The sequence below is a fragment of the Tepidimonas sp. genome (genome assembly GCF_036825565.1).
Taxonomy (GTDB): Bacteria; Pseudomonadota; Gammaproteobacteria; order Burkholderiales; family Burkholderiaceae_C; genus Tepidimonas.
The window spans coordinates 1-57,671 of sequence record NZ_DAISXZ010000005.1 but is presented as its reverse complement, the minus strand read 5'-3'; the positions used below and the strand labels follow the sequence as shown (position 1 = coordinate 57,671).

General features: G+C 67.9%; 47 protein-coding genes, 1 tRNA gene and 1 pseudogene (1 of these 49 running past the window's edge). 16 read left to right on the top strand and 33 right to left on the bottom strand.

Going from position 1 to position 57,671, the window contains the following annotated elements:
• The 4 genes from odhB to V7026_RS01920 all read right to left on the bottom strand — a co-directional run.
• A protein-coding gene (gene odhB, locus V7026_RS01935; protein ID WP_334153562.1) for a 2-oxoglutarate dehydrogenase complex dihydrolipoyllysine-residue succinyltransferase crosses the window boundary here: on the bottom strand, positions 1–730 show its 5' portion. 545 nt of this gene lie to the left of the window's left edge; only the first 730 of its 1,275 coding nucleotides appear in the window; its start codon is at positions 728–730; its stop codon lies beyond the left edge, outside the window.
• 84 nt (positions 731–814) lie between these two features.
• A complete protein-coding gene (locus V7026_RS01930) occupies positions 815–3,697 on the bottom strand; it encodes a 2-oxoglutarate dehydrogenase E1 component (protein WP_334153561.1) in 2,883 nt (960 codons plus the stop codon).
• 171 nt (positions 3,698–3,868) lie between these two features.
• Positions 3,869–4,240: an ArsR/SmtB family transcription factor gene (locus V7026_RS01925; RefSeq protein WP_334153560.1), complete on the bottom strand. Its 372-nt coding sequence runs from the start codon at positions 4,238–4,240 to the stop codon at positions 3,869–3,871.
• Positions 4,241–4,313: 73 nt separating this feature from the next.
• Positions 4,314–6,218, bottom strand: coding sequence for a propionate--CoA ligase (locus tag V7026_RS01920; RefSeq protein WP_334153559.1), 1,905 nt, complete (start codon positions 6,216–6,218; stop codon positions 4,314–4,316).
• Between the two features lie 145 nt (positions 6,219–6,363).
• Here V7026_RS01920 and V7026_RS01915 point away from each other — a divergent pair, with 145 nt between their 5' ends.
• Positions 6,364–6,576 carry a putative motility protein gene (locus V7026_RS01915; RefSeq protein ID WP_334153558.1) on the top strand — a complete coding sequence of 71 codons (213 nt, stop codon included), beginning with the start codon at positions 6,364–6,366 and terminating at the stop codon, positions 6,574–6,576.
• Between the two features lie 70 nt (positions 6,577–6,646).
• Here V7026_RS01915 and V7026_RS01910 read toward each other — a convergent pair.
• The 12 genes from V7026_RS01910 to uvrB form a co-directional block, all read right to left on the bottom strand.
• Positions 6,647–6,721, bottom strand: a tRNA-Val gene (locus V7026_RS01910).
• A gap of 44 nt (positions 6,722–6,765) precedes the next feature.
• Entirely contained in the window at positions 6,766–7,494 is a 729-nt protein-coding gene (gene dnaQ / locus V7026_RS01905) for a DNA polymerase III subunit epsilon (RefSeq protein ID WP_334153557.1), read from the bottom strand.
• 11 nt (positions 7,495–7,505) lie between these two features.
• Entirely contained in the window at positions 7,506–7,844 is a 339-nt protein-coding gene (fdx, locus tag V7026_RS01900; RefSeq protein ID WP_334153556.1) for an ISC system 2Fe-2S type ferredoxin, read from the bottom strand.
• Entirely contained in the window at positions 7,845–9,740 is a 1,896-nt protein-coding gene (gene hscA / locus V7026_RS01895; RefSeq protein WP_334153555.1) for a Fe-S protein assembly chaperone HscA, read from the bottom strand.
• An 18-nt stretch (positions 9,741–9,758) separates the two neighbouring features.
• Positions 9,759–10,283, bottom strand: a complete 525-nt coding sequence (gene hscB, locus V7026_RS01890; RefSeq protein WP_334153554.1) for a Fe-S protein assembly co-chaperone HscB — start codon at positions 10,281–10,283, stop codon at positions 9,759–9,761.
• Positions 10,276–10,599, bottom strand: coding sequence for an iron-sulfur cluster assembly protein IscA (gene iscA, locus V7026_RS01885; protein ID WP_334153553.1), 324 nt, complete (start codon positions 10,597–10,599; stop codon positions 10,276–10,278). Before iscA ends, hscB begins: the two co-directional genes overlap by 8 nt.
• Before the next feature lie 40 nt (positions 10,600–10,639).
• Positions 10,640–11,032, bottom strand: coding sequence for a Fe-S cluster assembly scaffold IscU (gene iscU / locus V7026_RS01880; RefSeq protein ID WP_334153552.1), 393 nt, complete (start codon positions 11,030–11,032; stop codon positions 10,640–10,642).
• Positions 11,033–11,063: 31 nt separating this feature from the next.
• A complete protein-coding gene (locus V7026_RS01875; RefSeq protein WP_334153551.1) occupies positions 11,064–12,284 on the bottom strand; it encodes an IscS subfamily cysteine desulfurase in 1,221 nt (406 codons plus the stop codon).
• Between the two features lie 33 nt (positions 12,285–12,317).
• A complete protein-coding gene (gene iscR / locus V7026_RS01870; RefSeq protein WP_334153550.1) occupies positions 12,318–12,851 on the bottom strand; it encodes a Fe-S cluster assembly transcriptional regulator IscR in 534 nt (177 codons plus the stop codon).
• A 122-nt stretch (positions 12,852–12,973) separates the two neighbouring features.
• On the bottom strand, positions 12,974–14,902 hold the full coding sequence (locus tag V7026_RS01865) for a sensor histidine kinase (RefSeq protein WP_334153549.1): 1,929 nt from the start codon (positions 14,900–14,902) through the stop codon (positions 12,974–12,976).
• Positions 14,899–15,564 carry a response regulator transcription factor gene (locus V7026_RS01860; RefSeq protein ID WP_334153548.1) on the bottom strand — a complete coding sequence of 222 codons (666 nt, stop codon included), beginning with the start codon at positions 15,562–15,564 and terminating at the stop codon, positions 14,899–14,901. The genes V7026_RS01865 and V7026_RS01860 overlap by 4 nt, the downstream gene beginning before the upstream one ends.
• Positions 15,565–15,624: 60 nt before the next feature.
• On the bottom strand, positions 15,625–17,727 hold the full coding sequence (gene uvrB / locus V7026_RS01855) for an excinuclease ABC subunit UvrB (RefSeq protein WP_334153547.1): 2,103 nt from the start codon (positions 17,725–17,727) through the stop codon (positions 15,625–15,627).
• A 67-nt stretch (positions 17,728–17,794) separates the two neighbouring features.
• Here uvrB and V7026_RS01850 point away from each other — a divergent pair, with 67 nt between their 5' ends.
• The 3 genes from V7026_RS01850 (at position 17,795) to rsxB (ending at position 21,163) form a co-directional block, all read left to right on the top strand.
• Positions 17,795–18,991, top strand: a complete 1,197-nt coding sequence (locus tag V7026_RS01850) for an amino acid aminotransferase (RefSeq protein ID WP_334153546.1) — start codon at positions 17,795–17,797, stop codon at positions 18,989–18,991.
• Positions 18,992–19,097: 106 nt separating this feature from the next.
• Positions 19,098–20,483 carry a polyhydroxyalkanoate depolymerase gene (locus tag V7026_RS01845; protein ID WP_334153545.1) on the top strand — a complete coding sequence of 462 codons (1,386 nt, stop codon included), beginning with the start codon at positions 19,098–19,100 and terminating at the stop codon, positions 20,481–20,483.
• Complete coding sequence (gene rsxB, locus V7026_RS01840) at positions 20,480–21,163, top strand: electron transport complex subunit RsxB (protein ID WP_334153544.1); 684 nt, start codon at positions 20,480–20,482, stop codon at positions 21,161–21,163. The genes V7026_RS01845 and rsxB overlap by 4 nt, the downstream gene beginning before the upstream one ends.
• Here rsxB and V7026_RS01835 read toward each other — a convergent pair.
• From V7026_RS01835 to scpA, 6 genes are all read right to left on the bottom strand, one after another.
• Positions 21,160–21,663: a VOC family protein gene (locus tag V7026_RS01835; RefSeq protein WP_143968062.1), complete on the bottom strand. Its 504-nt coding sequence runs from the start codon at positions 21,661–21,663 to the stop codon at positions 21,160–21,162. The two genes, rsxB and V7026_RS01835, sit on opposite strands and share 4 nt — an antisense overlap.
• Entirely contained in the window at positions 21,660–23,711 is a 2,052-nt protein-coding gene (accC, locus tag V7026_RS01830; protein WP_334153542.1) for an acetyl-CoA carboxylase biotin carboxylase subunit, read from the bottom strand. The genes V7026_RS01835 and accC overlap by 4 nt, the downstream gene beginning before the upstream one ends.
• Before the next feature lie 19 nt (positions 23,712–23,730).
• Positions 23,731–25,263 (bottom strand): acyl-CoA carboxylase subunit beta, encoded by a 1,533-nt coding sequence (locus tag V7026_RS01825; RefSeq protein ID WP_334153541.1) that lies wholly within the window; start codon positions 25,261–25,263, stop codon positions 23,731–23,733.
• Positions 25,264–25,265: 2 nt separating this feature from the next.
• Complete coding sequence (gene meaB / locus V7026_RS01820) at positions 25,266–26,339, bottom strand: methylmalonyl Co-A mutase-associated GTPase MeaB (protein ID WP_334153540.1); 1,074 nt, start codon at positions 26,337–26,339, stop codon at positions 25,266–25,268.
• Positions 26,336–26,512 (bottom strand): hypothetical protein, encoded by a 177-nt coding sequence (locus V7026_RS01815; protein WP_334153539.1) that lies wholly within the window; start codon positions 26,510–26,512, stop codon positions 26,336–26,338. The genes meaB and V7026_RS01815 overlap by 4 nt, the downstream gene beginning before the upstream one ends.
• Before the next feature lie 135 nt (positions 26,513–26,647).
• The gene (gene scpA / locus V7026_RS01810) at positions 26,648–28,798 is read right to left on the bottom strand and encodes a methylmalonyl-CoA mutase (RefSeq protein WP_334153538.1); all 2,151 of its coding nucleotides are present in this window, start codon (positions 28,796–28,798) and stop codon (positions 26,648–26,650) included.
• Between the two features lie 166 nt (positions 28,799–28,964).
• On the opposite strand from scpA, the gene V7026_RS01805 reads away from it, so the two are divergent.
• Positions 28,965–29,612, top strand: a complete 648-nt coding sequence (locus V7026_RS01805) for a GntR family transcriptional regulator (protein ID WP_334153537.1) — start codon at positions 28,965–28,967, stop codon at positions 29,610–29,612.
• A 24-nt stretch (positions 29,613–29,636) separates the two neighbouring features.
• On the opposite strand, the gene dusA is transcribed toward V7026_RS01805, so the two are convergent.
• From dusA to maiA, 6 genes are all read right to left on the bottom strand, one after another.
• Complete coding sequence (gene dusA / locus V7026_RS01800) at positions 29,637–30,650, bottom strand: tRNA dihydrouridine(20/20a) synthase DusA (protein ID WP_334153536.1); 1,014 nt, start codon at positions 30,648–30,650, stop codon at positions 29,637–29,639.
• A gap of 82 nt (positions 30,651–30,732) precedes the next feature.
• The gene (gene phbB / locus V7026_RS01795) at positions 30,733–31,473 is read right to left on the bottom strand and encodes an acetoacetyl-CoA reductase (protein WP_334153535.1); all 741 of its coding nucleotides are present in this window, start codon (positions 31,471–31,473) and stop codon (positions 30,733–30,735) included.
• Between the two features lie 60 nt (positions 31,474–31,533).
• A complete protein-coding gene (locus V7026_RS01790; RefSeq protein ID WP_334153534.1) occupies positions 31,534–32,712 on the bottom strand; it encodes an acetyl-CoA C-acetyltransferase in 1,179 nt (392 codons plus the stop codon).
• Between the two features lie 5 nt (positions 32,713–32,717).
• Positions 32,718–34,550: a class I poly(R)-hydroxyalkanoic acid synthase gene (gene phaC / locus V7026_RS01785; protein WP_334153533.1), complete on the bottom strand. Its 1,833-nt coding sequence runs from the start codon at positions 34,548–34,550 to the stop codon at positions 32,718–32,720.
• A 424-nt stretch (positions 34,551–34,974) separates the two neighbouring features.
• Positions 34,975–35,802, bottom strand: a complete 828-nt coding sequence (gene pgeF / locus V7026_RS01780) for a peptidoglycan editing factor PgeF (RefSeq protein ID WP_334153532.1) — start codon at positions 35,800–35,802, stop codon at positions 34,975–34,977.
• Positions 35,792–36,466, bottom strand: a complete 675-nt coding sequence (maiA, locus tag V7026_RS01775; protein ID WP_334153531.1) for a maleylacetoacetate isomerase — start codon at positions 36,464–36,466, stop codon at positions 35,792–35,794. The genes pgeF and maiA overlap by 11 nt, the downstream gene beginning before the upstream one ends.
• A gap of 197 nt (positions 36,467–36,663) precedes the next feature.
• Between maiA and V7026_RS01770 the strand changes: the two genes are divergently transcribed.
• Positions 36,664–37,707 carry a TRAP transporter substrate-binding protein gene (locus V7026_RS01770; RefSeq protein WP_334153530.1) on the top strand — a complete coding sequence of 348 codons (1,044 nt, stop codon included), beginning with the start codon at positions 36,664–36,666 and terminating at the stop codon, positions 37,705–37,707.
• Positions 37,708–37,761: 54 nt separating this feature from the next.
• On the top strand, positions 37,762–38,316 hold the full coding sequence (locus V7026_RS01765) for an NUDIX hydrolase (RefSeq protein WP_334153529.1): 555 nt from the start codon (positions 37,762–37,764) through the stop codon (positions 38,314–38,316).
• 27 nt (positions 38,317–38,343) lie between these two features.
• Here the strand turns inward: V7026_RS01765 and V7026_RS01760 are convergent, their stop codons facing one another.
• Positions 38,344–40,401 (bottom strand): putative bifunctional diguanylate cyclase/phosphodiesterase, encoded by a 2,058-nt coding sequence (locus V7026_RS01760; RefSeq protein ID WP_334153528.1) that lies wholly within the window; start codon positions 40,399–40,401, stop codon positions 38,344–38,346.
• 168 nt (positions 40,402–40,569) lie between these two features.
• Here V7026_RS01760 and V7026_RS01755 point away from each other — a divergent pair, with 168 nt between their 5' ends.
• Positions 40,570–40,914 (top strand): Hpt domain-containing protein, encoded by a 345-nt coding sequence (locus V7026_RS01755; protein WP_334153527.1) that lies wholly within the window; start codon positions 40,570–40,572, stop codon positions 40,912–40,914.
• 18 nt (positions 40,915–40,932) lie between these two features.
• Here the strand turns inward: V7026_RS01755 and V7026_RS01750 are convergent, their stop codons facing one another.
• The gene (locus V7026_RS01750) at positions 40,933–41,988 is read right to left on the bottom strand and encodes a cell division protein FtsZ (protein ID WP_334153569.1); all 1,056 of its coding nucleotides are present in this window, start codon (positions 41,986–41,988) and stop codon (positions 40,933–40,935) included.
• Between the two features lie 2 nt (positions 41,989–41,990).
• Positions 41,991–45,524, bottom strand: coding sequence for a chromosome segregation protein SMC (gene smc / locus V7026_RS01745; protein WP_334153526.1), 3,534 nt, complete (start codon positions 45,522–45,524; stop codon positions 41,991–41,993).
• 43 nt (positions 45,525–45,567) lie between these two features.
• On the opposite strand from smc, the gene dapC reads away from it, so the two are divergent.
• The 7 genes from dapC to V7026_RS01710 are packed head-to-tail and all read left to right on the top strand — an operon-like array spanning position 45,568 to position 54,005.
• Positions 45,568–46,812 carry a succinyldiaminopimelate transaminase gene (gene dapC / locus V7026_RS01740; protein ID WP_334153525.1) on the top strand — a complete coding sequence of 415 codons (1,245 nt, stop codon included), beginning with the start codon at positions 45,568–45,570 and terminating at the stop codon, positions 46,810–46,812.
• A gap of 43 nt (positions 46,813–46,855) precedes the next feature.
• Complete coding sequence (dapD, locus tag V7026_RS01735; RefSeq protein WP_334153524.1) at positions 46,856–47,680, top strand: 2,3,4,5-tetrahydropyridine-2,6-dicarboxylate N-succinyltransferase; 825 nt, start codon at positions 46,856–46,858, stop codon at positions 47,678–47,680.
• 37 nt (positions 47,681–47,717) lie between these two features.
• Entirely contained in the window at positions 47,718–48,884 is a 1,167-nt protein-coding gene (locus V7026_RS01730; RefSeq protein WP_334153523.1) for a PilT/PilU family type 4a pilus ATPase, read from the top strand.
• Between the two features lie 27 nt (positions 48,885–48,911).
• Positions 48,912–50,078, top strand: a complete 1,167-nt coding sequence (gene dapE, locus V7026_RS01725) for a succinyl-diaminopimelate desuccinylase (RefSeq protein WP_334153522.1) — start codon at positions 48,912–48,914, stop codon at positions 50,076–50,078.
• A complete protein-coding gene (gene prmB, locus V7026_RS01720) occupies positions 50,075–51,019 on the top strand; it encodes a 50S ribosomal protein L3 N(5)-glutamine methyltransferase (protein WP_334153521.1) in 945 nt (314 codons plus the stop codon). Before dapE ends, prmB begins: the two co-directional genes overlap by 4 nt.
• Positions 51,016–53,016: an ABC-F family ATP-binding cassette domain-containing protein gene (locus V7026_RS01715; protein WP_334153520.1), complete on the top strand. Its 2,001-nt coding sequence runs from the start codon at positions 51,016–51,018 to the stop codon at positions 53,014–53,016. Before prmB ends, V7026_RS01715 begins: the two co-directional genes overlap by 4 nt.
• Before the next feature lie 59 nt (positions 53,017–53,075).
• A complete protein-coding gene (locus V7026_RS01710) occupies positions 53,076–54,005 on the top strand; it encodes an RsmB/NOP family class I SAM-dependent RNA methyltransferase (protein WP_334153519.1) in 930 nt (309 codons plus the stop codon).
• Between the two features lie 7 nt (positions 54,006–54,012).
• Here the strand turns inward: V7026_RS01710 and V7026_RS01705 are convergent, their stop codons facing one another.
• Positions 54,013–55,242, bottom strand: coding sequence for an MFS transporter (locus V7026_RS01705; RefSeq protein WP_334153518.1), 1,230 nt, complete (start codon positions 55,240–55,242; stop codon positions 54,013–54,015).
• Between the two features lie 109 nt (positions 55,243–55,351).
• Between V7026_RS01705 and V7026_RS01700 the strand changes: the two genes are divergently transcribed.
• Positions 55,352–56,359 (top strand): D-2-hydroxyacid dehydrogenase family protein, encoded by a 1,008-nt coding sequence (locus V7026_RS01700; RefSeq protein ID WP_334153517.1) that lies wholly within the window; start codon positions 55,352–55,354, stop codon positions 56,357–56,359.
• Between the two features lie 43 nt (positions 56,360–56,402).
• Here the strand turns inward: V7026_RS01700 and V7026_RS01695 are convergent.
• Positions 56,403–57,671: pseudogene (locus tag V7026_RS01695) on the bottom strand (hypothetical protein); the annotation flags it as partial.

The window sequence follows — 57,671 nt, the reverse complement described above, 5'->3', positions numbered from 1 at the left end:
CGAAACGTTCCTGGTACTTTTTGCGCAGTTCCATCACCGGGGCCATGTTGACCTCGTTGAACGTGGTCAGGATGGCATTGGTGGCCTGCGACTGCAGCAGCCGCTCGGCGATGCGCGCGCGCAGGCGCGTCATCGGCACACGCTGCTCCGGCCGATTGGCCAGATCGGCCGGCAGACCGACCGGCGCGCTGACCTGCGGCAGTACCTTGGCCGGCGCACCGGTCGGGATCGCCGCCTGCGCCGCCGCGGCCGGCGCAGGCTTGGGCGCGGCCATGGCCGCCAGCACATCACCCTTGGTAACGCGGCCGTCCTTGCCCGTGCCCGCGGCGGAGCCAGGGGCCAGACCATGATCCGCCATCAGCTTGGCGGCGGCGGGCATCGCGACACCGGCCTTGGGGCCTGCGGCGGCCGGCACGGCACTGGCCACGGGCGCTGCCGGTGCCGCCGCAGCGGGGGCCGGGGCCGCTGCGGCGACCGCTCCCGCCTTGCCTTCCGTGTCCACCTTGGCAATGACTTGGTCGGACACCACCGTGCCGCCGTCACCGACAACGATTTCGGCCAACACGCCTGCAGCCCGGGCCGGCACCTCGAGCACGACCTTGTCGGTCTCGATCTCGATCAGGATTTCGTCCGCGGCGACCAGATCGCCGACCTTCTTCTTCCATTGCAGCAGCGTGGCTTCCGCGACCGACTCGGACAGCTGCGGCACTTTCACTTCAACGATGGCCATGGTGTGTTCTTCCTCAACGAATGCGTACAAAAGGGGCGACAAAGCCCGCGCGCGGCATCCGCGCCCACGCGGACCGCTCTCGTCTTACTTGGTCAGAATGAAGCCCTTGAGCCGGCCGAAGGCGGCCTCGACCAGCGCCTTCTGCTGCTCTTGGTGCAGGTGTGCATAGCCCACCGCCGGCGAGGCGGATGCCGCGCGACCAGCATAGCCCAGGCGCTGCCCGTCCAGCATGTTCTCGTGGATGTTGTGCTGCACGAAGAACCAGGGACCCTGGTTCTGCGGCTCGTCCTGGCACCACACGATGTCGGTGGCGTTGGGGTAGCGCTTCATCTCGGCCGCAAAGGCCTTGTGCGGGAACGGATAGAGCTGTTCGATGCGCACGATGGCGACATCGTCGGCCCCCTTTTCCTCGCGCTTTTTCGCGAGGTCGTAATACACCTTACCCGAGCAAACGATGACCCGCTTGACGCGCTGCGCGTTCTTGACGACGTCGGCGTTCTGCTCCGGGATCACGGTCTGGAAGCCGCCCTTGGTGAACTCGGACAGCGGCGAGGTGGCATCCTTGTTGCGCAGCAGCGACTTCGGCGTGAAGACGATGAGCGGCTTGCGCAGGTTGCGCACCATCTGGCGGCGCAGCACATGGAAGATCTGGCTGGCCGTCGTGGGCTGGACCACCTGCATGTTGGTGTCGGCCGCAAGCTGCATGAAGCGCTCGATCCGCGCCGAGCTGTGCTCCGGCCCCTGCCCTTCGTAGCCATGCGGCAGGAACAGCGTGATGCCGTTGACGCGGCCCCACTTGACCTCGCCGGAGGCGATGAACTGGTCGATCACGACCTGCGCCCCGTTGGCAAAGTCACCAAACTGCGCCTCCCAGATCACCAGGGTGTTGGGATCGCTCGACGCATAGCCGTACTCGAAGCCCAGCACCGCCTCCTCCGACAGGATGGAGTCGATGACGGTGAATGAGGCCTGGTTCTCCGCGACGTTTTGCAGCGGGATGTAGGTGCCGACGTCCCACTTTTCGCGGTTCTGGTCGTGGATGACGGCATGGCGGTGCGTGAAGGTGCCACGGCCGCAGTCCTCGCCGGACAGGCGCACGCCGTAGCCGCTGGCCGCCAGCGAGGCGAACGCCATGTGCTCGCCCATGCCCCAGTCGACGTTGATTTCGCCGCGGCCCATCGCCGCGCGGTCGGCCAGCACCTTCTTGACCAACTGATGCGGGGTAATGTTGTCCGGCACGGCGGTGATGCGCTCGGCCAGCCGTTTCCACTCGGCCAGCGGAATGGCCGTGTCGGCCACGTCGGTCCACTTCTTGCCCAGGAACGGCGCCCAGTCGACGGCGTATTTGCTCTTGTAGTTGGTGAGCACCGGATCGACGGTGCGGCGACCCTCGTCTAGAATGGCGCGGTAGGTCTTGACCATCTCGTCCGGTCCATCCGGCGGCAGGATGCTCTGTGTCACCAGCTTGTCGCCGTACAGCTTGCGGGTGCCGGGGTGCTGCCCGATCTTTTTGTACATCAGCGGCTGGGTCAGCGACGGTGTGTCCTGCTCGTTGTGGCCCAGCTTGCGGAAGCAGACGATGTCGATCACGACATCCTTGCGGAAGGTCTGGCGGTACTCCACCGCCAGTTGGGTGGCCAATACAACCGCCTCCGGGTCGTCGCCGTTGACGTGCAGCACCGGCGCCTCGATCATCTTGACGACGTCGGTGCAGTACAGGGTCGAGCGGCTGTCGCGCGGATCCGACGTGGTAAAGCCAATCTGGTTGTTGATGACGATGTGCACCGTGCCGCCGGTGTAGTAACCGCGCGTTTGCGCCAGCGCCAGCGTCTCCATGACCACGCCCTGGCCGGCGAAGGCCGCATCGCCATGCACCAGCACGGGCAGCACCTGATCGCCGGCGCGGTCACCGCGGCGGTCCATGCGCGCGCGCACCGAGCCTTCCACCACGGGGTTGACGATTTCCAGGTGCGACGGGTTGAACGCCAGGCTCAGGTGCACCGGACCGCCAGGCGTGGACACGTCGGAGCTGAAGCCCTGGTGATACTTCACGTCGCCGGCGGGCAGGTCCTCCGGCGCGGTGTGTTCGAATTCGGCGAACAGGTCCTTGGGCATCTTGCCCATCACGTTGACCAGCACGTTCAGGCGACCGCGGTGCGCCATGCCGATGACGATTTCCTGCACGCCCTGGGCGCCCGCGCGCTGGATCAGCTCGTCCATGGCGGCGATGAAGCTCTCGCCCCCCTCGAGCGAAAAGCGCTTTTGCCCCACGTATTTGGTGTGCAGATAACGCTCCAGCCCTTCCGCCGCCGTCAAGTTTTCCAGGATGTGTTTTTTCTGCTCGGCGGTGAAATTGGGCTTGCTGCGGATGCTCTCCAGCTTTTCCTGCCACCAGCGCTTTTGCTTCTGGTCGCTGATGTACATGTACTCGGCGCCGATCGTGCCGCAGTACGTCTCGCGCAGCGCGTTGAGCAACTCGCGCAGCGACATGGTCTCTTTGCCGAAGTAGGTGTTGCTGGTGTTGAACACCGTCTCCAGATCGGCATCGGTAAATCCGTAGAACGCCGGATCCAGCTCGGGGATGGCCTCGCGCTCGGCGCGCTTGAGCGGATCCAGATTGGCCCAGCGCACCCCGATGTTGCGGTAGGCAGCGATGAGCTGCTGCGTGGCGACGCGCTTGCGCCCCAGGTCGGAGTCGGCCCCATGCGCGGCCATCACCTGGGTGGTGCCCTGCTTGGCCATCTCGGCGAAAGCCGAGATCACCGGCATGTGCGGAATGTCGCGAGCGTCACTCCCGTCGACCGCGGGAACGTGCTGCAGCGCGTCGAAGTAGTCGCGCCAGGACTCGGGCACGCTGGTGGGGTCGGTAAGATATTTCTCGTACATCTCCTCCACATACGGCGCGTTGCCGCCGAAGAGGTACGAGTTGCCGTTGAAGGCTTGGTAGACGCTCGTCGTCTCGCTCATGGAATCGCTGACCTCCGTCTCCCTGCAGGAGACTTGCTGGTTGGAACAACCTTCCGCGACACGGCTGAACCGATTGGCGGACGCGACAGTGACACTGGAAGGGCCTGTGCAGCCTGAATTGTGCCACCAAAGGCGTGGCTGTGGGGGGAAATTGCGCGCCGCGCCCGGCGGTCAGGGACGTCGGGGCGAAAGGCGATCGCTGTTGGGGACGCCCCCGGGCTCGTCCAGCTCGATGGCAATCTGCGTGCACACCGTGCGGCACAGCGCGACCGCCTGTTCGCTTTGCACGCGGTAGTAGACCTGCGTGCCTTCCTTGCGCTTGGCCAGCACGCCGGCCCGGTACAGCAGATTAAGGTGCTGCGACAGATTGGGCTGGGTGGTCTGGATTTCGGCGAGCAGCTCCGACACCGACTTTTCCTTGTCGCACAAGGCGTTGAGGATGCGCAGCCGGGTCGGCGTGGAGAGAATGCCAAACAGCTCCGCCGCCAGCTCGAAGACGCGATTCTTGTCGACGTCGGCTTCGGTGTCGGTCAGTTGTTGCATAAGCGATGATGCATACGTTGAGCCTGCATCATACCCACAATCCGACCGGACACCCAAGCCGGTGCGCGGCCGTTCAGCCAGCGCGCATCAGGTCCCGAATCTGCTGCAGGGCGCTGGGGTCGTCCAGCGTGGTCAGGTCGCCGGGGTCGCGCCCCTCGCAGACGGCCTGGATGGCGCGGCGTAGCAGCTTGCCGCTGCGCGTCTTGGGCAGCAGGTTGACGAAGCGCACGCGCGCCGGCCGCGCCACCGCGCCGAGCTGTTCGTCCACCAGCTTCATGATCGCGCCCTCAAGCTTGAGCTCGTCCGCCTCGGTCGCGGCCAGCGACGGATCCTTGAGGACGGCAAAGGCTACGGCCACCTGACCCTTGAGCGCATCGGCCACGCCCACCACCGCCACCTCGGCCACGGCCGGGTGGCTGGCGATGCTCTCCTCGATCTCGCGCGTACCGAGGCGGTGGCCGGCGACGTTGATGACGTCGTCGGTGCGGCCGAGGATGTAGTAGTAGCCTTCGGCGTCGCGCACGCCCCAGTCGAAGGTGCTGTACATCTGCCGACCGGGGATGCTGGACCAGTAGGTCTTGACGTAGCGCGCGTCGTCGCCCCAGACGGTCTGTAGGCAACCCGGCGGCAGCGGATACTGCACGGCGATCACGCCCTTGCGGTCGGGCTCGTGGATCTCCTCGCCGGTGTTCTCGTCGATCAGGCGCACGTCGTAGCCGTACACCGCCTTGCCCGGCGAGCCAAATTTGGTCGGCGCGCGCTCGACGCCGTTGCAGATCGCCAGGATCGGCCAGCCGGTCTCGGTCTGCCAGTAGTTGTCGACGACCGGCTTGCCCAGCGCCTGCGCGATCCAGGTGGCGGTGGGTTCGTCCAGCGGCTCGCCGGCCAGGAACAGCGCGCGCAGGCTGCCCAGGTCGTACTTTCTTAAGAACGCCGGATCCTGTTTTTTGAGCACGCGCGCGGCGGTCGGCGCGGTAAACATGATGCTGACCCGGTAGTCCTGCACCAGGCGCCACCAGATGCCAGCGTCTGGCCGGATCGGTGTGCCCTCGTACATGATGGTGGCCATGCCATGGATCAGCGGGCCATAGATGATGTAGCTGTGGCCGACCACCCAGCCGATATCGCTGGTGGAAAAGTACGTATCACCCGGGTTGGCCATGTAGATGTGGCGCATCGAGGCCGCCAGCGCCACCGCGTAGCCGCCGGTGTCGCGCTGCACACCCTTGGGCTTGCCGGTGGTGCCGCTGGTGTACAGGATGTAGCTGGGGTGGGTGCTGTCCACCCACTCGCACGGCACTTGGGCATCCAGATACTGCTCGCGCAGCGCGGCGTAGTCGACGTCGCGCCCTTCCACCGGGTCCAGCGCCGCCAACCCGCGGTTGACCATCAGCACCCGTGCCGGCTGATGCGCCGACAGGCGGATCGCCTCGTCGAGCAGGTGCTTGTACGGCACCACCTTGCCGCCGCGCATACCGGCGTCGGCGCTGATGATGACCTTCGGCGTGGCGTCGTCGATGCGGCTGGCGAGGCTGTGGCTGGCAAAACCGCCAAAGACCACCGAGTGGATGGCGCCGATGCGCACGCAGGCCAGCATGGCAAACGCCGCCTCGGGGATCATCGGCATATAAATCAGCACCCGGTCGCCCTTGCCGACGCCGAGCGAGCGCAGCATCGCGGCCATGCGCTGCACCTCGGCGTGCAGCTCGCGGAAGGTGTAGACGCGCTCGGTGTCGGTCTCGGTGGAGACGTAGATCAGCGCGTTTTGATCGGCGCGCGTGGCCAGATGACGGTCTACCGCGTTGTGGCACAGATTGGTCAGCCCACCCTCAAACCACCGCGCAAACGGCGGATGGTCGGTGTTGCACACCCGGTCGAACGGCCGCTGCCAGTCGATCAGGCCGGCCTGTTCGGTCCAGAAGGCGTCGCGCTCGTCGATCGAACGGCGGTAAAACGAGGCGTAATCGGCGCAGCTCATGGGGGCGTCTCCTCGAAGGGGCGTCAAAGGCGAAATGTTCACCGATTATGGGACGTCGGCTTTCGCCGGCCTGACAGGCGCTCGCCCATCGCCACTGGCCCTTGCGGTCGCGCCGCAATCGGCGTAGTCTTGCGGCATGGTCAGTATGACGTTGGCACCCTCCCCCGTCACGCAAGCCGCTGCGGCGGCGAGCAGGGCGCCCGCGGCAGCGCAGATTCTGGTGCTGCGCAAAGCCTTGCAACTGGAGCAGAACGGGGCGTTGGCGCTGCTCAACGCCCTACCCCAGCCCGCGCCCGCGGGGAGCCTGCCGCTGGCCACCAGCGGCAGTTTGGGGACACAGGTCAATGTGATGGCGTGATGTGAGCGCCGCCCCGCTCGCGCTTCGATCAAAAAGAAAGCGCCTCGTGAAGAGGCGCTTTGCTGGGATCTGGTGGGTGATGCAGGGTTCGAACCTACGACCCCTGCCGTGTGAAGGCAGTGCTCTACCGCTGAGCTAATCACCCTGTCGATGGGCGAAATTATAGCGTACCTTTCAACGCTTTCCGGCTCAATCTTGCGGTGCCGTTTGCGCGGCCGCTTCGTGGCGGCGCCAGACGGTACGGCCTTTGGACTCTTTATCGAGCGCGGCGAGCAGTGCGGCGTGCTCGGCCAGTTCGGCCTCGCTCGCTCGCAGCACCGGCAAATCGAAGGCGGCCAGATCGCGCCGCTCGAGCACCCCGGTGGCCCCGGTTTCGCTCTGCACTTCGATGACCAGGGACTCCTGCCCCCGAGTCATGTGGATGTACACGTCGGCAAGCAGCTCCGCGTCGAGCAGCGCGCCGTGGAGCTGGCGGCCGGAGTTGTCCACCCCCAGCCGATCGCACAGAGCATCCAGCCCGTTGCGCTTGCCCGGCCACAGCTCCTTGGCCATGACCAGGGTGTCGATCACCCCGCTGACCAAGCGCCGGGTCGGCCCCAGCCCCAGCCGCGCAAGCTCCGCATCCAGAAACCCCAGATCAAAGGGCGCGTTGTGGATGATCAGCTCGGCCCCTTCCAGGTAGTCGAGCAGCTCTGCGGCGATCTCGGCAAACCGCGGTTTGTCCGCCAAAAAGTCCAGCGTGATGCCGTGTACGCGCAGGGCGTCTTCGTGGATGTCGCGTTCCGGGTTGAGGTAGAAGTGCCGGTTGTTTCCGGTGAGCTGGCGGTTGACCAGCTCCACACAGCCGATTTCGATGATGCGGTCGCCGTCCTGGGGGGACAGGCCCGTGGTTTCGGTGTCGAGGACGATCTGGCGCATGGGCCGCAGCGTCAATGCCGTTCGCGGGCGTGATTGATGGAGTAGCGCGGAATCTCGACCGTGACATCGCGCGTGCCCAGCCGCGCCTGACAACTGAGCCGCGACTGGGGCTCCAGCCCCCAGGCTTTGTCGAGCATGTCCTCCTCCTCCTCCGTCGCCTCGTTGAGCGACTCGAAACCCTGGCGCACGATGACGTGGCAGGTGGTGCAGGCGCAGCTCATTTCGCAGGCGTGCTCGATTTCGACATCGTTGTCGAGCAGCGCTTCACATAGACTGGTGCCGGTGGGGGCATGCAGGGTCGCGCCCTGCGGGCAGTACTCAGGGTGGGGCAAAACGGTGATCGTGGGCATTCAGAGATTCTCCACGTGCCGGCCCGCCAGGGCCTGCGCGATGCTACGGTTCATGCGGCGGGCGGCAAAGTCCTCGGTGCCTTTGGCCAGGGCGTCGGTCGCGGCATCGATGGCCGCGGCATCGGATCCGGCACGCACGGATTCGACGGTCGCCATCAGGGCATGTACTGCCGCGCGTTCGTCGTCGGTGAGCAGGTCGCCGTCGGCGGCCAGGGCGCTACGGGTGGCCTCCAGCATCCGGTCCGCCTCGACACGCGCCTCGATCAGTGCGCGGGCCTGCATGTCCTGCTCGGCCGTGGCAAAGCCGTCCTGCAGCATGCGGGCGATCTGCTCGTCCGTCAGGCCGTAGGACGGTTTGACGTCGATGTGGGCTTCGACGCCGGTGCTTTGCTCGCGGGCGCTGACGGTCAGCAAGCCGTCGGCATCCACGGTGAAGGTGACGCGGATGCGCGCGGCCCCAGCCGCCATGGGCGGGATGCCCCGCAGCTCGAAGCGCGCCAGACTGCGGCAATCCTGCACGAGGTCGCGTTCGCCCTGCACGACGTGCAGCGCCAGCGCCGTCTGGCCGTCCCGGTAGGTCGTGAAGTCCTGCGCTCGGGCGGTGGGGATGGCCGTGTTGCGCGGCACGATGCGCTCGACCAGCCCGCCCATGGTTTCGATCCCCAGCGACAGCGGTATGACATCAAGCAACAGCAACTCGCCGTTGGCGTCGTTGCCGGCCAGCTGGTTGGCCTGGATGGCCGCGCCAATGGCGACCACTTCATCGGGGTTGAGGTTGGTCAATGGCTCGCGGCCGAACGCCTGGGCGACGGCCTGGCGGATCACCGGCATGCGCGTCGAGCCACCGACCAGAACGATGCCCCGCACCTCGTCCGCGGCGACGCGCGCATCGCGCAGCACCCGGCGTACGGCTGCCAGGGTGCGGTGGGTCAGCGGGCGGGTCACAACCTCGAACTCCGCCGGCGACACCGAGACCGGCACGGCGCCGGCGGCGGCGGGCACTTGCAGCGTTACCGTTGGTTTGTCGGCGCAGTCGCTCAGCGCCTCTTTGGCCCGGCGGGCCTCGGCCAGCAAAGCGGCCCGTTCGGACGCAGACAGCGCCGCCACCTGGGCCCCGGCTGCCACACGGTCCAGCGCCCAATCGGCCAGGGCACGGTCGTAGTCGTCGCCCCCCAAGGCGGAGTCGCCGCCCGTGGCCACGACCTCGAACACGCCGCGCGTCAGGCGCAGCAGGGAGACGTCGAAGGTACCGCCGCCGAGGTCATACACGAGGTAGAGCCCCTCGGCGCCGTTGTCCAGCCCGTAGGCGATGGCCGCCGCCGTCGGCTCGTTGAGCAGGCGCAAAACGTTGATTCCGGCCAGACGCGCCGCGTCCTTCGTGGCCTGCCGCTGGGCATCGTCGAAATAGGCGGGTACCGTGATGACCGCGCCATACAGATCGGCATCGAAAGTATCCTCGGCCCGCTGGCGCAGGGTGGCGAGGATTTCGGCGCTGACTTCGACCGGGGTCTTGTCCCCCGCCACGGTACGCACCACGATGCCGCCCGGCCCCTCGGCCACCTGATACGGCAGCCGCGCGGCCACTCCTTGAGCCTGAATGTCCGGCAGCGAACGTCCCATGAGCCGTTTCACCGAGCTGATGGTATTGGCGGGGTCACCCACCTGGGCGGCCAGGGCGTCGTAGCCGATCTGCCGCGACGGCAGGCTGCCCTCGGGCAAATAGCGCACTACGCTGGGCAGAATGACTCGGCCTTGCGCGTCGGGCAGGCATTCGGCCACGCCGTGGCGCACGGCGGCCACCAACGAGTGGGTGGTGCCCAGGTCGATGCCAACGGCGATGCGCCGCTGATGCGGGTCGGGCGAGGCGCCCGGCTCGGAAATCTGGAGTAACGCCATGGATTCGGAAAAGATTGTTCAGCCGTCGAGGCGCGCGTGCAAGGTGTCGGCAAACCGCTCGATGAACATCAGCGCGCGCACCTGGGCCACCGCCGCCTGCGCGTCGGAGCGGATGTCGATCGCATCGGCCAGGGCATTCAGCCGTTCGCGCCGCTCGGCCTCCACAGCCTGCAGCAGCACCTCAAGGTCCTCGGGCGTGCGAGCTTCATCCAGGGCCTCGCGCCAGTGCATCTGCTGCAGCAGGAAGTCCGCCGGCATGGCGGTGTTGGACTCGGCCGCGACCGGCACGCCCTGCAGCTCGCACCAATAGGCGGCGCGGCGCAACGGGTCGCGCAGGCGCTGGTAGGCCTCGTTGATCCGCACCGACCACTGCATGGCGATGCGCTGCGCCGCCGCCCCCTGGTGGGCAAATCGGTCGGGGTGCGCCAGCCGCTGCAACTGCTTCCAGCGCGCATCCAGCGCGGCGCGGTCGAGGTGGAACTGCCGCGGGACGCCGAACAGCGCGAAATCGTCGTCCTGCAGCGACGCAGCGTCCTCAGACACGGAACGACTCGCCACAGCCACAGCGGTCCCGCTCGTTCGGGTTGTTGAATTTGAAGCCTTCGTTGAGCCCCTCGCGCACGAAGTCCAACTCGGTGCCGTCGATGTAGGGCAGGCTCTTGGGATCGACCAGCACCTTGACGCCGTGCGCCTCGAACACCACGTCCTCCGGCGCCACGTCGTCGGCGTACTCCAGCTTGTACGCCAGCCCCGAACAACCGGTGGTTTTCACGCCCAGACGCACGCCCACCCCTTTGCCCCGACGGGCCAGGTATTTGGTGACGTGCCGGGCGGCGGCTTCGGTGATGGTGACGGCCATGGGAGATCGAACGAACTTCGGGGTCTAGGGGGCGGTCGGCTCAGGCCGTCTCCGTGTGCTTCTTCTTGTAGTCTTCGACGGCCGCCTTGATGGCATCCTCGGCGAGGATCGAACAGTGTATCTTGACCGGCGGCAGCGCCAGCTCCTCGGCTATCTGGCTGTTCTTGATCTGCGCCGCCTCGTCCAGCGTCTTGCCCTTGACCCACTCCGTCACCAGCGAGCTGGAGGCGATGGCCGAGCCGCAGCCGTAGGTCTTGAAGCGGGCGTCCTCGATGACACCGGTGGCGGGGTTGACCTTGATCTGCAGCTTCATGACGTCGCCGCAGGCCGGCGCGCCGACCATGCCCGTGCCGACGTTCTCGTCGCCCTTGTCGAAGCTGCCGACGTTGCGCGGGTTTTCGTAGTGGTCGATGACCTTGTCGCTGTATGCCATGGTGCGTACTCCTGGTGTGTGGGGCGTGGCGTCAGTGCGCCGCCCACTGGATGCTGTTGAGGTCGATGCCGTCTTTGTACATTTCCCACAACGGGGAGAGTTCGCGCAGTTTTTCGACGTTGGCTTTGATGGCGGCGATGGCGTAGTCCACCTGCTCCTCCGTGGTCCAGCGGCCGATCGTCATGCGCAGGCTGCTGTGGGCCAGCTCGTCGCTGCGGCCCAGGGCACGCAACACGTAGCTGGGCTCCAAGCTGGCAGAGGTGCAGGCCGAGCCGCTGGAGACCGCCACGCCCTTGATGCCCATGATGAGCGACTCGCCCTCGACGAAATTGAAGCTCATGTTCAGGTTGTGCGGCACGCGCCGGGTGGGGTGGCCGTTGACGAAGGACTGCTCGATCTGGCTCAGCCCGGCAAGCAGCCGGTCGTGCAGGCGCTGGATGCGCGGCAACTCGGCGGCCATTTCGGCCTTGGCGATGGCAAAAGCCTCGCCCATGCCGACGCACTGATGGGTGGCGAGCGTTCCGGAGCGCAGGCCGCGCTCGTGGCCGCCGCCGTGCATCTGGGCTTCCAGCCGCACGCGGGGCTTGCGCCGCACGTACAGTGCGCCAATGCCCTTGGGGCCGAAGGTCTTGTGCGAGGCTAAGCTCATCAGATCCACAGGCAGCGTGGCCAGGTCGATGGGCAACTTGCCAGTGGCCTGCGCCGCATCGACGTGGAAGATGACGCCCTTTTCACGACAGATGCGACCGATCGCATCGATGTCCTGGATGACGCCGATTTCGTTGTTGACGAACATGACGCTGGCCAGAATCGTGTCCGGCCGGATGGCGTCACGAAAGGCGTCCAGGTTCAGCAGACCGTCCTGGTCCACATCCAGATAGGTGACCTCGAAGCCTTCGCGTTCCAGGTGGCGGCAGGTGTCCAGCACGGCCTTGTGCTCGGTCTTGACCGTGATGATGTGTCGACCTTTGCCCTGGTAGAAGTGGGCGGCCCCCTTGAGTGCGAGGTTATTGGACTCTGTCGCGCCGCTGGTCCAGACGATCTCGCGCGGATCCGCGCCGATCAAATCGGCGACTTGCTCGCGGGCGGTTTCGACGGCTTTTTCCGCCTCCCAGCCCCAGGCGTGGCTGCGCGAGGCCGGGTTGCCGAAATGCTCGTACAGCCAGGGCACAATCTTGTCGACCACGCGCGGATCGACGGGCGTGGTGGCGCTGTAGTCCATGTACACGGGGAAGTGAGGGGTACTGCTCATCAAGGGCTCCTGGGGGTCGGGTGGGGTCTCGCGTCACTTGGCCGCGGCAGCCGCGAGCGCAAACACCGAATTGGGGGCATTGACGCGGATAGGCTGCACCACCGGCGTTGGCGAAATGGCGCGCTTGATGGACGGCGGAGGCTCGACCGCCACACCCTTGGCCAACTGATCGTCCACCAATTTTTGCAGGGTCACAGAGCGCAGAAACTCCACCATTCGCTCGTTGAGCTCGGTCCACAGGTCGTGGGTCATGCAGCGCTGCCCGTCGCCGTGGCAGTTTTCCTTGCCGCCGCATTGGGTGGCGTCGATGGGCTCGTCCACGGACAGGATGATGTCCGCCACGGTGATGTCGGAGGCGCGCCGGCCGAGGGTGTACCCACCGCCTGGGCCGCGCGTGGACTCGACCAGCTGATGCCGGCGCAAACGGCCGAACAACTGCTCCAGGTAGGACAGCGAAATGTGCTGGCGCTGGCTGATGGCCGCCAGGGTGACGGGACCGCTGGCTTGGCGCAACGCCAGATCGATCATCGCCGTGACGGCGAAGCGGCCTTTGGTGGTCAGGCGCATGGCAGACTCCTGGTGGACCCCGACGAGGCGCGGGGATGCTTTGATTCCCGACTTTTACGGTCGAGTATACCAAAAGTCGAACGTTTTTGTCGGGTATGCGGCACTCAAACACCGCGCCGCAGTCAATCGCTGTCGGATTCTGGCGTGGGACCGTGGACGGGAAACACCAGTTCGACCCCCGTCCCGGGATGGGCGTCGTAGAAGCGCACCTCGGCGCCGATCTTGGCCGCCCGCGTCAGCACGTTGCGCAGCCCGCGGCCTTCGGTTTGGCGGACCTGCGGCGGCGGCATGCCGACCCCGTCGTCCTCGATCGACAGAACGATGTGCTCATCGCGCTGCCACGTGCTGACCGTGATGCGTTGCGCCCCGGCGTGCTTGACGACGTTGGCAAAAATCTCCTGCAAACAGCGAAACAGGTGCATGACGCCGCGCGAATCCAGCACCTGAATCGGTGGGACGTCCTGCACCTCCCAGCACAATTCGATGCCCGCAGCCTCGAGGGCTGGCCCAAGCCGACGGCGCAGCGTGCCGAGAATGGCGGGTAAGTCCCCTTCCGTGGGCTCGAAGGAGTCGAGCGTCAGCCGCAGCTCATCCAGCGCCTGGGTGAGCATGGCCTCGACCGAAGCCCGGTCCAGCAAGGCCCCGGCGCTGCGGACCATGTTGAGGGTCTGCACCAACTGACTGCCCAGACCATCGTGCATGTCGCGCATCAGGCGGCGGCGCTCCTCTTCCGCCACGCGCTGCCGCTCGGCGGCCTGCAGACGCTGGAAGGCGGTGCGCAGCTCGGCCTCGCGCTGGGCCACGGTCTGCGCCAACGTGTCGTTGAGGCGGTGCACCGTGCGCGCCCAGGCGGTGGCCCGATCCACCAGCACCCAACCCATGGTCAGCATGAGGGCCGAGCCGCCGATCGACGTCCATCGCAGGTCGGCATCGCCCGGAAAGTTGAGTTGCACCACCAAAAAATCGCGCACGGCCGTGATCAAGGTGAACACCGCCACGACGACGACCAGCCGGTGATCGCTGGGGAATTGGCGGCGGCGCAGGTTGTCCATGACTGCCCATGCCAGACTGATCCCCGCCAGGGCCGCCATGGCGCCCGCCCACACGCGGTACAGCGAGTAGTCCCGCGCCAACAAAATCCCCAGCATCCAGAACGGCGCGATGGCGATGAGCGCCCAGACCGCCATCCGCACCCAGCGCAGTCGACGGCCGAAAAGTTCTTCCACCGTCAGGATGAAAAACCCCGCGTAAACACTGAAGGACACGCGGTGGATGAAGAAATAGCTGTCGTACGGCAGCGGCAGGTCCGGCACGACCGACAGCACCATCCGAACCGCGTGGGCCAAAGACGCAATACCAGCCAGCAAAAACAAGCGCTCGCGCAACGAGCGCCACATGACGAGGGCCAGAATGCCCACCAGCAGCGACACCATGGCCATCATCCAGGTGCCGGTCACCTGCCAAAAGTGCAGGGTCTGGTAGCGCGGAATCAACCGGTCCGCGTCGCCGATGTGCACGGGCCACAGCCCGCTGCGCTCCAGCACCTGGGCCTGCACCTGGATCGTCAGCTCGTTGTCGGGCGCGCGCTCGGCCAACAGGCCCTCCGGCAGCAACACCAGGTGCGGAAACCAGGTCGCGTTGACCGTACGGTCTGGGGGTGCCTCCCATCCAAAACGATAGACCTCTTCCCCATTGAGGAGCACCCGCATGCCCATCCCCACCCGGGGGATCAGCAGCGCCAGCCGCCGCGGCGACGGCGCCAGTTCACCGAGCGCCTGCGGCCACGGCAGGACATAGTCGACGCGATCCCACCACGCCGGCCCTTCGTCGTCCAGCACATGGGGCAGCGACACGGCGCGCGCGGGCGTCCGGGGATCGAGCGGCAGGGACGCCGTGGCGCGTTGCAGATCGAACACGCCCGGCATGGGCGCGGGCAGCGATACGCGGTACAGGATCGCCAGCAACACCAGCAGCACCCCGCCCACCCACAGCCAAACGCGCTCGCTGCGTCGGCTGCGCGGGCGCGGTGGCAGGTCGATGGATGGGCTCACAGCAGGCCCCGCGCTTGCGCGGCACGGACCACCTGCACGCGGGTGCGCACCGCCAGCTTACGGTACAGATTTTTGATGTGGGTGCTGACCGTCGCCACACCGATGTTCAATCGCTGGGCGATTTCTTTGTTGACATAGCCTTGCGCCACGAGGCGCAGGACGTCGGTTTCCCGCCCCGAGAGCACCGGCGCGCGACCGTCGGGGCCGCCCCAGGCGTCTGCATCCGCCTCGGCCGCGCGGAACTGCTTGAGCAGCATGCGCGCCAGCAGCGGAGAAATCGGCGCGCCCCCTTCGCGGATCTGCTCGATCGCCTCGATCAGCTCGCGCTCGGTACAACCCTTGAGCACATAGCCCGTGGCGCCGCGCTGCAAGGCGCGGATCAGTCGGGATTCGTCGCCGAACACGGTAAAGACCAGCAGCTCGGCGTCGGGCTTGGCATTGGCCAGCAACCGCAACATGTCTTCGCCGGAGCCGTCGGGCAAACCCAGGTCGACCAGGAAAACGTCGGCCAGGCTGTTGAACGCCATGACTTCGGCATGGGCAAAGGTGTCGGAATGCCCGACGAGGCGCCATTCGGGTCGATGCTTCAGTGCCCCTTCGACGAAGCGCAGGATGGACCGGTCGTCCTCGATGAGGTAGAGCCGCACGATGTCGGATGACATAGACAGCATTTTGGCGAAACTCTCCGCCGCTCGCCCTCCCCAAAACAGGGGAGGCGCGCTTCACAGTGCGCCCTCTCCGCCATGCGTCCCCAGCACCCGATCCTTCAGGCGGGCGAGCTGGTCGCGCACACGCGCCGCGGCCTCGAACTCCAGGTTGCGCGCATGCTCGAGCATCTGCTTTTCCAGCCGCTTGATCTCGCGCGCCAGGTCTTTCTCGTCCATCTCCTCGACCCAGGCGGCGGCTTCGCGCGCCTCGGCCTGGCGCTGCGCCTCTTCGGCCGCCTTGTCGCTGACGATGCCGTCGATCAGGTCCTTGATGCGCTTGGTCACCCCGCGCGGCGTCACGCCGTGGGCGGCGTTGTGCGCGAGTTGCTTGGCCCGGCGGCGCTCCGTCTCGTCGATGGCGCGGCGCATGGAGTCGGTAATGGTGTCCGCGTACAGAATGGCCATGCCGTGGAGGTTGCGGGCGGCGCGGCCGATGGTCTGGATCAGGCTGCGCTCGGCACGCAAAAAGCCCTCTTTGTCCGCGTCCAGGATGGCCACCAGCGACACCTCGGGGATGTCCAGCCCCTCGCGCAACAGGTTGATACCCACGAGCACATCGAAGGCGCCCAACCGCAGGTCGCGGATGATCTCGACCCGCTCGACCGTGTCCACGTCGGAGTGCAGATAGCGCACGCGCACGCCGTTTTCGGCCAGGTAATCGGTCAATTGTTCGGCCATGCGCTTGGTCAGTGTCGTCACCAGCACGCGCTCGTCGCGCTCCACGCGCAGGCGGATCTCCTGCAGCACGTCGTCCACCTGGTGCGTGGCCGGCCGCACCTCCACCACCGGATCGACGAGGCCGGTGGGGCGCACCACCTGCTCCACCACCTGGGAGGAGCGGCGCAGCTCGTACTCCCCCGGCGTGGCCGAGACGAAAATCACTTGCCGCATGCGCTGTTCGAATTCCTCGAACTTCAGCGGCCGGTTGTCCAGCGCGCTCGGCAGGCGAAAGCCGTACTCCACTAGCGTGGTCTTGCGCGCCCGGTCGCCGTTGTACATGCCGCCCAACTGGCCGATCATCACGTGGCTTTCGTCCAGGAACATCAGCGCATCGCGCGGCAGATAGTCGGTGAGCGTGCTAGGGGGTTCGCCGGGCGCGCCCCCCGACAGGTGGCGTGTGTAGTTTTCGATGCCCTTGCAGTGCCCCACCTCGACCAGCATCTCCAGGTCGAATCGGGTGCGCTGCTCCAGCCGCTGGGCCTCGAGCAGCTTGCCCATGCCGACCAGTTCCTTCAGCCGCGCGTCCAGCTCCAGCTTGATGCCTTCCACCGCCTGCAGCACCTGCTCACGCGGAGTTACATAGTGGCTGCTGGGGTAGATGGTGAAGCGCGGCAGCTTGTGCCGGATGCGACCGGTCAGCGGATCGAACAAGGCCAGCGACTCCACCTCGTCGTCGAAGAGCTCGATGCGCACCGCCAGCTCGGAATGCTCGGCGGGGAAGACGTCGATGGTGTCGCCGCGCACGCGGAACTTGCCGCGCACGAACTCCTGCTCGTTGCGCTGGTACTGCATGCGCACCAGTTGCGCGATGATGTCGCGCTGCCCCAGCCGGTCGCCCGTGCGCAGCGTCAGGATCATGCGGTGGTAGTTTTCGGGCTTGCCGATACCGTAGATGGCGCTGACGGTGGCGACGATGACGACGTCGCGCCGCTCCAGCAGGCTTTTGGTGCAGGATAGGCGCATCTGCTCGATGTGCTCATTGATCGCGCTGTCCTTCTCGATGTACAGATCCCGCTGCGGCACATAGGCCTCGGGTTGGTAATAATCGTAATAACTGACGAAGTATTCGACCGCGTTCTTGGGAAAGAATTCGCGGAACTCGCTGTAGAGCTGCGCCGCCAGCGTCTTGTTGGGGGCGAACACGATGGCCGGCCGCCCCAGCCGAGCGATCACATTTGCCATCGTGAACGTCTTGCCCGAGCCCGTCACGCCCAGCAGCGTCTGGAAGGCCTCGCCGTCCTGCACGCCCTCGACCAGCCGCGCGATCGCCTCCGGCTGGTCGCCGGCCGGCGGGTAGGGCTGGAACAGCTCGAACGGCGAGCCGGGAAAGGTCACGAACGCCCCAGGGGCGGCATGGCCGTCCTGGGCAGCGGTGTCGACGATCGTCTCGATGGTCATGGCGGCGGGCCACCGGTAGGCCCCGGGTAAAATCGGGGATTATCCAACCGCCCCCGAAGGACTGCACATGTCGCTTTTCTCCGCTGTCGAAATGGCCCCCCGCGACCCCATCCTGGGCCTGAACGAACAGTTTGCCGCGGACACCCGCCCCAACAAGGTCAACCTGGGCGTCGGCGTTTACTACGACGACAACGGCAAGCTGCCGCTGCTGCAATGCGTGCAGGCAGCCGAGCAGCGCCTGATGGAAAAGCCCGCCCCGCGCGGCTACCTGCCAATCGACGGCATCGCGGCCTACGACAACGCGGTCAAGGCACTGGTGTTTGGCGCCGACAGCGACGTGGTGCGCAGCGGCCGCGTGGCCACGGTGCAGGCGCTGGGCGGCACGGGCGGCCTCAAGATCGGCGCCGACTTTCTGAAAAAGCTCACTCCGGCCGCCAAGGTCCTGATCAGCGACCCGAGCTGGGAAAACCACCGGGCCCTGTTTGCCAACGCCGGCTTCGCGGTGGACACCTATACCTATTACGACGCGGCCAAGCGCGGCGTGAACGTGGACGGAATGCTGGCCAGCCTGCGCGCGGCCGAGGCGGGCACCATCGTCGTGCTGCACGCCTGCTGCCACAACCCCACCGGCTACGACCTGACGCCAGAGCAGTGGGACGCCGTCGTGGCCGTGGTGCGCGAGCGCGGCCTGGTGCCCTTCCTCGACATGGCCTACCAGGGCTTCGGCCATGGCATCGCCGAGGACGGGGCGGCGGTGGGCAAGTTCGTGGCCGCGGGGCTGGACGTGTTCGTCTCCACATCCTTCTCCAAGAGCTTCAGCCTGTATGGTGAGCGCGTCGGCGCGCTGTCCGTGGTGTGCGCCAGCAAGGACGAGGCCGACCGCGTGCTGTCGCAGCTCAAGATTGTGGTGCGCACCAACTACTCCAACCCGCCGACGCATGGCGCGGCCGTGGTGGCCATGGTGCTGAACACGCCCGAGCTGCGCGCGCTGTGGGAGCAGGAACTGGGCGACATGCGCACCCGCATCAAGGCCATGCGCCAGCGGCTGGTGGACGGATTGGCGGCCGCCGGCGTCCGGCAGGACATGTCCTTCATCACCCAGCAGATCGGCATGTTCAGCTACTCGGGGCTGACCAAAGACCAGATGGTACGCCTGCGCACCGAGTTCGGCGTCTACGGCACCGACACGGGCCGCATGTGCGTGGCCGCCCTCAACAGCCGCAACATCGACTACGTCTGCCAGTCGATCGCGGCTGTCCTCTGATCCCCATGGCTGTCCCCGAGGCGACGGCGCCTCGGGGTTGGGCCGCATGGCGTCCCGGGCGACTTCCTGTTATATTTGCTGCACTGCAACATAAGCAACCGACGCCATGCTGTATCACCTGTACGAGGCCCAACGGGCGTTGATGGAGCCGTTCTCCGACTTCGCGCTGGTGGCGGCCAAGCTGTTTGCCAACCCCTCGTCGCTCTTGGCACAAACGCCGTTTTCGCAGCGCGTGGCGGCCGCCTACGACCTGCTGCACCGCTTGGGCAAGGACTACGAGAAGCCCGAGTTTGGCATCCGCAGCGTGGACATCGGCGGGGTGCATGTCGCCATCCAAGAGCGGGTGGAGATCGACAAACCCTTCTGTGAGTTGCGCCGCTTCAAGCGCTACTCGGACGATCCCCAGACGCTGCTGCGCCTGAAGGAGCAGCCGGTGGTGCTGATCGTGGCGCCGCTGTCGGGGCACTACGCGACGCTGCTGCGCGACACCGTGCGCACCATGTTGCGTGACCACAAGGTCTACATCACCGACTGGAAAAACGCCCGCACCGTCCAGCTCTCCGAGGGGGAGTTCCACCTCGACGACTATGTCAACTATGTGCAGGAGTTCATCCGCTACCTGCAGCGGCAGTATGGCAACTGCCACGTAATGAGCGTGTGCCAGCCCACGGTGCCGGTGCTGGCGGCCGTGTCGTTGATGGCCAGCCGTGGCGAGAAAACGCCCCTGTCCATGACTATGATGGGCGGCCCGATCGACGCGCGCCGCTCGCCCACCGCGGTCAACAACCTGGCCGTACACCGCAGCTACGAGTGGTTCGAAAACAACGTGATCTATCGCGTGCCTGCGGGCTTCCCTGGCGAAGGGCGGCGCGTTTACCCAGGCTTTTTGCAGCACGCGGGCTTCATTGCGATGAACCCGGACCGTCATGTCAACAGCCACTACGACTACTTCCTGCAACTGATCAAGGGCGACAACGAGAGCGCCGAGGCGCACCGCCAGTTCTACGACGAGTACAACGCGGTGCTGGACATGGACGCGAATTACTACCTGGAGACCATCCGCACGGTATTCCAGGAGTTCAAGCTGGTGCACGGTACCTGGGACGTCCGCGCGCCCGACGGCACGCTGGAGCGAGTGCGCCCGCAGGACATTCGGAACACGGGCCTGCTGACGGTCGAAGGCGAGCTGGACGACATCTCCGGCAGCGGGCAGACGCTGGCGGCGCATGACCTGTGCACGGGCATCGAGTCCCGTGAGCAGCGGCACTTCGAGGTCGCGGGAGCCGGGCACTACGGCATCTTCAGCGGGCGGCGCTGGCGCGAGAAGGTCTACCCCGTGGTGCGGGATTTCATCCTGGCGCACCAACCGCCGTCGGGCGGCGCCGATGTGGCCGCTGTCCAGGCCGAGGCCGATTTGATGGCGTCTGCCATCCGCCGGGAGGAGCCGGCACCGAAGCGCGGCCGGCACCGCAAGACTGAACCGGGGGCATGAGCGCGGGTGATGCACACGCCAGCGCCTCGACGCTGGCCGACCGCATCGATGCCGCCCTGCCGCAGACGCAGTGCACACGCTGCGGCTATCCGGATTGCCGCCGTTATGCCGAGGCGATTGCCCGCGGCGAAGCGGACATAGACCAGTGCCCGCCGGGGGGCGAAGAGGGTGTGCGCCGGCTGGCGGCACTCACCGGTCGAGCACCCAAACCCCTGAACCTGGCCCACGGGACCGAAGGCCCGATGGGTGTCGCCGTCATCGACGAGACATGGTGCATCGGTTGCACCCTGTGCATCAAGGCCTGTCCGACCGACGCCATCGTCGGTGCGCACAAGCGCATGCATACGGTGATCGGGCCCTACTGCACGGGCTGCGAGCTGTGCATCCCGGCGTGCCCGGTGGACTGCATTGCCATACTCCCCATCAGCGGCGACCGGCGCGGCTGGGCCGCGTGGTCGCCTCAACAGGCCGAGCAGGCCCGCACCCGCTATCAAGCCCGGCGGGTCCGCCTAGCCCGTGAGGCCGACGAGCAGGCCGAGCGTCGCCTGCACAAGGCCGAGGCCAAGCTGGCCGACCTGCCGGCCCACTCCAAGCACACCGACCCGGCCGTTCTCGACCGCAAGCGCGCCTTGATCGAGGCGGCCATCGCCAAGGCGCGCGCGGCCCGCGCCGCGTCTTAGTCGAGCGCCCCTGCCACCGACGGGCCGGCCGCCAGCGCGCGAAAGGCCTGGATGACCTCGGGCGGGGCTTGCACCAGCTCGATCAACACGCCCTCCCCGCCCACGGGAAACTCATCGTTGCCCTTGGGGTGGATGAAGCAGATGTCAAAGCCGGCGGCGCCCCGGCGGATGCCGCCGGGCGCAAAGCGCACGCCTTGGCCGCTCAACCATTCGACGGCGCGCGGCAGATCGTCCACCCACAGGCCGACGTGATTCAGCGGGGTGGCGTGGACCGCGGGTTTTTTCTCTGGATCCAGCGGCTGCATCAGGTCCACCTCGACCTTGAACGGACCGCTTCCGGTGGCGCAGATGTCCTCGTCCACGTTCTCGCGCTCGCTGACGAAGGTGCCGGTCACTTCCAGCCCGAACAGGTCCACCCACAGGCGGCGCAACCGGGCCTTGTCCGGCCCGCCGATGGCGATTTGCTGGATGCCCAGCACCTGAAAGGGGCGCACGCTCACTTTTCGAACTCCACGATGGGCTGATCCACCACGAGCGACTCGCCCTTGCTGGCCAGCACCTTGGCCACGACGCCGTCGGCCGCGGCAAACAGCACGTTCTCCATCTTCATGGCCTCGATGACGGCGACGCGTTCGCCGGCTTGTACCCTCTGGCCGGGCTGGACGGCCACATCGACCAGCAGCCCTGGCATGGGCGAGAGCACATAGCGGCTCATGTCCGGCGGCGCCTTGAAGGGCATCAGCCGGTGCAGCTCCGCCATGCGGGGCGACACCACCAGGCACTCCAGCTTGGTGCCGTTGTGCTGCACGACCAGGGCCAGCGGATTGCGGGCGCTGCCGCGTTCGATCTGCGCGGTGAAGGGCTGGCCGTTGACCTCGCCGGTGATGACGATGTCGTTCAGGCGCGAGGGCGAGCTGATCTTGTAGCGCTTGTCCCCCACCAGCACCGAGGCGTAGCCGGTCTCGCCCACGAACTCGTCCACATGGACCGGGATGTGGCGGTGCTGGCCGTCGTTGGACAGGCGGATGACGGTGTAGTCCTTGCCGACCTTGACGCCATAGCCGGGGAGCTGGCCGCTGATCGCGGCCGCCCGCTCACGGCTCTTGCGGCGCACGAAGGCGGCCAGCGCGACCAGGAAATCCTCGTCGTCGTGCGGCACGTCCTCGGAGCGGAAACCGCCGCCGTAGTGCTGGGCGATGAAGCCGGTGTTGAAGCGCCCGGCGACGAACTCCGGGTGCGCCAGCAGCGCGGCCTGGAAGGGGATGTTGCTGTTGATGCCGCGAATGACGAAGCCGTTGAGCGCCTCGCGCATCTTGGCAATCGCGTCCAGGCGGTCCTTGCCGTGCACGATGAGCTTGGCGATCATCGAGTCGTAGTACATCGGGATCTCGCCGCCTTCGAACACCCCGGTGTCCACCCGCACGCCGTAGCGGTGCGCGGTATCCGCCTGCCACATGGTCTCGGTCGGCGGCTTGAAGTGCACCAACCGGCCCGTGGAAGGCAAAAAGTTGCGAAACGGATCCTCGGCATTGATGCGGCACTCGATGGCCCAGCCTTCGCGCTTGACGTCGGCCTGTGTCAGCGGCAACGGCTCGCCGGCGGCGACGCGGATCATCAGCTCTACCAGATCCAGCCCGGTGATGCACTCCGTCACCGGGTGCTCCACCTGCAGGCGGGTGTTCATCTCCAGGAAGTAAAAACTCTGGTCCTTGCCGACCACGAACTCCACCGTGCCGGCACTCTGGTACTTCACCGCCTTGGCCAGCGCCACCGCCTGCTCGCCCATGGCTTTGCGGGTGGCGTCGCTGATGAAGGGGCTGGGCGCCTCCTCGATCACCTTTTGGTGGCGGCGCTGGATGGAGCACTCGCGCTCGTTCAGATAGATCACGTTGCCGTGCGCGTCGCCCAGCACCTGGATCTCGATGTGGCGCGGCTCCTCGACGAACTTCTCGATGAAGACGCGGTCGTCGCCGAAGCTGTTGCGCGCCTCGTTGCGGCAGGAGGTGAAGCCCTCCAGCGCATCCTTGTCGTTGAAAGCCACGCGCAGGCCCTTGCCGCCGCCGCCGGCGCTCGCCTTGATCATCACGGGGTAGCCGATGCCGCGCGCGATCTCCACCGCCTGCTCGGCCGACTCGATCGGGTCGTTCCAGCCCGGGATGGTGTTGACGCCAGCCTCCTTGGCGAGCTTCTTGGAGGCGATCTTGTCGCCCATGGCCGCGATGCTGTAGTGCTTCGGCCCGATGAAGACGAGGCCCTCCTCCTCGACGCGGCGGGCGAAGTCCTCGTTTTCGGACAGGAAGCCGTAGCCGGGGTGGATGGCCTCGGCGCCGGTGGACTTGGCCGCGGCGATGATCTTGTCGGCCACCAGATAGCTCTCGCGGCTGGGCGCCGGGCCGATGCAGACGGCCTCGTCGGCCAGGCGGACGTGGCGCGCCTCGCGGTCGGCCTCGGAATAGACGGCCACGGTGGCGATGCCCATCTTGCGGGCGGTGGCGATGACGCGGCAGGCGATTTCGCCGCGGTTGGCAATCAGGATTTTCTTGAACATGGTGTGTGCTTCCCTGCCCTCACAGCGGGATGTTGCCGTGCTTGCGCCACGGGTTGTCCAGCTTCTTGTCCTTGAGCATGACGAGGCTGCGGCAGATGCGCTTGCGCGTCTCGTGCGGCAGGATGACGTCGTCGATGTAGCCGCGCTCGGCGGCGACGAACGGGTTGGCAAAGCGCCGCTTGTACTCCGCCTCGCGCTCGGCCAGCTTGGCCGGGTCCTTCTTGTCCTCGCGGAAGATGATTTCCACCGCGCCCTTGGCGCCCATGACGGCGATCTCGGCGTTGGGCCACGCCAGGTTCACGTCGCCGCGCAGGTGCTTGGAGGCCATCACGTCATACGCACCGCCGTAGGCCTTGCGCGTGATGACGGTGATTTTGGGCACCGTGGCCTCGGCGTAGGCGTAGAGCAGCTTGGCGCCGTGCTTGATGATGCCGCCGTACTCCTGCGCCGTGCCGGGCATGAAGCCGGGCACATCGACAAAGGTGATGACCGGGATGTGGAAGGCGTCGCAGAAGCGCACGAAGCGCGCCGCCTTGATGCTGCTCTTGATGTCCAGACAGCCGGCCAGCACCAGCGGCTGGTTGGCGACGATGCCCACCGTCTGCCCGTCCATGCGGGCGAAGCCGACGATGATGTTCTTGGCGTAGTCGGGCTGGATTTCGAAGAAGTCGCCGTCATCGACCGTCTTGAGGATCAACTCCTTCATGTCGTACGGTTTGTTGGGGTTGTCCGGCACCAGGGTGTCCAGACTGAGTTCCGCGCGGTCGATCGGGTCGCCGCTCTGGCGCACGGGGGCCTTCTCGCGGTTGGACAGCGGCAGGTAGTTGAACAGCCGCCGCACCATCAGCAGCGCCTCGACGTCGTTGTCGAAAGCGCGGTCGGCGACGCCGCTCTTGGTGGTGTGGGTCAGCGCCCCGCCCAGTTCATCGGCGGTCACCTCTTCGTGCGTCACGGTCTTGACCACCTCGGGGCCGGTGACGAACATGTAAGACGTGTCCTGCACCATGAAGATGAAGTCCGTCATCGCCGGCGAATAGACCGCCCCGCCCGCGCAGGGCCCCATGATCACACTGATCTGCGGAATGACGCCAGAGGCCAGCACGTTGCGCTGGAACACCTCGGCGTAGCCGCCGAGCGACGCCACCCCCTCCTGGATGCGGGCGCCGCCGGAGTCGTTGAGGCCGATGACCGGGGCGCCCACCTTCATCGCCTGGTCCATGATCTTGCAGATCTTCTCGGCATGGGCCTCGGACAGCGCACCACCAAAAACGGTGAAGTCCTGACTGAAGACGAACACCAGCCGGCCATTGATCATGCCGTAGCCTGTGACCACGCCGTCACCGGGGATCTTCTGGTCCTGCATGCCGAAGTCGGTGCAGCGGTGCTCGACGAACATGTCCCACTCTTCGAACGTGCCTTCGTCGAGCAGGACTTCGATGCGCTCGCGCGCGGTCAGCTTGCCCTTGGCGTGCTGGGCATCGATGCGCTTGGGCCCACCGCCCAGGCGGGCGGCGGCGCGCTTGCGCTCGAGCTGTTCGAGAATTTCTTGCATGGTCACAGGCTCCTGTTGTTCAGGGAAGGTGAAGGGGGCGCGTCGCCGCTCAGCGGCGGGGCGTCGAAAAAGGCAGACAGCAAGGTGCGTGCGGCGGCCGAGGCCACCATGCGCCCGGCCAGCACGGCTTCGGTGAGCTGGGGCAGGCGCTCGCGCACCGCGGCATGGTGGGCAAACGCCTCGCGCAGGCCGCTGTCGATGCGCTCCCACATCCAGGCGCGGGCCTGCCGTTGGCGGCGTGTGGCCAGCCGTCCATTGGCCTGCTGCAGGCGCCGGAACTCGCTGACCGCCTGCCAGAAGGCACCCACCCCGCGGCCGTGCAGGGCGCTGAGCTGAATGACGCGCGGATGCCACAGCGTCTCGTCGTGGTGGGCGCTCTCCGGCCGTCCATGCAGGCCCAGCAGGCGCAGCGCCGACGTGATCTGGGCCTGGGCGCGCGTGGCGGCGTCGGGGTCGAGATCGGCCTTGTTGATGACGACCAGATCCGCCAGCTCCATGATGCCCTTCTTGATCGCCTGCAGGTCGTCGCCCGCATTGGGCAGTTGCAGCACGCAAAACATATCGGTCATGTCGGCCACCGCCGTCTCGCTCTGGCCGACGCCGACCGTCTCGACGATCACGATGTCGTAGCCGGCCGCCTCGCAGACCAGCATCGCCTCGCGCGTCTTGGCCGCCACGCCACCCAGGTTGCCCCCGCTGGGGCTGGGCCGGATATAGGCGTGCTCGTGCACGGAGAGATGCTCCATGCGCGTCTTGTCCCCGAGGATGGAGCCACCCGAGACACTGCTGCTCGGGTCCACCGCCAGCACCGCGACACGGTGCCCCTGCCCAATCAGGTACAGCCCCAGCGCCTCGATGAAAGTGCTTTTGCCCACGCCCGGCACGCCGCTGATGCCCAGGCGAAACGCCTGTCCCGTATGCGGTAGCAAGGCGTTGAGCAGCGCATCGGCCTCGCGCCGGTGGTCGGGCCGCGTGGACTCCAGTAGCGTGATCGCCTTGGCCATGGCCCGCCGCTTTTGGGGCGGCGTGCCGTGCAGCACGTCGGCCACGAGCTGGGAAGTTCTCAGCACGCTCATGCCGGTCTGCTCTCCAGCTTCAGGCCGTCGATGTACTCAGCCAATCCGGCCCCCAGCAGCTGCGGCAGGGCCATGCGCAGCCGGACCGCGCAAGCCCGACGCGGTGAGACGCTTGGCTCACCCCGTTGCAGCTCGATCACCGTGCTGGTGTCGAATAGGCAAAGCGCGGCCATCAGTCCAGACGCTCCAGCGCGTCCACCGCGGCGCAGCGATCGCGTTCGATCCGCCCCGGTGGTTAGCAAGCCTGAGAATCCACCGAGGTCGGCGTGCAGGTGGGCCATCGTAGCGAACCAGGAGTGCATGGGCCGTCAAGCCACAGCCTTTTTGATGTGCTCCAGCACATCCTTGGCGCTGGCCGGTATTGGCGTGCCGGGGCCGTAAATGCCTTTGACGCCGGCTGCATACAGGAATTCGTAGTCCTGCCGGGGGATGACGCCCCCCACGAAGACGATGATGTCGTCGGCGCCCTGGTCTTTCAGCGCTTGGATGATGGCGGGCACCAGCGTCTTGTGACCTGCCGCCAGCGTCGAGATGCCGACCGCATGCACGTCGTTTTCGATCGCCTGACGCGCGCACTCTTCGGGGGTTTGGAACAGTGGGCCCATGTCCACGTCAAAACCCAGGTCGGCGTAGGCCGTCGCCACGACCTTGGCACCGCGGTCGTGGCCGTCCTGTCCCAGCTTGGCGATCATCACGCGCGGGCGGCGCCCGTGCTGCTCGGCAAAGGCGGCGATTTCCTGCTGGAGCTTCTCCCACCCGTCGGCGGAGTCGTAGGCAGCGGCATACACCCCGGTCACCTTTTGTGTGTCAGCGCGGTGGCGCCCGAAGACTTTTTCCAGCGCGTCGGACACTTCGCCGACGGTAGCCCGCAGGCGGATGGCTTCGACGCTGAGCGCCAGCAGGTTGCCCTGCCCCGCGCGGGCGCACTCGGTCAGCGCGTCCAGCGCGCGCTGCACGGCCGCGGCGTCGCGCGTGGCGCGGATGCGCTGCAGACGCGCGATCTGCGCCTCGCGCACCTTCAGGTTGTCGACCTCCAGAATCTCGACCGGGTCCTCTTTGGCCAGCTTGTACTTGTTGACGCCGACGATGACGTCCTTGCCGCTGTCGATGCGCGCCTGTTTCTCGGCGGCGCTGGCCTCGATCTTGAGCTTGGCCCAGCCGCTGGAGACGGCCTGCGTCATGCCGCCCATGGCATCGACTTCTTCGATGATGGCCCAGGCCTTGTCCGCCATGTCCTGGGTGAGTTTTTCCATCATGTACGAGCCGGCCCAGGGGTCGATCACGCTGGTGATGTGCGTCTCCTCCTGCAGGATCAGTTGCGTGTTGCGCGCGATGCGGGCCGAGAACTCGGTCGGCAGCGCGATCGCCTCGTCGAAGCTGTTGGTGTGCAGGCTCTGCGTGCCGCCGAACACCGCCGCCATGGCCTCGATGGTGGTGCGCACGATGTTGTTGTACGGGTCCTGCTCGGTCAGCGACCAGCCGCTGGTCTGGCAGTGGGTGCGCAGCATCAGGCTCTTGGGGTTCTTCGCGCCAAAGCCCTTCATGATGCGGCACCACAGCAGGCGCGCGGCGCGCATCTTGGCAATCTCGAGATAGAAGTTCATCCCGATCGCCCAGAAGAACGACAGCCGCCCGGCGAACTCGTCAACGTCGAGCCCCTTGGCCAGCGCCGTCTTGACGTATTCCTTGCCGTCGGCCAGCGTGAAGGCCAGCTCCAGCGCCTGGTTGGCGCCGGCCTCCTGCATGTGGTAGCCGGAGATGCTGATCGAGTTGAACTTCGGCATGTGCCGCGCCGTGTATTCGATGATGTCGCCGATGATGCGCATCGACGGCTCGGGCGGGTAGATGTAGGTGTTGCGGACCATGAACTCTTTGAGGATGTCGTTCTGGATGGTCCCCGAGAGCTGGTCCTGCGCCACTCCCTGTTCTTCGGCCGCGACGATGTAGCCCGCCAGCACCGGCAGCACTGCGCCGTTCATCGTCATCGACACGCTGACCTTGTCGAGCGGGATGCCGTCGAACAGGATCTTCATGTCCTCCACGCTGTCGATGGCCACGCCGGCCTTGCCGACGTCGCCGACCACGCGCGGATTGTCGCTGTCGTAGCCGCGGTGGGTGGCTAGGTCGAAAGCGACGCTCACCCCCTGTCCGCCCGCCGCCAACGCCTTGCGGTAGAAGGCGTTGGATTCCTCGGCCGTGGAAAAGCCCGCGTACTGCCGGATGGTCCAGGGGCGCACCGCGTACATGGTCGCCTGCGGCCCGCGGATGAACGGCTCGAAGCCGGGCAGTGTGTCGGTGTACGGCAGACCGTGCAGATCGGCGGCGGTGTACAGCGGCTTGACCGTGATGCCCTCGGGCGTGACCCAATGGAGCTGCTCGAGCGAGCCGCCCTTGAGGGATTTGCGGGCGGCGGCCTCCCAGTCGGACAGCGTGGCGGTGCGGAATTCGGTGTTGGACATGGAACCCCCGAGGTCGGCAGGTGGATGACGGTCGGTGCGGCGCTGGCCACGCGGTGCTCAATCCCACGCTAACGGATGCGATGATGGCGCAAACGCCGGACAACGCCCCTAGTGTAACGCATTCATAATTATTGATGAAGAATCTTTCTGGCGCTATCATCGAACCATGACTGCCGTCCCCCTGTTGTCGCGCGCGCTGTACGAGGAAGTGGCCGAGCTGCTTCGTCAACGCATCTTCAGCCGCGAACTGCCCCCCGGCGCCTGGATCGACGAACTCAAAATCGCCGAGGAGCTGGGCATCAGCCGCACGCCCTTGCGCGAGGCGATCAAGGTGCTGGCGGCCGAGGGGCTGGTGACGATGAAGGTGCGCCGCGGCGCCTACGTCACCGAGGTGTCGCAACAAGACTTGCGCGAGGTGTACGAACTGCTGGCGCTGCTGGAGGCGGATGCCGCCGAATCCGCCTGCTGGCGCGCGACCGAGGACGACCTCGCCGCGCTGGAGCGCATGCACGCCGATCTGGAAGCCGCCGCCGACCCCGAGACGGGGTCACGCGAGCGGTTTTTCGAGCTCAACGAGGCGTTTCACCTGCGTTTGCTCGATCTGGGGCAGAACCGCTGGCGCAAACAACTCGTCAACGATCTGCGCAAGGTCATGAAGCTCAATCGCCACGGCTCGCTGTTCAAACAGGGGCGCGTCGCAGAATCGCTGGCCGAACACCGCGCCATTCTGGACGCCTTGCGCCGGCGGGATGCCGCCGGGGCCGCGCAAGCCGTGCGGGTGCACTTTGCCAACGGCTTGCAGGCGGCGGTGTGACCGTAGGCGTGTGCCGAGCGCGCATCAGGCGGCGCTTGGGGCGGACGCGCGCAGCGCCGCCCGGGCGAGTTCGGCCACCTCGTGCGGTGGCCGGCGTTTGAGCCGGTGATCGCTCCAGACCTGCCGCCAGCGGCGCGCACCGGGCTGACCGTGACGCAGCCCCAGCATGTGGCGCGCAATGGCATACCAGCCGCCGGGCAACGACGGCCCTTCGCGCGCCATGTAGTCCACCATGCGCGCTTCCACCGCATCGCGGTCTGGCACGGCGTGCGGCGCGCCAAAGTACGCCGCGTCCCACGAGGCCAGCCACCACGGGTTGTGGTAAGCCTCCCGGCCCACCATCACCCCGTCGACCTGGGCCAGGTGCTCCGCCACCTGGGCATCGGTGGTGATGCCGCCGTTGATGGCGATCGTCAACTGCGGGAAATCGCGCTTGAGCCGATGCACCACGGCATAGCGCAGCGGCGGGACGGTGCGGTTTTCGGCGGGGCTGAGGCCATCGAGCCAAGCGTTGCGCGCGTGCACTATGAACACCGCGCAGCCCGCCTCGGCCACGGTGCCGACGAAGTCACGCACGAAGCCGTAGTCCTCCACCCGGTCGATGCCGATGCGGTGTTTGACCGTCACCGGCACGCGCACGGCGTCGCGCATGGCGCGCACGCAGTCGGCTACCAGCCGCGGATGCTCCATCAGGCAGGCGCCGAAGGCCCCGCGCTGCACGCGCGGGCTGGGGCAGCCGCAGTTGAGGTTGATCTCGTCGTAGCCCCACGCCTCGCCTATGCGGGCCGCCACGGCCAGCTCGCGCGGGACATTGCCGCCCAGTTGCAGCGCCACCAGGTGCTCTTCCGCCCCAAAGCGCAGATGGCGTGCGACATCACCGTGCAACAACGCGCCGGTGGTGACCATCTCGGTATACAGGCGCGCATGGCGGGTGAGCTGGCGGTGAAACCAGCGGCAATGGCGATCGGTCCACTCCATCATTGGCGCGACGCTCAGGCGCCAGGGGTTGTGGCCGGGGTTGGGCTGCGACTCACTCATGGGGCCGCGATTATCCCCGACGCCACGAAAAACGCCCGCCAGAGGCGGGCGCTGGGACGTTGTGTGACGGTGGACGCACCCGTCAGCCCATGTGCAGGCCACCATTGCACGAGAAGTCGGCCCCGGTGGTGAAGCCGGCATCGTCACCGGCCAGCCAGGCGACGATGGAGGCGATTTCGCGTGGCTCGCCCAGGCGCTTGACAGGGATGGTGGCGATGATTTTTTCCAATACGTCCGGGCGGATGGCCTTGACCATGTCCGTGGCAATGTAGCCTGGGCTGACCGTGTTGACGGTCACCCCCTTGGAGGCCAGTTCCTGCGCCAGGGCCATGGTGAAGCCGTGCATGCCGGCCTTGGCCGCCGAGTAGTTGGTCTGGCCGGCCTGCCCCTTCTCGCCATTGACGGACGAAATCTGGATGATGCGCCCCCAGCCGCGCTCGACCATGTCCGGCACGACCTGTTTGGTGACGTTGAACATGGAGGTCAAATTGGTGTTGATGACGGCGTCCCAGTCCTCCTTGGTCATCTTGAGGAACAGGCGGTCGCGCGTGATGCCGGCGTTGTTGACCAGCACGTCGATCGGGCCGTGCTCGGCCTTGGCCTTGGTGAAGGCCTGAACCGTGGAGTCCCAGTCGCCCACATTGCCCACGCTGGCATAGAAGATGTAGCCGAGCGCTTTTTGCTCGTCCAGCCACTTTTGATAATCGCGCGTGGGGCCGCAGCCGGCAATGACTTTGAAACCGGCATTGGCGAGTGCCTGGCAGATGGCGGTGCCAATGCCGCCCATGCCGCCGGTGACGTATGCGACGCGTTGTTGGCTCATGAAACTGCTCCTCTGTGTGTTGGACGTGGGTGGTGTGGCAAAAACCAGGGGTTGGCGGGCTTAGCGCTCGACGCAGAGCGAGACGCCCATGCCGCCGCCGATGCACAGCGCGGCCAAGCCCTTGTGGACGTCGCGGCGCTGCATCTCGTGCAGCAGCGTGACCAGCACGCGACAGCCGGAGGCGCCGATCGGGTGGCCCAGCGCGATGGCGCCGCCGTTGACGTTGACCTTGGCCGGGTCGGCACCCAGCGCCTGGTTGACCGCGCAGGCTTGGGCGGCGAAGGCCTCGTTGAGTTCGAACAGATCGACGTCGGCCACCGACCAGCCGGCGCGCGCCAACGCCTTTTGCGAGGCCGGCACCGGGCCCATGCCCATGGTGGCCGGATCCAGGCCGCTGGTGCCGAAGCTGGCGATGCGCGCCAGGGGTTTCAGGCCCAGTTGCGCCGCTTTGCTCGCCTTCATGACCATCACGGCGGCAGCGCCATCGTTGATGCCACTGGCGTTGCCGGCGGTGACGCTGCCGGCCTTGTCGAACGCGGGCTTGAGGCCCGCCAAGGCTTCGGCGCTGGTCTTGCGGTTGAGGTACTCGTCGGTGTCGAAGACGACCGAATCGCCTTTGCGCTGCGGGATCGTCACCGGCACAATTTCATCCGTGAACTTGCCGGCGTCCTGCGCGGCGGCGGCGCGGCGCTGGCTCTCGAGCGCGAGGGCGTCCTGCATCTCGCGCGTGATGCCGTGCGCCTTGGCCACGTTTTCGGCCGTGATGCCCATGTGGTACTGGTGATACACATCCCACAGGCCGTCGACGATCATCGAGTCGATCATCTTCCAGTCGCCCATGCGCAGGCCCTCGCGGCTGCCCATCAGCACGTGCGGAGCCAGCGACATGTTCTCCTGCCCGCCGGCGATGACGATCTCGCTGTCGCCCCAGGCGATGGCCTGGGCCGCCAGCATCACGGCCTTCAGGCCGGAGCCGCACACGGCGTTGATGGTCAGCGCCGGCGTCTCCTTCGGCACACCGGCCTTCATGGCCGCCTGGCGCGCCGGGTTCTGCCCGCAGCCAGCCGCCAGCACCTGGCCCATGATGACCTCGCCGACCTGCTCGGCTGGCACGCCAGTGCGCTCCAGCAGGGCGCGGATCACGGTGGCGCCGAGGTCCATCGCGGGGGTCTTGGCGAGCGTGCCGCCGAATTTGCCGATGGCGGTGCGCACGGCACCGACGATGACGATGTCGTCCATGGGATTCATCCTTTCGCTGCGGAGGTGGCGGGGGTGAGCGGCGCGGTGACGAGCGTGGCCAGGGCCTCGTCGGCCTTGACGCGCACATAGCGGCCGGGGGCCGGCTCGATCGGGCGGTAGCGGCGGTTGCCGTAGCTGCGCGGGGCGGGCATCTGGCGGCCACCGTGTGCCGCGATCCACGGCGCCCAGTCGGTCCACCAGCTGCCCTTGTGCTCGGTGGCGGCGGCGATCCAGTCGTCCACCGACTCGGGGAAATAGCCCTCGGGACCGGTCCAGAAGCTGCGCTTGCCCTTGTAGGCCGGGTTGATGACGCCGGCGATGTGGCCCGAGGCCCCCATGACGAAGCGGATTGGCCCGCCGAAATGGCGCGTGGTGGCGTAGGCGCCGCCGATCGGCACGATGTGGTCCTCGCGCGAGCCGTAGATGTAGGCCGGAATGTCGATCGCCTCCAGGTCCACCGGAGCGCCGCAGACCGTGAGCTTGCCGGGCTGGCAGAGTTCGTTTTGCAGGTAGGTGTGGCGCAGGTACCACGCGTACCACTTGCCGGGCAGGTTGGTGCTGTCGCTGTTCCAGTACAGCAGGTCGAACGGCGGCGGCGTCTCGCCCTTGAGGTAGTTGCCGACGACATAGTTCCAGACCAGGTCGTTCGGGCGCAGGAAGCTAAACGTGGTGGCCAGATCTCGCCCAGGCAGCAGCCCGCCGTGCGCGTACTGCAGCTCGCGCAGCGCGACGAAGGCCTCGTCGATGAAGACGTCCAGCACCCCAGTGTCGCTGAAGTCCAGCAGCGTGGTCAGGAAGGTCACGCTTTCGACCTTGCGCTCGCCGCGCGCGGCCAGCACCGCCAGCGCCGTGCCCAGCATCGTGCCGCCGACGCAAAAGCCCAGCGTGTTGATGGTCTCGGCTTTGCCGATCTCACGCACGACGTCGATGGCACGAATGACGGCGTGTTCGATGGTGTCGTCCCAGGTGGTCTGCGCCAGCGTCGCGTCGGGGTTGCGCCAGCTGATGACGAAGGTGCGGTGGCCCTGCTCGACCGCGTAGCGCAGGAAGGAATTGTCCGGCTGCAGGTCGAGAATGTAGTACTTGTTGATGCACGGCGGCACGACGAGGAACGGCCGCTCGTACACGCGCGCGGTCAGCGGCTTGTACTCGATGAGTTGAAAGTACTCGTTCTCGTACACCACCTGCCCTTCGGTGGTGGCCACGTTGCGGCCGACCTCGAAGGCGTTGTGGTCCGTCATGGAAACGAACCCCTGCTTCATGTCGTTGAGCAGGTTTTGTACGCCCTTGGCGATGCTCTCGCCCTGCGTGTCCAGGGCTTTTTGCTGGGCCTCGGCGTTGAAGGCGAGGAAGTTGCTTGGCGCGGTGGCGTCTATCCATTGCTGCACCGCAAAGCGAATGCGCGCCTTGGTCTTGGCATCGGCCTGCACGGCCTCGGCCATGCGCATCAGCGTGCGGGCGTTGAGCAGATACAGCGCCGCGCTGTAGGCCGCAACAGGATTGCGCGCCCAGGCGTCGGCCGCAAAACGCCGATCCTCCCGCGGCGGCTGGATCTGCGCCCCCTGCTGCCACAGTTCACCCGCCTCGCGCAGGTAGTCCCGCTGGATCTCGGCCCAGACACCGGGATCCAGTTGTACCGCCGAGCCACCGAGGCGGCGCAACAAGTCCGACAGCCCCCCGACCTCGCCCCAGCCCGGCCCGGCAGCACCGGCAGCGGCCGCGAAGGCTGGTTGTCCGGCCCCTTGCAGAGCCGTCTGCACCGCCTGCGTCCATTGCTGGAAGGCCTGTTGCGACCATTCGGTCCAGGGTGGGTGACCGTCGGTGCGGGATTGCGTCATGCGCGTGTCTCCTGTCGATATTACGCCGTCATCGTAACGCGCTTGGCCGTCGTTTCGCTGACAATCGGGGCGTTGTCGCGTCCGGGCTTACCCGGGGACCGCTGCCCCGCGTGCCGCGGAGATGGAACCAGTGTCGCAGGAACGCCTTCCATGACGCTGATACCGCGCGGTTCACCCCTCCTCGGATCGGGCATCCGACACCTACTCGAGTTCAGCGCCGATGTATCTCGTCCTCCTTGCCTGGGGTTATGTGGTCGTGATGATGGCGATTGCCGAGGCCTTGAGTCCGCAGGGCACCGTGTTGGGCGCCTTTTTTACCCTGCTGCTGTATGGTGTAGGGCCGATGGCGCTGGCGATCTATCTGATGGGAACGCCCCTGCGGCGCAAAGCGCGGCGCCGGCAGGAGGCCGCCGCGGCTTCGGGTTCAGACGCGCCAGATGGCCGCGCCGAGCCGCCCGCTGTGGCCCAGGAGCCGCGCATCCCGCCGGTGCGAGAAGAACCGTGAGGGGTTGCCGACCGTGCACCAGGGGGCGGCTCCGTCATTGCCCGTGACGGGGCCAAAGCCTAGCCGCTCCAGCCGGCGCCGTGCCAGCCCCGGCAGATCGGCCAGCCACCGGTCGGCGTTTTGCGGCGAGGGGTGAAACGCCTCGGCATCGCTGGGGCACACGGCCACGAAGGCGTCCCGCACCTCGCCTCCCACCTCGAAGGCCTGCGGGCCGATCGCCGCGCCGATCCACACCCGGATCGCGCGTCGGCGCTCGGGGTCTTGGGCGGCGGGCCAATGGGCGCACAGGGCTTCGAGAACGCCGCGCCCGTCGTGCCCCGCCAGCCCGCGCCAGCCCGCATGGGCTGCGGCGACCGACCGCCCATCCGGGGCGGCCAGCAGGATGGGCAGGCAGTCGGCCACCAACACGGTGCAGGCCACTCCGCGCGCGTCGGTCCAGCAGGCGTCGGCCTCGGTGCCGTCTGGCGTCGTCGCGTCGAGCCGCACCACCCCCGTACCGTGGACCTGCCGCAAAAAGACCGGTCGCGCGCCCAGGGCCTGCGCCCACCGCGTGCGGTTGCGGGCCACGGCGTCGGGCGCATCGCCGACATGGTCGCCCAGATTCAGCGAGGCCCAGGGCCCCGCCGACACGCCACCCGCACGGGTGCTCATCCAACCAAGCGCGCCGGGGCCCACATCGGCCATCAGGCCAACCAATCCCTCACGAACCGCCTCGGCGGGCAGGGTGGAGCCGGCGTCATTCGGCATCTGGGCAGCGCGACGGGTGCGCGCGTTGGAAGGCCTCGAGTTGCATGCACCGCTCGAATACCGCCAGCGTCAGCGGGATGCCCTCGTACGCCAAGCCAAAACGCCGCCCGTTGACGATCTGTGGCACCAGGCAACAGTCGGCCAGCGTGGGGGTGTCGCCGTAGGAGTACACCGACGGCGGCAAGCCCAGGCGGGCCCGCTCCTGCGCCAGATCCTGCAGGCGGCGTTCGTAGGCGCGCAGACCCTCCATTACCCAATGGTTGTACCAGTCGGTGCGCTGCTGCTCCGACAGGCCCAGCGGCCCTGCCAGGTATTTGAGGATGCGCAGGTTGTTGATCGGATGAATCTCGCAGGCCACGGTTTGGGCCAGCGCCCGCACCCGCGCGCGACCGAGCGGATCGCGCGGCAGCAGTGGCGGCTCCGGGTGGGTTTCGTCCAGGTATTCGATGATGGCCATCGATTGGCTTAAGCGCGCGTGGTCGGGATCGCCCTCGACGTCGAGCACCGGAACGAGCGAATCGGGACTGAGAGCGCGATAGGCGGCGCCGTGCTGCTCTCCCTTGGCCAGGTGCACGGGGATGTACTCGTAGTCGAGGCCTTTGAGGTGGAGGGCAATGCGCACCCGAAACGAGGTGCCGGAGCGGAAGTAGTTGTAGAGCTTCATGAATCCAGCGGCGGAGAACGACGACAGCCCCGCAGTCTAGCCGCTGCGTCCCCACCCGGGCAAACCCCGATGAACCACGTCCGAGTAATCGCCTCCAACCGCTTACACTGCGGGACGTGCAAGCGCCGCCGAAACGCCCGTGCGTGCTGCGGACGCGACGCTTCGATTACTTTCGTCGTTGCCTGGAGTTCGATGCCATGATCCACCGCCGCACTGTGCTGAAGTCGGGCGCCGCCGTCGCGCTGAGCGCCCCCGGCCTGATCGGTTTTGCGCAGCAGAGCGTGACGCTCAAGTTCCACACCTTTATGTCGCCCACCTCCAACGTGTGGCTGAACATGCACAAGGCGTGGATGGACAAGGTGGAGAAAGAATCGGGCGGGCGCATCAAGTTCGAGGGCTACCCCGCGATGCAGCTCGGTGGCTCGCCGGTGCAGTTGTATGACCAGGCCAAGGACGGTGTGGTCGATATCGTGTGGACGCTGCCGGGCAACACCCCAGGGCGCTTCCCCCGTACCGAGGTGTTCGAGCTACCGTTCATAATGACGAATGCAGAGGCCACCTCCAAAGCCTTCTGGGAGTTCATCCAGACCAAGGCCGCTGACGAATACCGCGACATTCACCCGATCGCCTTCCAGGTGCACGGCCCTGGCATGTTCCATGTCAAGACGCGGTTGATCACGCATCCGGATGACTTGCGCGGCCTCAAGATGCGCGGCCCGACGCGCCAGATCACGAAGATGCTGGGCTACCTGGGCGCTACCCCGGTCGGTATGCCACTGCCGCAAATCCCCGATGCGCTGTCCAAGGGCGTCATCGATGGCTGCGTCATCCCCTGGGAAGTGGTGCCCTCGGTCAAGGTGCACGAGCTGGTGAGCAACCACAGCGAGTTCGACCCAAAGGGCGGCGCGCTGTACACGACCACCTTCGTCATGGGCATGAACAAGGCGCGCTATGCCTCGCTGCCGCCCGACCTCAAGAAAGTGATCGACGCTAACTCGGGCATCGAGACGTCCGCCTTTCTGGGGCGCACCCAGCAGGCGGGCGATGCGCCGGCACGCAAGCAGGCCGCGGACCGCGGCAACAAGATCCACACCATCGGACTGGCCGAGGCGCAGGAATTCCGCCGCAAAGCGCGCCAAGTGGAAGTCGAATGGGTGCAGGACATGGACAAGCGCGGCTTCAACGGCCGTGAGTTGCTGGACACCGCCCGCAAGCTGATCGAGAAGCACACCAAGGCGTAAGCCTGCCCTTCCCCGCCCAGGCACCGTGGGCGGGGCGGCACTACACTTGGGCGCATGTTTCGCAGTCCCATCCGGTTTTGTCGTGCCTGTGCCGCTGCGGTGGAGCACCGCATCCCCGACGACGGGGACACCCGGGTGCGGGCGGTGTGCCCCTCGTGCGGTACCATCCACTACGAAAACCCGCTCAACGTCGTGGGGACGGTGTCCCATTGGGGGCACGACGGCGCCCAGGTGCTGCTTTGCCGCCGCGCCATCGAGCCGCGCTGGGGCAAGTGGACGCTGCCGGCCGGCTTCATGGAGCTGGGGGAAACGACCGCGCAGGGCGCCCTGCGCGAAACGGTGGAAGAAGCCGGTGCGCAGATCGCGCTGGAGGGCTTGTTCACGCTGCTCAATGTCGCGCGGGTGGGCCAGGTGCATATCTACTACCGGGCGCGCCTGTTGAGCGACCGTTTCGATCCAGGGCACGAGACGCTGGAAGCACGCCTGTTCCACGAGCACGAAGTCCCGTGGGAGGAACTCGCCTTCCGCACGGTGCACGAGACGCTGCGCCGCTACTTCGACGACCGCCGCCAGGGGCGCTTCGGCGTGCACACCGGCGACATCACCTGACGGCCGGCGCAGGCATTGCCGGCGCAGTCAGACCTCGCGGCGGTAGCTGCGCGCCAGGGCTTCGAGTTGGTCCGGCGGCATCGGGCGACCAATCAGGTAGCCCTGTACCTGGGTGACGCCGATAGCCTCCAGAAAGTCACACTGGCGCTGGTTCTCCACGCCTTCCGCGATGATTTCCACACCCAAGGACTGCCCCAGGGCGACCACTGCCCGAACGATGGCGCGGTCGGCGCGTCCGCGCGTGATGTGGGTGACGAAAGCGCGGTCGATTTTGATCGTATCGATGGGGAACAGCAGGGCATAGGCCAGCGACGAATGGCCGACCCCAAAGTCGTCGATGGCCACCATGACGCCCGCGTCGCGGCAGCGCTGCAGCAGGCGGATCGAATGATCGACGTCCTGCATGGTCAGGCTCTCGGTGATTTCCAGCTCGATGCACCCGGGCGACACGCCCGACGATTGCAGCGCGGACTCAATGTGCTCCATCAGCGACGGAGCCAAAAACTGCCGCGGCGACAGGTTGATGCCCACCCGCAGGGGCAGCCCGGCGCGCTCCCAGGCGGCGGCCTGTTGCGCAGCGCTGGCCAGCACCCACGCCCCAACGTCGATGATCGCGCCGGATTCTTCCAGCAGCGGGACGAACTCCGCTGGCGACACCTCACCCCATTCCACGCTGCGCCAACGGATCAGAGCCTCGCAGCCGACGATGCGCCCGGCGGCGAAATCCATCTGCGGCTGATAGGCCAAGTAGAACTCCTGCCGCTCGAGGGCCCGGTGCAGCGCCCGCTCGAACGCGAGGAGCCGCTGGCGGCGCTGCGACAGCGCGTCGTCGGCCTCAGCCCCGAGGTCGTCGCGCCCCTGGGCGCGGGCACGACGCTGGGCCTCTAGCGCCAGGGTCAGCAGCGGCTCGGCCTCGTGGCCATGGGTGGGGCAAACGGCCCAGCCAGCGCTGAACGGCAACACCAGTTCCTGCTGCTCCAGATGCACCGGCTGGCGCAGGGCCTGCAACACACGTTGGAAGATCGCCGTGGCGGCCGCACCGTCGGTGGCCTGGATCGCGACTGCAAACTCGTCACCGCCGATGCGGGCCACTTCCACGACGGTACCCGCGTCCTGATGGTGCTTCAGGCGCTGCCCCCACAGGGCCAGCAGGCGGTTGGCCCCGCCTTCCCCCAGGCTTTCGTTGAAGCGGGCGAAGCGGTGGATGTCGATGGTGCCAATGAGCAGGACACGGTCGTTTTCGGCACGCACCTTCTCGATGCGCTCGGCCGCGCGGCGCAGGAACAGCCGGCGGTTTGGCAAATCCGTGGTCTCGTCGTGCAGCGACAGATAGTCCACCAGCGCCTCGGTGCGGCGGATGCTCGTCAAATCCTGGAAGACGCCGAACAGGCGGTCGGCGTCTTCGCCGTGCAGGCCCCGCTCGCCGACCACGCGCAGAATTCGGTCCGACGACCGCAGGTGGATGCGAAACTCCAGATCCAGGCGCGCCCCGACGTCGCGCGCGCGCTCCATGGCATGGTGCAGGCGCTGGCGGTCGTCCGGGTGGACACGGGCCAAAAACTCCTCGCGCGGCACGCTGTCTTGGGCGCGAATCCCCGCCAGCGGCTCGAACTCCTCGCTCCAGCTCAAACGGTCGCTGGACAGCAGCCACTCCCAATACCCCAGTCCCGCAATGCGGCGCACCGACAGCTCGCGCAGCCGCGCACGCCGCACTTCGCGCGTCAGGTTGCCGGCGCGCAGGGCATAGCGCACGCGCTCGCGCAGCAGCGGCCAACTGATGGGTTTGGTGATGAAGTCCGTCGCCCCGGCCTCGAAGGCAGTCTCGATCGACGCGATGTCGTCGACGGCCGTCAGCATGACGATGGGCAGCGCATCGTCGGCCAGCAGCAGTCGGATTTGCGCGCACGCCGCATGGCCGCCCAGCCCCGGCATCATGACATCCATCAGGATCAGATCGGGCCGCTCGGCCTGCACGGCGGCGACCGCCTCGTGTCCGTCGCCCGCCTCCCGGATGCGATAGCGCTCGCGCGCCAGCACGGCGCGTACCGTGGCCCGGGTGGCGCGATCGTCATCGACGACCAACACGGTCGCGGCTGGCGCCTCAGGTATGGGGGCCGTCGATGGCGGGCTGGATGTGGCCGGAGGGTGGTCCAAGGTGTTCACCGTCAGCAGGGGCACATGCACTGGCGGGCAGCCCCACCCCGTACAATAGCATTGATCGTGGGCCCCTGTACGGCGACGCCGGTTTTTTCCATGACCTCCCCGCTGATCAACTCCGCCAACCTCGACGAGCTGCTGACCCTGTTGGGGGAGGAGTTTCGCGACATCGTCCTGCTATTCATCGATCAGCTCGAGGGCGAGCTGGCGGGCCTGCGCGCGGCGCAGGCCGCGCAGGACTGGCCGGGGCTGTATCGCCGTGCACATGCCCTCAAGGGCAGCAGCGGCAACATGGGCGCCACGGCGCTGTCCGAATCGGCCGCGCGCCTGGAACGGGCCGCGCGCGAGGGCGACCTGGAGGGCATCGAGCGCGAGATGGCCGCCATCGAGCACCTGGCACCGCAGACCGTGCAGGCGCTGAAGGCCGGCCGCTACGTGTGATGGGCCCGCGCCCGACGTTCAGCTGAACAGGCGGCGGGCGTCGGGCGACCCGGCCGGAAATGCCCGCTCCTCCAGGGCCTCGTAGAGCAGCTCCAGCTCACCGCCGATGCGGTCCAGCGCCTCGGCGTCCAGCAACTGCCCCGCCTCATCCGTCACCCAGCCGTCCATCGAGGCGGCCAAGGCTATGGACAATTCACGCAAGCGCTGGTAGGGGCGCTCTTCGCGCGGTACATGGGTGGCTTCGAGGGTCAAGCGGACCTCGCGCAGCACGGCGAGCTCGGGGTCGTCGGCCAGCGCGGCCTGGGTCTCGAACCGCAGGACCAACAGCGGCGCCCCTCCAGCCTGGGTGGCAGGCAACACCATGCGCCCCGGCAGCGCCCCGGGCACGAAGCCCAGACGGCCGGCGTGCTGGGCCACGTAACCGGGGCTCCAGGCGGCGCGCTGTGCCCGCAGGGTGAAGGTGAGCTGGGCGTCGTGGACGGCGGCAAACTGGTCCAGCTCGCGGGCTTGGTGCACGACGGCCATCATGTCCGGAAAATCCGCCACGCCCAACAGGTGCTCGGCCCAGGCTTCGAGCTTTTGGACGAATTCGGAATACTCGATTTCGTTGAGCGGGCCAGCCCGGTTGGCCATTTGCAGCCCGGCGCGCAGAGCGCGGTAGCGCTGGCCTGGGCGTGGCGGCTCCCAGACGTCGTCGGCGGTGGCATCCTCGGGCACGCCTTCGATGAAGAAGGGCTTGCTGCCGATGCGCCGCGTGCCCGGGAGGGACTGCAACACGGCGTCGCCCGAAACGGGTTTTTCCAATTGCAGCGGAACGATCACGTCCAGCCGCGGCGACAGCCCCCCCAGCCCCGCAGCCGGTGGGGCAGCCGCGCGGTCGGTGTTGACGGTAGCGGCATCGGCGCCCAGGGTGGGTTCGAGCCGCTCGGCACTGGGCAGCGCCCCGTCCGCATCGGCTGGGGCGGCCGGTGCGCGGCGCGGCGCCAGCCGCCGTGTCTGCCACCGCTGGTAGGCCCAGACGCCTAGGAGCACGACCAAGCCGACGGCGATCAGGCCGATTTGCAAGGGACTCAGCGTCATGGTGTCGGGCTCTCCATCATGGACACGGCGCCGGCGATGTCGACGGCGACGATGCGCGAGACGCCCTGCTCCTGCATGGTCACGCCCACGAGCTGTTGGGCCATTTCCATAGCAATGCGATTGTGGCTGATGAACAGGAACTGGGTCTCGCGGCTCATTTGGGTCACGAGGCGCGCGTAGCGTTCCGTGTTGGCGTCGTCCAGTGGCGCGTCCACCTCGTCGAGCAGGCAGAACGGCGCCGGATTGAGCTGGAAGATCGCAAACACCAGGGCGATGGCGGTGAGCGCCTTTTCGCCGCCGGAGAGCAGGTGGATGGTCTGGTTTTTTTTGCCCGGGGGTTGGGCCATGACCTGCACGCCTGCGTCCAGGATTTCCTCGCCGGTCATGATCAGGCGCGCCTGCCCGCCGCCGAACAGCTCGGGGAACATGCGGCCGAAGTGGCCGTTGACGGTCTCGAAGGTGTGGGCGAGCAGCTCGCGGGTCTCGGCGTCGATCTCGCGGATGGCGTCCTCCAGCGTCTGGATGGCCTGCTGCAGATCCTGCGACTGGCTGGCTAGAAACTGCTGCCGCTCGCGTGCGGCGCTGAGTTCCTCCAAGGCTGCGAGGTTGACCGCCCCCAGGGCCGCGATCTCGCGCTGCAGGCGGTCAATCTCGCCCTGCAGACCTTGCAGGCGCACGCCGTCGGCCTCGACCGATTGGCCGACCGCCTCCAGATCGACCCCCGCCTCGGCCAGCCATTGGCTGTATTGGTCCAGGGCCAGCTGCGCCGCCTGTTCCTTGAGTTGGAACTCGGTGATGCGCGCGCGCAGCGGATCGAGTTCGCGCTCGCCGCGCAGCCGGTGCTCGTCGGCCGCGCGCAGCCGCGCGGTCAGCTCGTCGTAGCGGCTGCGTTCGGCGGCCAGGGCCTCCTCGCGCCGCTGACGCTCGGCCAGCGCGTCCTGCAGGCCGTTGCGCGCGGCGTCATCGGTCAAGTGCAGCAACTCGGTCTGCAGGTGGTCGTATTCGGCCGCCAGACGGGCCTGCTGCTCCTGCGCCGTGTGGGCCTGGCGCTGCAGTTCGGCGCGGCGCGCGGCCATGGAGCGCTGGGCAAACGCGGCTTCCTGCGCCTGGCGTTCGGCCGCGCGCACCTGCTCGCGCGCCGCGGCCACGTGGCGCTCGGCCTCCAGGGCGGCGTCTTCCAGGTGGGCCAGCTGCTCCTGGGTGTCGGCCAGTTGCAGGTCCAGCGCCTCGAAGCGCGCCTCGGCCTCCAGGCGCCGCGCCTGCAGCGCCTCGAGGTCGGCCTCCACCTCGGCCATGTCCTGGGCCAGCCGCTCCTGCCGCAGACGCGCCTGCTCGGCCGCCTGCTCGCCTTTGAGCAGCTCGACCTGGATGGCGTGGCGGCGCTGCTGCGCATCGGCCAGGTCGCGGCGGGCTTGCTGGACCTGCTGCGTGGTCTCGGCCAGTTGGGCCTCGGCGCGCTGCACGCGGGCGCGCGCCTCCTCGTGGATCAGGGTCTGGGCGCGCAGGGCGCGCTCCAGATTGTCGATCTCGTGGGCCCGCGCCAACAGGCCGGACTGCGGGTCGTCGGCGGCGTAGAAGGCCACATCGTGTGCCCCGACGCTGTGGCCCTGCGGGGTGTAGATGCGCTGGCCCGGCTGTAGGCTGGCGCGCAGGCGCAGGGCGGTGTCCAGATCGGGCGCGGTCCAGTCGCCGTGTAACCATGCCGCCAGCACGGGGTGCAGGGTTGCGTCGTGCAGCCGCAGGCGCTCGATCAGGGGTGTGCAACCGGGCAGCGCCTCGGCCTGCGCGGCCGATGCCCCGCTCACCGCGGGGGTGAAGAAAGCCATCTTGGCCGGTGGGGCTTCGCGCTCCAGGGCGCGCACGGCGTCGAGCTGCCCCACCTGCAGGGCACGCAGGCGTTCGCGCAGCGCGGCCTCCAGGGCGGTCTCCCATCCGGGTTCGGTGTCCAGCCGGGTCCATAGGCCGTCCAGCCCGTCCAGGCCGTGGCGCTGCAGCCAGGGTTGCAGTCGCTCGTCGGTCTGCAGCTTGTCCTGCAGGGCGCGCAAGGCCTGCAGGCGGGCTTGCAGATCGGCCGCACGGCGCGCCTCGGCCTGCTCGGCCTGCTGGGCGTCGCGGCGCTCGGCCTCGGTGTGCGGCAAGGCGGCTTCGCCTGTCGCCAGGCGTTCCTCGGCGATGGCCAGGGCGGCCTCGGCCGCTTCCAGCTCGGCACGCCAATGGAGCAGGCGCTCGGCATCGGGCGGGGCGACAGCGGTACGCTCGCCGTGCAGCCGGTCCAGGCGCTGCCGCCACTGCCGGGCCTGCTCGTCCAGGGCGCGCTGCTCGGCCGCCAGCACACCAATGGCCTGCTGCACCTCGTGCACGCGCTGGCGCTGTTGGGCCAGGCGCGCTTGCGCCTGGCGTTGCGCGTCCTCCAGCGCGGGCAGGCGCTGCGTCTGCTCCTCCAGCCGCGCGGCCAGCACTTCGGCCTGCTCGACAGCGCCGGCCTCTTGCTCGTCCAGCGCCATCAGCGCGTCTGCGGCGGCCTCGGCGCGGGCGCGCCAGTCGGCGATCTGTTGCGTCAGGGCCGCCTGGCGCTGCTCGGCGCGCTGGCGCCCCTCGACGACGAAGCGGATTTCCGCCTCCAGACGAGCCACCTCGGCTCCCGCCTCGTACAAGCGGCCCTGGGCGCGGTTGACGGCTTCGCCCGCCTCGTAGTGGGCTTGGCGGATGGCTTCCAAGTCCGCCTCGGTGCGGCGCAGCTCGGCGATGCGCGCTTCCAGCGCATTGAGGGCCTGCAGCCCCTCCGCGCGCACCTGGGTGAGCAGGGCGTCGGCCTCGCGCCGCTTGAGCCACCAGAGCTGGTGCTGGCGGCGCGTGGCGGCGGACTGCAGTTCGTGGTAGCGCCGGGCGACGGCGGCCTGCTGCTCCAGCCGCTCCAGATTGGCGTTGAGCTCGCGCAGGATGTCCTCGACCCGGGTGAGGTTTTCGCGCGTGTCGGCCAGTCGGTTGGCGGTTTCGCGTCGGCGCTCCTTGTACTTGGACACGCCCGCCGCTTCCTCCAAAAACAGGCGCAGCTCCTCCGGGCGGCTTTCGATGATGCGGCTGATGGTGCCCTGGCCGATGATTGCGTAGGCGCGCGGCCCGAGGCCCGTGCCCAGGAAGACGTCCTGCACGTCGCGCCGGCGCACGGGCTGTTGGTTGATGTAGTAGCTGCTGGTGCCGTCGCGCGTCAGCACGCGCTTGACAGAAATCTCGGCATACTGGTTCCAGGGGCCGCCGGCGCGGCGCGCGCTGTTGTCGAACACCAGCTCGACGCTGGCGCGCTGGGCGGGCTTGCGCGTGGTGGTGCCGTTGAAGATGACGTCCTGCATGGACTCGCCGCGCAGCTCGCTGGCCTTGGACTCGCCCAGCACCCAGCGCACGGCGTCCATGATGTTGGATTTGCCGCAGCCGTTCGGGCCCACCACCCCGACCAGCTGCCCCGGGAGCTGGAAGGTGGTCGGCTCGGCAAACGACTTGAAGCCGGACAACTTGATGGTCTGCAGGCGCACGGGGCGCTAGTGTACGTGCCCACAACGGCTACCATTGCGGCCCATGGTCCCCGACGTCAACCCGCTGCTGCAGCGGCTGCAGCCCTACCCCTTCGAACGCCTGCGCACGCTGTTGGCCGGCGTCACACCCAACCCGGCCCTGCGCCCCATCAACCTGGGCATCGGCGAGCCGCGGCACCCCACGCCGGCAGTGCTGAAGGACGCGCTGCACGCCGCCATCGATGACCCCGCGGGCGGGCTGTCCGCCTACCCCGCCACGGCCGGCACGTCCGCGCTGCGCACGGCCTGCGCCGACTGGCTGCGGCGCCGCTACGGCATCGCGGTCGACGCGGCCACGCAGGTGCTGCCGACGTTGGGCTCGCGCGAGGCGCTGTTCGCGCTGGCGCAGGTGGTCATCGACCCGCGTGCCTTTGCCCGCGGCCCGGAGCCCGTGGTCGTCTGCCCCAATCCCTTCTACCAAATCTACGAAGGCGCGGCGCTGCTGGCCGGCGCCACCCCCTGGTACGCCCCGAGCGACCCAGCGCGCAACTTTGCCGTGGACTGGGACAGCGTGCCCGCCGCGGTGTGGGCGCGCACCCGGCTGGTGTATGCGTGCTCACCGGGCAACCCGACCGGGGCCGTGATGCCGCTGGCCGAGTGGCAGCGCCTGTTCGAACTGAGTGACCGCCACGGCTTCGTCATCGCCAGCGACGAGTGCTACAGCGAGATCTACTTCCGCGAGGAGCCGCCGCTGGGCGCGCTGCAGGCCGCGGCCGCGCTGGGCCGCAGCGACTTCCGCCGCCTGATCATGCTGACCAGCCTGTCCAAGCGCAGCAACGCCCCCGGGCTGCGCAGCGGCTTCGTCGCGGGGGATGCGGCGCTGATCCGTGCCTTTACCCTCTACCGCACCTACCACGGCAGCGCCATGAGCGTGGCCGTGCAGCAAGCCAGCGCCGCCGCCTGGGCGGACGAGACCCATGTCACCGCCAATCGTGCGCAGTACCGTGCCAAGTTTGCCCAGGTGACGCCACGCCTGGCGGAGGTGATGGACGTGCGACTGCCGGACGCCGGCTTTTACCTGTGGGCGCGGGTGCCGCCGCGCTTCGGCGGACGCGAGGGCGGCAGCGACACCGACTTTGCCCGCGACTTGCTCGCCCAATACAATGTGACGGTGCTGCCGGGCAGTTATCTGGCCCGCGAGGCGCAGGGAGTCAACCCCGGCGCCGGCCGCATTCGCATGGCGCTGGTGGCCGAGGTGGACGAATGCCTCGAAGCTGCCGAGCGCATCGTCCGCTTCATCAGGGGCTGAAGGCCGCTCCTGCCGCCCCGCCCCACGATCCACGCCTACGACCATGACCCAACAACTGCAGCAGATCATCGAAAACGCCTGGGACAACCGCGCCCAGCTCGCGCCCGGCAACGCCCCGCAGGAAGTCGTCGACGCCGTCGAGCATGTGATCAGCGAGCTCAACAACGGCCGGCTGCGCGTCGCCACCCGCCAGGGCGTGGGGCAGTGGACGGTCCATCAGTGGATCAAAAAGGCGGTGCTGCTGAGCTTTCGCCTGAACGACAACGAAATCATGCAGGCGGGCGACCTGGCTTTCTACGACAAGGTCAAGACCAAGTTTGCCCACCTCAGCCCACAGGAGATGGCCGCCACCGGCGTGCGCGTGGTCCCGCCGGCGGTGGCGCGCCGCGGTAGCTTCATCGCCAAGGGCGCGATCCTGATGCCGAGCTACGTCAACATTGGCGCCTATGTCGACGAAGGCACGATGGTGGACACCTGGGCCACGGTCGGCTCGTGCGCCCAGGTCGGCAAGAATGTGCACTTGTCGGGCGGCGTGGGTTTGGGCGGCGTGCTGGAGCCGCTGCAGGCCAACCCCACCATCGTAGAGGACAACTGCTTCATCGGCGCGCGCTCCGAAATCGTCGAGGGCGTGATCGTCGAGGAGAACTCCGTCATCTCGATGGGCGTCTACATCGGCCAGAGCACGCCGATCTACGACCGCACCACGGGCGAGATCCTCTACGGCCGGGTGCCGGCCGGCTCGGTGGTCATCAGCGGCAGCCTGCCCAAGGACGGCGGCCGCTACAGCCTGTACGCCGCCATCATCGTCAAGCGCGTGGACGCGCAGACGCGTGCCAAGACCAGCCTCAACGAGCTGCTGCGCGACTGAAACCCGCCCTGCGCGTCACCCCGGAAAGACACTGGCGATGGGCCCGATGGAGCAACTGCTGCGGCTGATGGCCGAGAAGAAGGCGTCCGACATCTATCTGTCGGCGGCTTCGCCTGTGCTCATCAAGATCAACGGCGTGTCCATGCCGGTCAACGCCCAGACCTTGCCGGCCGACGGCCCCTACCGGCTGCTGGCCGAGGTCGTCAAGCCCGAGCAGTTGCAGGAATACGACCGCACGGGCGAGCTCAACATCGCCATCCCCATGCCGGAGGTGGGGCGTTTCCGCATCAGCGCGATGCGCCAGCGCGGCACCTGCGCGGCGGTGGTGCGCTTCATCAGCGGGCAGATCCCCAGGGTCAGCGAGCTGGGCATCCCGCCGGTGCTGACGCAGATGATCATGGCCAAGCGCGGCCTGATGCTGGTGGTGGGCTCGACCGGCTCGGGCAAGAGCACGACGCTGGCCGCCCTGCTGGACCACCGCAACGAAAACACCACCGGCCACATCCTCACCATCGAGGATCCGATCGAATATCTGTTCAAGAACAAGAAGAGCGTGGTCAACCAGCGCGAGGTCGGCACCGACACCGCCTCGCTCAACGTGGCGCTGAAGAACGCGCTGCGCCAGGCGCCGGACGTCATCCTGATCGGCGAAATCCGCGACCGCGAAACGATGTCGCAGGCCATCGCCTACGCGCAGTCCGGCCATCTGGTGCTGGCTACCCTGCACGCCAACAACAGCTACCAGGCGCTCAACCGCATCCTCAACTTCTATCCCGTGGAGGTGCGGCCGACCATGCTGAACGACCTAGCCTCATCGCTCAAGGCCATCGTCTCGCAGCGGCTGCTGCGCACGGTCGACGGTGGCCGCACCCCGGCGGTGGAGGTCATGGTCAACACGCGGCTGATCAGCGAGTTGATCGAAAAGGCCGACTTTTTTGGCGTGCGCGAGGCCCTGGAAAAATCGATGGCCGAGGAATCGCAGACGTTCGAGGCCGACTTGGCGCGGCTCATCCTGTCCGGGCGCATCACGCGCGAGGAGGGGCTGGCCTACGCCGACTCGCCGACCAACCTGCTGTGGCGGCTACAAAACGACGACCGCGCGCGGGCCGCGGCGACCGCGCACGCGGCAGCCCCCGCCGCGACGGGCGAGCCCGGCAAGGGTAGCGGCCCGTCGTTCGACGGTTTTCTCCCCCCCAAATCCTGAGCGCCACGGGCGCTTCGCCTTGTCCCGATGACCGAGACCCTGCGACTCACCGAGGCTTTGATCCGCCGTCCCTCCGTCACGCCCGACGACGCCGGCTGCCAGGCGCTGCTGGCCGAGCGGCTGAAGGCGCTGGGCTTTGCCTGCGAGACGATCGCCAGCGGCCCGGACGATTTTCGCGTGACCAATCTGTGGGCGCTGCGGCCTGGGGCCAGCCCCGACGCGCCGGTGCTGGTGTTCGCCGGCCACACCGACGTGGTGCCGACTGGGCCACTGGAGCGCTGGCACAGCGACCCCTTTGCCCCCACCATCCGCGATGGCAAGCTCTACGGCCGCGGTGCCAGCGACATGAAGGCCTCGCTGGCCGCCATGGTCGTGGCGTGCGAGGCGTTTTTGCGCGCGCACCCGACGCCGGCCCTGTCGATCGGCTTTTTGCTCACCAGCGACGAGGAAGGTCCCGCGCGCGACGGCACCGTGGTGGTGTGCGAGGCGCTGCGCCAGCGCGGCCAGCGGCTGGACTGGTGCATCGTCGGCGAGCCCACCAGCGTGCAGCGAACCGGCGACATGATCAAAAACGGCCGCCGTGGCACCATGAGCGGGCGGCTGACCGTCAAGGGCATCCAAGGCCACATCGCCTACCCGCATCTGGCGCGCAACCCCATCCACCTGCTGGCACCCGCCTTGGCCGAGCTGGTCGCCACGCGCTGGGACGACGGCAATGCCCACTTCCCGCCCACCAGTTGGCAGGTCAGCAACATCCGCGGCGGCACCGGGGCGAGCAACGTCATCCCCGGCACCGTGGTGGTGGACTTCAACTTCCGCTTCAGCACCGAATCCACCCCGCAGGGGCTGCAAGCGCGCGTGCACGGGATTATGGCGCGGCACGGCCTAAATCCCGGCGCGGACTACGAGCTGAGCTGGACCGTCGGTGGCCTGCCCTTCCTGACCCCGCGCGGCCCGTTGGTCGATGCGGTGAGCGCCGCCATCCGCGACGTCACGGGGCTCGACACCGAACTCTCTACCACCGGCGGCACAAGCGACGGGCGGTTCATCGCGCAGATCTGTCCGCAGGTCGTGGAACTGGGCCCGCCCAACGCCACCATTCACCAGATCGACGAGTGCATCGCGCTGGCCGATCTGGAGCCGCTCACGGACATCTACCGCCGCACGCTCGAGCGGTTGGCGGGCGTGGCATGACGGGGACGATCACCCTAGCCGCCCTGATCGACGAGGCCGAGCGCCGGCTCGACGCCGCCGGCGTCACCTTCGGGCACGGAACGACCAACGCCCGCGACGAGGCTGCCTGGTTGGTGCTGTGGCGGCTGGGCCGGCCACTTGACCTGGATCTGCACGCCCACGCCGCCGACCCCGTGGCACCCGGCGACGCCGAGGCGGTGCGCGCGTTGATCGACACCCGGATCCGCACCCGCAAGCCAGCCGCCTACCTGACGGGTGAGGCTTGGTTGCAGGGCGTGCCGTTCCACGTGGACGAGCGCGTGATCGTGCCGCGCAGCTTCATCGCGGAGCTGATCGCGGCCGTCCCGCAGGCCGACCCCATCGACCCCTGGCTGGGCGCGCACACGCGCCGGGTGCTGGACCTGTGCACGGGCAACGGGTCGCTGGCTGTGCTGGCGGCACTCGCCTGGCCCGAGGTCACGGTCGATGCCAGCGACCTCAGCGCCGATGCGCTGGCGGTCGCGGCCCGCAACGTCGCGCGCCATGGTCTGCAGGACCGCATCCGCCTGTTGCAGTCGGACGGCTGGGCCGCACTCCACGACCGCTACGACTTGATTCTGTGCAATCCCCCCTACGTCAGCCGGGCGCGCATGGAGGCCCTGCCGGCGGAATACCGCGCCGAGCCGGCATTGGCCCTGGATGGCGGATCCGACGGCAGCGACGACGGCATGGACTTCGTGCGGCACCTGCTCGCCCACGCCCTGGACCACATGAACCCGGACGCCGTACTGGTGCTGGAAATCGGGCACGAGCGGGCGCATTTCGAGCGTGCCTTTCCCACCCTGCCCGTGGTCTGGCTGCACACCAGCGGCGGCGACGACGCCGTGCTGCTGATCACACGCGACGCGCTCGCCGCGGCTCAGGCCGACCTGCCCCCCGACCCGCACCGCCCCACGCCATGATCACCTTGCGCGACGTCACCCTGCGACGGGGCGCCAAGGTCGTGCTGGACGGCGCCAGCGTCACCCTCCACCCCGGCGAGAAGGTCGGTCTGGTCGGCCGCAACGGTGCCGGCAAGTCCAGCCTGTTCGCGCTGTGGCTAGGGGATTTGCACGAGGACGGCGGCGAAGCCACCCTGCCCCGCCACTGGCGCATCAGCCATGTGGCACAGGACATGCCCGAGACCGCTGAGCCGGCCACCGACTTCGTGGTGGCGGGCGACACCCGCTTGCTCGAGGCGCGCGCGCAACTGGCCGCGGCCGACGCCAGCGGCGACGGCGAAGCCATCGCGCTGGCACACACCGCCCTGGCCGATGCCGGCGCCCACGACGCTCGGGCACGCGCCCAGGCCCTGATGCTGGGCCTGGGCTTTGGCCCCGCGGATTGGGAGCGGTCCGTCAACGGGTTTTCCGGCGGATGGCGGATGCGGTTACAACTGGCCCGCGCGCTCATGTGCCCGAGCGATCTGCTCCTGCTCGACGAGCCCACCAACCACCTGGATCTGGACGCCCTGGTCTGGCTGGAGAGCTGGCTGCAGCGCTACGAGGGGACGCTGGTCGTCATCAGCCACGACCGGGAGTTTTTGGACGCGGTCACCCGCGTCACCCTGCATCTGGATCAGGGTCGGCTCACGCGCTACGGCGGTGACTACAGCCGCTTCGAAGAGATGCGCGCCGAGCAGATCGAGCAGCAACAGGCAGCCTACGCCCGCCAGCAGGAGCGCATCGCCCACTTGCAGCGCTTCATCGACCGCTTCCGGGCCAAGGCCACCAAGGCCCGGCAGGCGCAAAGCCGCCTCAAGGCGCTGGCGCGAATGGAGCGTCTCGCCCCCGTGCTGACGAGCGCGGATTTTCAATTCGAATTCGCCAACCCCGACGCGCTGCCCAACCCCATGCTCACGCTGCGCGACGTGTCCGCCGGCTACCCCGGCGCCGACGGGCAGGCTCTGCGCCCCGTCGTGCAAGGCATTCGGCGCAGCGTCTTGCCGGGGCAGCGCATCGGCATTCTGGGTGCCAACGGCCAGGGCAAGTCCACGGTGATCAAGACCATCGCCGGCGCGTTGGCGCCCCTGGCAGGCCGCATCGTGCCCGGCAAGGGCCTGCGCATCGGCTACTTTGCGCAGCAGGAGCTGGACATCCTGCGCGCCGACGACAACCCGCTGCAGCACCTCGTGCGTATCGCCCGCGAGGCCGAGGCGGCCGGCACCGTGATCGGCCAGTCCACCCGCGAGCAGGATCTGCGCACCTTTCTGGGCGGCTTCCAATTCAGCGGCGACGCGGTGACACAGCCCGTGGCCACGATGAGCGGTGGCGAAAAAGCACGGCTGGTGCTGGCCCTGCTGGTGTGGCAGCGCCCCAACCTGCTGCTGTTGGACGAGCCGACCAACCACCTGGATCTGACCACCCGCGAGGCGCTCGGCATGGCCCTCAACGCCTACGAGGGCACGGTGATGCTGGTCAGCCACGACCGCGCCCTGCTGCGTGCGGTCAGCGACGAATTTTGGCTGGTGAGCGGCGGACAGCTCGCGCCGTTCGAGGGGGATCTGGACGACTACCAGCGCCACCTGCTGGACGTGGCTCGCCAGCGCCGCGAGGCCCTGTCCCACCGCGCCGATGGGCGTGAAAGGGACACACCCCGCCCCCCCTCCGTCACCCCGCAGGAGCGGCGCCGCCAGCAAGCCCAGCGGCGCCAGCAACTGGCCGAACGCCTCAAGCCGCACCGCCGCGAGTGCGATGCGCTGGAAGCGCGGCTGCATACCCTGCAGGCCGAGCAAAGCGCTCTGCACGATCGGCTGGCCCACGGCACCGACCGCACCGACATCGCCGAAGCCGGCCGGCGCCTCAAGGCCGTCGAGGCCGAACTCTCCGCAGTCGAGGAGCGCTGGCTGGCCGTGGCGGAAATCATCGAAGCGCTGGAACGCGAGGCCGCCCAGGCCGACGCGCACGCCACACAAGCCTGATCGCCGTGACCGCGTCGCCGTCATCCTCGCCCTCGGCTGCCCAGCCCGCGCTTCCCTCCTTGCCGCCCGCCTTCTTGGACGTGCTGGACGCGTTGATACCGCCCGACCTGCGGCCGCGCGTGGACGCCAGCTACACCGCGCCGAAGGCGGTGGTGTTTCGCATCAACCCGCTGCGCGCACCGGATACGGCGGCGGTACTGGCGGCTCTGGCGCCGCTGTGCCCAGAGCCGGTGGCGGGCGTCGAGGGCGTGTTCCGACTGCCCGCAGGTGATCGGGACGCGCTGACCCACCATCCGCTCGCAGCCGATGGCAGCCTCTACATCCAGGGCGTGGCCAGCATGGCCGCGGTCTGGGCGCTGGCACCCCGGCCGGGCGAAGAGGTGCTGGATCTGGCCGCCGCCCCCGGGGGCAAAACGGCGCTCATCGCCGCCTGCATGGCCAACCAGGGACGCCTGGCCGCGGTGGAGCCGGTGCGGGCGCGCTTCTTTCGCCTCAAGGCCAATTTGCAGCGGCTGGGGGTGCGCAACGCCCAGCTCTACCTGAAAGACGGCGCCCAGGTCGGGCGTCTGGTCTCCGCTCGATTCGACCGCGTGCTGCTGGATGCCCCCTGCTCGTCTGAAGCACAGTTCACCCGGCTGGACCCCACGTCGTGGACGCACTGGAGCCCCAAAAAAGTTCGGGCCAGCGCCGCGCTGCAAAGCCGGCTGCTGCGCTCCGCGGCCGATGCGCTCAAACCGGGGGGCGTGCTCGTCTACAGCACCTGTTCCCTGTCGCCCGAGGAGGACGAGTGCGTGCTGGATGCGCTGCTGCGCGAGCGGGATGACCTGTGGCCGGAGCCCCTGCCATGGCCCGTCGACCTGCCCGCGCTGCCCGGCTTGACGGCCTGGCGCCAGCGGCCCCTGCACCCGGATCTGACGCTGGCCCGCCGCGTGTTGCCCACCGAGTGGACGGACGCCTTTTTCTTGTGCCGGCTGCGCAAACGCGGCTGACCCCGGCTCAAGCCGCGCGCGTGCGGCCACCCACCGCCAGCGCCGCACCGACGGCCAGCGCCAGCGTCACCGCGCCGCCCGCCAGCGTCGCCGCGTACCAGCCGTGGTCCATGAGCACACCAAACACCAGCGGCGCAATCGCAAAACCGGTATCCAGGCCGGAATAGACCGTGCCATAGACACGCCCGGTCGCGCCTTTCGGGGTGGCGCGCTTGATCAACATGTCGCGGCTCGGCCCCCCGATGCCGACCGCCAGCCCCGTGATCGCCAGCAGAGCCATCGAGCCGCCGCCCCCCAGCCAGCCGGTCGCGGCCAGCAGCATCAGCGCCGCGCCTGCGGCCATGGCCCAGGCGACCACCCGATCGACCGCGCGCGCCCGCGCGGCGACAAAACCGCCGACGAACATCCCCGCGGCCCCCGTCAGCATGTAGGCGGTCACGGTCAGCGTCGCCGTCTCGAACGGCACGGCGTGCACCGCTTCCAGGATCGACACCGAATAGGTCTGGACCACCGCCAGCGTCATGGTGGACAGCAGGAAGAAGCCAAAGCACCACCACACTACGGGCAACCGCAAAAAGTCCAAATCGTCCGCCCGGCTGGCGCCCTGCCGGCGCGGCACCACCTCGGTGTGGAGGTGTTCGCGCTGCCACCACAACACCGCCAGCACCCCCGCATACACGGCAATGGCCGCCCAGTAAGCCCAGCGCCAGCTGCCCAGCGCGGTGATGCCCACCAAAAACACCGGCGCCAGCGCCCAGCCCAGGTTGCCGATCAGCCCGTGCAAGCTGAAGGCGTGCCCCAGGCGCGGGGGCGAGACACGCTGGTTGAGGATGGAAAAATCCACCGGGTGAAACGGCGCATTGCCCAGCCCGGCGAGCACGGCGGCGAGCAACAGCCCGGCGTACCCGTGGGACAGGGCCGCCGCCAGGGCCGACCCCATGAACAGCAGGATGGAGCCAAACAGCACAGGTCGGGCCCCGACGCGATCGACCAGAAAACCCGACAGCGCCTGCCCCACGCCCGAGATGACGAAGAACACGCTGGTCAACAGCCCCACCTGGGAGAAGCTCAGACCGAACTCCCGCATGAACAGCGGAAACAGCGGCGCCAGCAACAGGTGCGAAAAATGGGAGGTGGCATGCGCCAGCCCGACCAGACCGATCACGGTCGCGTCACGCTGCCAGGGCACGGGGTCGGGTGCGTGGGCGCTGCCCGCTTCGGTTGGGACGGTGGACATAGCCGCGATGGTACGTGAGTCGCTCCCTGACCCCAGCCGCACGGGTGACATCACCCCTGAAGGCGACGCGCCGGTCTGGGCACCGACAAGGGCGGCACAATAGCCCGATATGAACATCGTAATCCTCGACGATTACCAGGATGCCGTGCGCAAGCTCGCCTGCGCGCACAAGCTCGACCCCTACCCGGCCAAGGTGTACACCAACAACGTCAAGGGCGTGGGCCAGCTCTCTGTGCGCTTGCGCGACGCGGACATCGTCGTGCTGATTCGCGAGCGCACCCAGATCACGCGCCAGCTGCTCGACAAACTGCCGCGGCTCAAGCTGATCGCGCAGACGGGCTCGGTCGGCCGTCACATCGACGTGCAGGCCTGCACCGAACACGGCGTGGCTGTCGCCGAAGGGGTGGGCGATCCGGTGGCCCCCGCCGAGCTGACCTGGGCGCTGATCATGGCCGCCATGCGGCGCATTCCGCAGTATGTGAGCCACCTCAAGCACGGGGCCTGGCAGCAGTCGGGGCTGAAGGCGGCGTCCATGCCACCCAACTTTGGCCTCGGGCAGGTGGTGCGCGGGCGCACACTAGGCATTTGGGGCTATGGCCGGATCGGCCAGATCGTCGCCGGCTACGGACGCGCCTTCGGTATGCGCGTCGCCGTCTGGGGCAGCGAAGCCAGTCGCGCGCGCGCCGCAGCCGACGGCTACGACGCCTTCGACAGCCAAGCCGAGCTGTTCGCGCACAGCGACGTGCTGAGCCTGCATCTGCGCCTGGCGGATGCGACGACGGGCTGTGTCACGCTGGAGGACCTGTCGCGCATGAAACCCACCGCGCTGCTGGTCAACACCTCGCGCGCGGAGTTGATCGAGTCCGACGCGCTGGTCGCGGCGCTCAACCGCGGCCGCCCGGGCATGGCTGCCGTCGATGTGTTCGAGACCGAACCCATCCTTCAAGGCCACGCCCTGCTGCGCCTGGAAAACTGCATCTGCACGCCGCACATCGGCTTCGTCGAACTCGACAGCTACGAAAAGTATTTTTCGGCTGCGTTCGACAACGTGGTCAACTACATCAAAGGCACGCCCACCCACATCGTCAACCCTGGGGCGCTGCACATGCGCCGCTGACGGTGCGCCCCGGGGCCGCCCGGGCCCCGCGAGCTTCAGCACGTCAACGGGGCGGGGGCGCGTTGCTGGCGGGCGGCTGCCAACCGCTCCAATCGAAGTCCAGCGCCCCGTCGGATGGCGCGGCACCGGCGGCAGGCGGTGCCGGTGTGGGTGTCGCCGTGGGCGTGGGCGGCAGATCGGTGATGTCTGGCAACTCGAAGTCGAGCGCGGAGGCCGCGCCATCGGCGGGCGCCGCGCCGTGCGCATCGGCAGCCGCGGCCGCCGACGAACCCGCCGGTGCGGCCAACGGATCCAGCGGGGCTTGCGCCAACACCGGCAGCAGATCCAGCACCCCGTGCAGCACGATCAGGTCATCGAACGCCGCTAGGGTGCGCACCTGCAGCGGCGCGGCCGGATCCCCTGGCTGGGAGGCGAGCGCCGATTCGAGGATGGCCCGCACGGCATCCCCCGGCCAGCCGCGTGTCAAGGCTTGCAGCAGTCTCGGGTCGGCCTCCACGCCATCGGCCGATTCGGCCTCGGCCAACAGGCGTTGATAGTGCTGCTCGTAGGTGGCTTGGGGCGAGCGTGTGTCCAGACCGTGCTTGCGGGCCAGCGCCATCCAGCGCAAGTACGGCGCTTCGCTGGCACGGGGGTGCGCTAACACGAAGGTCCGCAAGGCGGCCACGGCATCCGCCGGCTGCCCAAGCGATTCGAAGAAATCGACCCGCTCCCACAGTTCGTGCAGCGCGGCGATGTCGAGCAACGCAATCGTCACCTCTTGAAACACCGACGCCCCGGCCTCGCTGACTTCCAGCCCGGCCATGTGATCGTCCATCCCGATGGCACTCGACCCCGTCGTGGCCGCCAAGGATTCGGCCGCCGTGGCCGAGTGGATCGCTGCCACCACCTCGGCGGCTGGTGACGGTACCGGCGCTGGGGGAGCATCGGCGCTACCGCCGCGCTCTGCGGGCCCCGCCCACCACGGGGCAGTGGGCACCGGGGTCACTGGTGTGGGCCGTCGCCGCAGCAGCCACAGCAGGGCACCCAACAGCACCACGATCACCCCGGCCAGAGCGTAAAGAATGACGTCACCGCGGGCGCTGCGGGCGACCGTCAACTCGCGGTTCAGGCTTTCGACGGCCAGCAGCAGCCGCTGTTGTTCCGCGCGCAACGTGGCCAGCTCTTGCTGCACCGCCGGGTTCGGTTCCGCCGTGGGCGCCGGAGCGTCGGTGGAGGCGACCGCCGGTACCCCAGCGGGATCGCCACCCGCCTTGGTACCGGGGGCCTGCGCGATGTCCACCGGCTCCAGCTCCAGCCGGGGGCCAGCGGGGGG

What these genes read in the sequence shown, in the direction of transcription:
- V7026_RS01930 (WP_334153561.1), bottom strand. Translation starts at nt 3,697, where the DNA reads ATGAGCGAGACGACGAGCGTCTACCAAGCCTTCAACGGCAACTCGTAC.
- V7026_RS01925 (WP_334153560.1), bottom strand. Translation starts at nt 4,240, where the DNA reads ATGCAACAACTGACCGACACCGAAGCCGACGTCGACAAGAATCGCGTC.
- V7026_RS01920 (WP_334153559.1), bottom strand. Translation starts at nt 6,218, where the DNA reads ATGAGCTGCGCCGATTACGCCTCGTTTTACCGCCGTTCGATCGACGAG.
- V7026_RS01915 (WP_334153558.1), top strand. Translation starts at nt 6,364, where the DNA reads ATGACGTTGGCACCCTCCCCCGTCACGCAAGCCGCTGCGGCGGCGAGC.
- dnaQ (WP_334153557.1), bottom strand. Translation starts at nt 7,494, where the DNA reads ATGCGCCAGATCGTCCTCGACACCGAAACCACGGGCCTGTCCCCCCAG.
- fdx (WP_334153556.1), bottom strand. Translation starts at nt 7,844, where the DNA reads ATGCCCACGATCACCGTTTTGCCCCACCCTGAGTACTGCCCGCAGGGC.
- hscA (WP_334153555.1), bottom strand. Translation starts at nt 9,740, where the DNA reads ATGGCGTTACTCCAGATTTCCGAGCCGGGCGCCTCGCCCGACCCGCAT.
- iscA (WP_334153553.1), bottom strand. Translation starts at nt 10,599, where the DNA reads ATGGCCGTCACCATCACCGAAGCCGCCGCCCGGCACGTCACCAAATAC.
- iscU (WP_334153552.1), bottom strand. Translation starts at nt 11,032, where the DNA reads ATGGCATACAGCGACAAGGTCATCGACCACTACGAAAACCCGCGCAAC.
- V7026_RS01875 (WP_334153551.1), bottom strand. Translation starts at nt 12,284, where the DNA reads ATGAGCAGTACCCCTCACTTCCCCGTGTACATGGACTACAGCGCCACC.
- iscR (WP_334153550.1), bottom strand. Translation starts at nt 12,851, where the DNA reads ATGCGCCTGACCACCAAAGGCCGCTTCGCCGTCACGGCGATGATCGAT.
- V7026_RS01860 (WP_334153548.1), bottom strand. Translation starts at nt 15,564, where the DNA reads ATGTCATCCGACATCGTGCGGCTCTACCTCATCGAGGACGACCGGTCC.
- uvrB (WP_334153547.1), bottom strand. Translation starts at nt 17,727, where the DNA reads ATGACCATCGAGACGATCGTCGACACCGCTGCCCAGGACGGCCATGCC.
- V7026_RS01850 (WP_334153546.1), top strand. Translation starts at nt 17,795, where the DNA reads ATGTCGCTTTTCTCCGCTGTCGAAATGGCCCCCCGCGACCCCATCCTG.
- V7026_RS01845 (WP_334153545.1), top strand. Translation starts at nt 19,098, where the DNA reads ATGCTGTATCACCTGTACGAGGCCCAACGGGCGTTGATGGAGCCGTTC.
- rsxB (WP_334153544.1), top strand. Translation starts at nt 20,480, where the DNA reads ATGAGCGCGGGTGATGCACACGCCAGCGCCTCGACGCTGGCCGACCGC.
- accC (WP_334153542.1), bottom strand. Translation starts at nt 23,711, where the DNA reads ATGTTCAAGAAAATCCTGATTGCCAACCGCGGCGAAATCGCCTGCCGC.
- V7026_RS01825 (WP_334153541.1), bottom strand. Translation starts at nt 25,263, where the DNA reads ATGCAAGAAATTCTCGAACAGCTCGAGCGCAAGCGCGCCGCCGCCCGC.
- meaB (WP_334153540.1), bottom strand. Translation starts at nt 26,339, where the DNA reads ATGAGCGTGCTGAGAACTTCCCAGCTCGTGGCCGACGTGCTGCACGGC.
- V7026_RS01815 (WP_334153539.1), bottom strand. Translation starts at nt 26,512, where the DNA reads ATGGCCGCGCTTTGCCTATTCGACACCAGCACGGTGATCGAGCTGCAA.
- scpA (WP_334153538.1), bottom strand. Translation starts at nt 28,798, where the DNA reads ATGTCCAACACCGAATTCCGCACCGCCACGCTGTCCGACTGGGAGGCC.
- V7026_RS01805 (WP_334153537.1), top strand. Translation starts at nt 28,965, where the DNA reads ATGACTGCCGTCCCCCTGTTGTCGCGCGCGCTGTACGAGGAAGTGGCC.
- dusA (WP_334153536.1), bottom strand. Translation starts at nt 30,650, where the DNA reads ATGAGTGAGTCGCAGCCCAACCCCGGCCACAACCCCTGGCGCCTGAGC.
- phbB (WP_334153535.1), bottom strand. Translation starts at nt 31,473, where the DNA reads ATGAGCCAACAACGCGTCGCATACGTCACCGGCGGCATGGGCGGCATT.
- V7026_RS01790 (WP_334153534.1), bottom strand. Translation starts at nt 32,712, where the DNA reads ATGGACGACATCGTCATCGTCGGTGCCGTGCGCACCGCCATCGGCAAA.
- phaC (WP_334153533.1), bottom strand. Translation starts at nt 34,550, where the DNA reads ATGACGCAATCCCGCACCGACGGTCACCCACCCTGGACCGAATGGTCG.
- pgeF (WP_334153532.1), bottom strand. Translation starts at nt 35,802, where the DNA reads ATGCCGAATGACGCCGGCTCCACCCTGCCCGCCGAGGCGGTTCGTGAG.
- maiA (WP_334153531.1), bottom strand. Translation starts at nt 36,466, where the DNA reads ATGAAGCTCTACAACTACTTCCGCTCCGGCACCTCGTTTCGGGTGCGC.
- V7026_RS01770 (WP_334153530.1), top strand. Translation starts at nt 36,664, where the DNA reads ATGATCCACCGCCGCACTGTGCTGAAGTCGGGCGCCGCCGTCGCGCTG.
- V7026_RS01765 (WP_334153529.1), top strand. Translation starts at nt 37,762, where the DNA reads ATGTTTCGCAGTCCCATCCGGTTTTGTCGTGCCTGTGCCGCTGCGGTG.
- V7026_RS01755 (WP_334153527.1), top strand. Translation starts at nt 40,570, where the DNA reads ATGACCTCCCCGCTGATCAACTCCGCCAACCTCGACGAGCTGCTGACC.
- dapC (WP_334153525.1), top strand. Translation starts at nt 45,568, where the DNA reads ATGGTCCCCGACGTCAACCCGCTGCTGCAGCGGCTGCAGCCCTACCCC.
- dapD (WP_334153524.1), top strand. Translation starts at nt 46,856, where the DNA reads ATGACCCAACAACTGCAGCAGATCATCGAAAACGCCTGGGACAACCGC.
- V7026_RS01730 (WP_334153523.1), top strand. Translation starts at nt 47,718, where the DNA reads ATGGGCCCGATGGAGCAACTGCTGCGGCTGATGGCCGAGAAGAAGGCG.
- dapE (WP_334153522.1), top strand. Translation starts at nt 48,912, where the DNA reads ATGACCGAGACCCTGCGACTCACCGAGGCTTTGATCCGCCGTCCCTCC.
- prmB (WP_334153521.1), top strand. Translation starts at nt 50,075, where the DNA reads ATGACGGGGACGATCACCCTAGCCGCCCTGATCGACGAGGCCGAGCGC.
- V7026_RS01715 (WP_334153520.1), top strand. Translation starts at nt 51,016, where the DNA reads ATGATCACCTTGCGCGACGTCACCCTGCGACGGGGCGCCAAGGTCGTG.
- V7026_RS01705 (WP_334153518.1), bottom strand. Translation starts at nt 55,242, where the DNA reads ATGTCCACCGTCCCAACCGAAGCGGGCAGCGCCCACGCACCCGACCCC.
- V7026_RS01700 (WP_334153517.1), top strand. Translation starts at nt 55,352, where the DNA reads ATGAACATCGTAATCCTCGACGATTACCAGGATGCCGTGCGCAAGCTC.